Source organism: uncultured Dokdonia sp., from assembly GCF_947492815.1.
GTDB lineage: Bacteria > Bacteroidota > Bacteroidia > Flavobacteriales > Flavobacteriaceae > Dokdonia.
In genome coordinates, this window is the sequence record NZ_CANLOB010000031.1 from 1 (window position 1) to 57,671 (window position 57,671).

Consider the following 57,671-nt stretch of genomic DNA (forward strand, 5'->3'; position numbering starts at 1 on the left):
GCTAAGGTTAAATCATTGGTATTTATTCGCATAACAAAATATACATTTTTGTCAACGAATTAGGTAACCTTTACAGAAATGACATTATATTTTCAAAATAGAATGTTACTCTATTTTTGTATCTAATTCTTTAAAGCTAAGAACTAACAGCCAATAGCTTTATTTATGCCAGCACTCCTGCTTGGATATTAACGTTTTCCATAATCCTATGAATGTCCTTATCGTGAACTTCTTTTTGTCGATCGGCGATAGATAGGAAATTAGTATAGGCAATATCTAATTGGTCTTTCGTAAGTTCATATCCTATTTTCTTAGAACGATAGGCGAGTGCCGCACGACCACTACGAGCGGTCAATACAATAGCACTTTCTGTAACGCCTACATCTGCCGGGTCAATAATTTCATAGGTTTCACGATTTTTAATAACCCCATCTTGGTGAATTCCTGAACTATGCGCAAAAGCATTGGCACCTACAATCGCTTTATTGGGTTGTACAGGCATTCCCATTTTTTCACTCACCATTTGACTAGTGTCATATAATAATTGCGTGTTAATACTTGTGTCTAAGTCTAAATATGGATGCTGTTTTAATACCATGACGACTTCTTCTAGAGACGTATTTCCTGCACGTTCTCCAATACCATTAATAGTACATTCTATTTGTCTTGCTCCATTTTGAACACCTGCAATAGAGTTGGCTGTAGCGAGTCCTAAATCATTATGACAATGACAGGATAGGATCACATTTTCAATTCCTTTTACATTTTCGCGTAGGTATTTCATTTTGGCTCCATACTCATCAGGTAAACAATAGCCTGTAGTATCTGGAATATTTAATACTGTTGCTCCTGCTTTGATGACAGCTTCAAGTACACGTGCTAAATATTCATTATCAGTACGTCCTGCATCTTCTGCATAAAACTCGACGTCTTCTACAAAACTTTTGGCATAGGCAGTTGCTTTTACAGCACGCTCTATAATCTGTTCTGGAGTACTATTAAATTTATGTTTGATATGTGAAGCACTAGTACCAATCCCTGTATGAATACGTGGGTATTTAGCATATTTGAGTGCTTGTGCAGCCACTTCGATATCTTTTTCTACTGCTCGGGTAAGACCGCAAACGGTTGCATTTTTGACAAGTTTTGCAATTTCTTCTACAGAGGTGAAATCACCTGGGCTAGAAATAGGAAACCCTGCTTCAATGACATTAACGCCTAGAAGGTCCAGACGCTCTGCAATGATTAGTTTTTCTCTTGTAGCTAATTTGCATCCCGGTACTTGCTCTCCGTCTCGAAGCGTCGTATCAAATATTTGAATTTTATCTCTGGACATGATTTGTTTTTAATTACGAATATATATATTGGAGACAGCTAAGCGATGTCAAATTCATTGATTATTACGATGTTAAATAGCCTCTTAATGTTTTTAAGTATCTGTATTATAGATTTTTATGAGAAAAATCATTACAACGCCAATTGAAGAAAGTGATGCACTTTTTGTGTTGGTTAAATCATTATCTAAAAGTGAAAAACGTCAATTCAAGTTGTATGTAGGACGATTAGAACGTAATACAGATGCAAAATTTATGGCACTTTTTGATGTACTTGATAAAATGAAGGAGTATGATGAGAAAGTGATTATTAAAAAAGGAGTCGTTACCAAATTACAGTTGTCTAATCTTAAGGCACATTTGTACCGGCAAATTCTTGTCAGTCTTCGGTTAACACCTTTACATCGTAATATTAGAGTTCAAATACGAGAGCAATTAGATTTTGCCACCATATTATATCAAAAGGGGTTGTATAAGCAGAGTTTAAAAGTCTTAGATAAAGCCAAATTGATGGCTATTGAAAATGAAGAGAAAAATATTGCGTACGAAATTGTAGAGTTAGAAAAAGTTATCGAAACCCAATATATTACTCGTAGTATATTATCTCGCGCCGATGAACTCTCAGAGCAATCTAAGGTATTAAGTGAAGCCAATGTGATGACGAGTAAACTCTCTAATGTGTCGCTAGAATTGTACGGCATGATGTTGCGTACTGGCTATGTGAGAAGTGATGAAGAACGACAGGAGATTAAAGCCTATTTTGATAAAGCAATACCAGCATATAACTATGATACATTAGGGTTTAGAGAAAAACTTTGGTTGTATAAAGCACATTTATGGTATAATTTTTTAATTCAAGATTTTCTTTCGTGTTATAAATATGCCAAGCGTTGGGTATTGCTATTTGAAGATAATCCTACGATGATACAACGCAACCCTGTATTCTTTTTAAAAGGACAACATTATTTATTAGAGTCCTTATTCTATCTAAAGCTAAGCACCAAGTTTGATGTCGCTTTACAACGATTAGAAGGTTTGAAGGAAGATGCTAGTTTCCCGAAAGGGGATAATTTAGAAACCCTTTTATTTTTATATACCTACAGTAATAAATTGAATCATCGTTTTATGGTGGGTAATTATGAAGATTTTGAAGATTTGATTACGGAAGTTATGGAAGGGATTGCTTCTCCAAAATACCGTATAGACGAGCATCATATTATGGTGTTTTACTATAAAATAGCCTGTCTTTATTTTGGTGCTGAAAATCATACAAAATGTATAGAATACCTATCAAAAATCATCAATGCAAAGAGTTTAAAAACGCGACAAGATTTGATGTGCTTTGCACGTTTATTAAATCTTATTGCACATTATGAAGCAGCCAAAGATTATCATTTAGAATCCTTACTTCGTAGTACTTACAAGTTCTTATTGAAAATGGATGACCTGCATGAGGTGCAGAAAGAAATGATCAATTTTGTACAAGAACTGAAGAATATTTATCCGCATGAATTGAAAGGAGCTTTCAAGAGATTATACGAAAAATTAAAAGTATATGAAGATGATCCGTATGAGCGTCGTGCTTTCCTATATTTAGATGTACTCTCATGGTTAGAAAGTAAAATCCAAGACCGACCAGTTGCTGCGGTAATTAAAGAAAAAGCTAAAGCATTGATGCGTTAAGTGATGAACGAATTTTGATTGGAGATTTTTGATTGTTGAATGCAAAAATAGAAGAAAGGTGATTGAGTGATTTTAAAACGGAACAAAGTGAAGATTTAAAATTGTATCGAAATTACTGATTGTAGTGGACGTTTTTCCGCTCCTGCCTGCCGGCGAGGCAGGTTTGCGAAATCATATATTCACTAAAATACAACCCATATACTTCCAGTTACCTCATCGAAATCTACCATATACTCATTACTAGTTTTTTGAAAATAAGATTGACTTTATTTTTGAGATAAATAATCAATCCATAAAATTGCACTATGAGAATTTTACTAGTAGCCATCGCCATTTTAGTTACAACCGCTAGTTTTGGACAAAAAAAGAAAATCAAACGTTTAAAAAAAGAAACCATGGCCATTGCTATGGAGATGTATAAATCTGAGTTAGCATCTTGGCATAGCACCGATGTTTTGGGAGATAAACTGCGAGCTATTCCTAATCTAGGCGGATACTTATCATACACAGATGGCGATGAGACCATTGCAATTTATTACGATCAATCTGAAGATATAAACATACTCTATGAATTAAAGTATTCTCAGATTTTAGAATTAAAAGATGTGTATACGCTAGATACAATACCTAGAAAAGCTACGACACTTGAAAAACGATTGTTAAAGACAAGGAACGTAGCAAGGAATTTAGTTCAGAATAATGAAGATCAATTTTTTAGTTTTTATGAAAATGTAGGCTGGAATTTTGTCCCATTATTGATAGATGATAAAGTAACAGTATATAGTATCGCTGGACCTCAACTATCAGGTCAAGTACTTATAGGAAACGATTACAAATTTGAGTTTGATAAAAAGGACGCATTTGTTTCAAAATCAAAGATTCATAAATCATTATTGACTTTTTCTTATGGAGATGAAGACAAAGAAACAGAACAAGTATTGCATAGTCATATTGTAGAAGACTATCCTATTATTTCAGAAACAGATATTTGTACATTAATGCTTTATGAACCTTATGTTACATGGAAACAACATACAGTGATTTCTGATTCTTATGTGAGTATATTTATATTAAAGGAAAAGCAATTAATAGTTATGACCAGAAAAGCGTGGGATAAAATATATGCATCTGATAAGAAATAAATTAAATAGTGGAATTGTTTTTTCGCTTTCGCGAAATCGAACCAGTTAGATTCACGACTGTAGGGAGAGTGAAGCGATAAAGCATAAAAAGATTGCATAACAGAGTGTTTATAGATGCTGTTACCTAAATGATTCCTGCCGTTTACTCATTGGTTATTTTTTTAAGGTAAGGGCCTTTTTATTTTTGGGAGAAGTAATCAACCCATAAAATTTTAAAAATGAAAGTTTTATCAGTAATTATCACTCTTTTTTTAACAACATCTATTTTTAGTCAGGAACAAAGAAAGATGGAAATAACACTCAAAGAAAAAGTGAGTGAGCGTATGGATAGTTATTTTCTGAAATTAGCAAATAAGAGATATATCAAACAAAATAAAGCTCTTCAAGAGTTCGGATTTTCTAACCTTCAAAATATAGATGCTGAATTTGTATTTAGATATTGCACAAATAATAGTATTATTGAAGTTGTTGAAGATAAAGGTGTTTTTAAAGGGACTGTATTCTTTTTTGTATATGGAGTACAGGAGAATGGAATAAAAGAGGCGTATACTACTAAAAAAATACTCTCTGTTGAAGTTTGTCAGGAAATCAAAAAAAGTTTTGATAATGATGCTAATAGAATACTATATGATAAGCATAAGTATGACCTAAAAAAAATAAGTTATAGAACCTTTTTTCAAAGTAGTATTGAATTTATAAAAGACGATAATTATATATTTCAATTATTTCCGTCTTCAAGCAGGAGAGTCAATTATGAAAAGGATCGTTTAGATGTATTTTTAGAAAAAGTTTTAGCTTTATCTAATTATAATGAAATAAGAACAAAGTTTAATAGGGAAAACCCTTATCATCATTATCTTTTTTGGAATGGTTATGGAGTTTATACGACTCATTAAAAAAATAAGAAACTAAGAATTGACTAAAAAAACCACCTTAGGACCTATACTAGAAATTAATCTGGCAATGCTATTTATTAGTACGTCAGGTATTTTTGGACGTTTTATACAACTACCACCAGAACTTACTATTGCCTTGCGAGGCGTTTTTGCAGCCTTGTTCTTAGGACTCTTTATTTTATGGCGTAAATCCTCTTGGCATATTGCTTCTAAAGATCGTACGGCTATTTTGATAGGAGGTATTTTATTAGGGGCACACTGGGTTTTATATTTCTATGCATTGCAATTGTCTAATGTAGCGATTGGAATGTTATCTATATTTACCTATCCCGTAATTACAAGTTTATTAGAACCGTTGGTGCTCAAAACAAAGTTTCATACCATCCATATTTTTCTTGCTGTTCTTGTACTATTTGGGTTATATCTATTAGCTCCAGAATTTAGTTTAGAAAGTGATGCGACATTGGCCATTATTTTAGGGGTAATCTCTGCATTTTGTTATGCACTGCGTAATCTTATTATGAAAACCAAAGTGCAAAAGTATGAAGGTACTATTTTAATGTGGTATCAAATTATGGTGGTTTCTGTATTGTTGATTCCTGTATTATTTATGGATGTTAATTGGCCATCAGTACAGGAGCAATGGCCTTATTTAGCTCTGTTAGGTCTATTAACCACTACTATTGGGCATACTTTATTTTTATCTAGTTTTAAGCATTTTTCGGTGACAACAGCTAGTTTAATGAGTAGCGCACAGCCTATTTACGGAATTCTATTAGGGATTCTTTTCTTAAATGAAATACCAGGCATCCGCACCATCATAGGTGGCGCATTGATCTTAGTAAGTGTGGTCGTAGAAAGTAAGAGGGCAGTGAAGTGATTTAATTCTAGAAAACACCACGATTTTTTAAAACTCCATTTTTTTTATCTAAGAAAAGTTTATCTATACTTTCTCCTTTTAAACCTGTCCAGTTTCCATCTTTATTTTTTTTAACTGGATCATACTGATATTTTTGATGGTAATAATTCCCTTCATTATCTAATGATACATATAAGATTACATACTTATAGTCTTCAAATTTAGGCCTTCCATAATGATCATAAACTAGAAAATCTATAGTGTCTTTTTTAAGATCATTAAACACATTACTTAGTATTTTATACTTAGCTTTAAATCCATTGTCCATGACATAATAACGCATCCACGTGATCGTATCTCCTGTTATTGAATCTATCTCTATTTGAGTATTACCTTTATTAGGATCAAATTGATTTATATCTATTTTTTCCCCAATAAATGCATATAGATTAATAGTTTCATCTTGTATTTGGAAATCATTTTTATGCTCGAAATTAGCTGATTTACAACATATGATCATTATTGGAAACAAAAGAATCAAGAATTGTTTTTTCATTCTTCAAATGTAAGTAGTAGTTGTAGAGATGCATACGATAGATGAGGTAGAGGTATTTTTCAGTGAGTGAAAAGGCTTTATGGCTTAGTTACTATTCTATAACACTTGTTTAATTCACCTGAATCTATTGGAAAATGGGTGTATATACGCTGTTTTTCAATAGAATAGTCTTGTAGTTTAGTAGTCTAAACTATACAACCATGGAAATTTGGCAGTACATTCTAATGCTTATTGGCGTCATTACAGTAATTTTTTTAGGGTATTATCTCGTTAAAAAATTAGTAAAAGAAATAGAAAAAGTCCATCATTTACCTATTAGAGAAAGGGGATTAACAGCAATGCCCGCCGTACCATTTATCCTTTCAGAAACTATTGAAGCAATCATTAAGCTCGGACTCAGAGGCGAAGAACTTAAAATGGCAAAGGCGGGTCTCAGTAATGAATATACGATACAAGGTGTCACCCAAAGTGCTTACACATTTATGTACGATACTCAAGAAATAGATATCGCAAAAGATGATAGAGAAGAACTTCTAGAACGATTACATAGATCTGATGAAAAAGAATTTTTAAATAATACGCTCCTAGATACTCACTTAGAAAAAGCATCGTTTCCAAAACATGCAGCTAAAGAGCAAACATTCACCTCTTTTTTTCTAGAGAAACCAGAAGACTTTACCATGTCTTGGACAAACTATTATAACATTTATAGAAATGGAAGAAAAGATCATGAAAAAGAATATGCTGCTATTTTAAAAGATCCAAAAGAAGCGACTAAACAGTTTTGGCCAATGATTGCTGAAAATGGATTGGCTTATAACCTATTAATCCTTCAAAAAGTGCAAGGAGATATCTTAGAGAAAGTACAATCTATATTTTCTAATCAATGGAAAGATCTTTTAAAGCCTCTGCAAGCAGGTGGATTACTATATGCAATAGACTTAACAATCTTTAATCAGTTTGAAGCGAGTCAAGTAGAAGGATTTGATAGATGGACACCTGGTGCTTTAGTACTTTTAAAACAGAATAAAAACACCAAAGAATTAGAACCTATTTGCGTTCAAATTTCAAATAAAGACGCTAATGACTCACAAATCTACACACAAGAAAATACGACAGATGCTACTTGGATATATGCGTTGTCTGCAGCAAGAATAGCTGTGACTGTTTATGGTATATGGTTAGGTCATGTATATCATTGGCATATTGTATCGGCATCTATGCAAATGACTATGTTTAATACTATTTCTAAAGATCATGATCTTAGAAAACTACTAGATCCGCAATCTAATTATTTGATAGGATTTAATGATGCCTTGTTCTTACTTTGGAGAAGAATTGGACCTCCAACTTCATTTGCAACCACCGATTCCTTTTTAGAACTTACCAATACCTTTGCAACAGGGCGAGAATTTTTTGATGACGATCCTAAAGTGACTTTAGAAAAATTTGGAATTTATAAAGAAGACTTCTCAGATAAAGAAGATTGGGATCGCTTTCCAATTGCTGGTTTATTACTAGAATTATGGGAAACTTCTAATAAAATGGCGACCACTTTTGTAGAGACTACTTACACTACAGATACAGCTGTTTTTGAAGATCAAGAACTTCAAAATTGGATAGAAGCCGCATCAGATCCTGAAGAAGGAAATATACGAGGCTTACCTGTAATGAGTAGTAAAAAAGAACTAAAAGCAGTACTCGTTAGTTTAATATATAGAGTCGTAGCACATGGCAATTCTAGACAAATGCGATCCTTAGGACATGCCTTATGTTTTGTCTCTAATTATCCTCCCTGTCTTCAAAAAGCAAACATTGTTGCTCCAGGGGATCAAAATTTCACAAAAGAAGACCTATTACGTTATTTACCCAATACAGGAACGATAGGCTCCATGATGACGTTCTATTACATCTTTATTTTTTCAGCACCTTATACACCTTTATTACCATTATTAGGAAATGATACGAGTTTATATTTTCCAGAAAAGGACGATCCTAGAAATAAAGCGTTAGAAACATTTAGAAGTGATGTAGGTGAGTTTATTGAGGAGTATAGTGATAAAAATTCACCTTTAATTCACCAATGGCCAGCTAGTATAGAGACTTAAATAATAATGAAGAAAAAGAGTTATTATTTATATATTGAAACTTTTAACTATGCTATTTATACGAATGCGGTTTCTAGTTGTCTTACTTCTTATTTTTAACTTTCAAGCACTTATAGCGCAGGAAAATATTGCTTATGCCAACATGAGTAAATATACCTGCGATTGTCTTACACGAGATAGTGAAGAAATAACAAAAGAAACGATGCAAACTTGTGTGACAACTATATTTGAAACTCATGAAGCTACTATTGATTCCTTGGTAGCACTAAAAAAAGAGCAACAAACAATAGATAAGGTTCCAGAAAATTGGTTAGTAGCAAGAGTTCAAACAAGCTATCTTGAATTTCTCTTAGATACATGTAACCCATATAAAGACTATTTTGATGAATTACTTCTTTCAGAACGAAATGCTGTAGAATCAAAAATAGTGGCTAAAGCGTGTCAGTTATTGAGGGAAAAAGAGAAAGAGAAAACAGAAATATCTATTACTGAAGTTTCTTCTATCATTCTTGAGGCTTATAAAGAAAATCAATATGAAATGCTCTCACTTTTAGATGGACAAGACAATACTAGTATTAGTCGGATGTCATCAAGATTATTTTCTAAATTAAAAGAAACTTGTGACTCACGTCACTTTAAAACTAAACATTAATGAATACTTTTAATATACGCTTTCGCGAAATTGAGCCTGCGAGAACTGCCTGCCAGCTGGTCATTACTAAAGGGAGAGTGAAACGTTAAAACGTATACTTACACCTCTAATTTTATAATACAAGAGCAGAGGTTTTCCAGAAAACTTTGAAAATACATGAAATGTTGTATTCATGTATAGGTAGATTTTGAGGTAAGCGTATGCTATTATTGTATCTTTCTGGTTCAGTAATCGAGATGCTATGAAAACCTTTATTCTTCTATTTTTTATAAGTTGTATGAGTCTGTCCATGTACGCACAAGGAGGCGATTATGAATTAGTATGGTCTGATGAGTTTAATATTCCTGGACCTTTAGATGCAACAAAATGGCACCATCAAACGCAGTTACCTAATGGTAATAGTTGGTATAATGGAGAGATACAACATTATACCAATCGTACAGAAAACTCTTTTGTGAGTGATGGAACTTTAAAAATAGTTGCCAAAAAAGAAACATTTACAGACCAAGGATCTACCAAATCACATACCTCAGCGCGATTAAATTCTAAGTTTGCATTTACCTATGGATATGTAGAAATACGAGCAAAACTTCCTGTAGGTATTGGTACGTGGCCTGCTATGTGGACGTTAGGACAAAATATTACAGAACCTGGTGGTTACTGGTATGAAACCAATGGGGAAGTATCCTGGCCTGCTTGTGGGGAGATAGATATTATGGAACACTGGGGAAGTAATCAAAACTATGTCCAAAGTGCAATGCATACCCCTTCTAGTTTTGGAAATACTGTAAATAAAGGAGGACAAACGATTGCTACTGCTTCATCTACATTCAATATTTATGGATTGGAGTGGACACCAGATCGTATGGTTTTTAGCGTTAATGGTACAACACATTATATTTATGAACCACCTGTTCAAAATGCCAATACATGGCCTTTTGATGATCCGCAATACCTGTTGTTAAATGTCGCTGTATTACCAGAAATCTTAGATTCCTTTACAGAAAGTGCTTTAGAAATAGATTATGTACGTGTATTTCAAGACCCCACATTATCTATTGCAGAAGAAGTATTAACAACTTCGATACAACTTTATCCCAACCCCGTAAGAGATACATTATCATTACACGTTGGACCTTCTGTTTTAGGAGCCAAAGCCACTGTATATACTATGACAGGACAAAAAATATATACGGCTACTATAGAAAGTGGGAATACATTGGTAGATGTCTCTAGCTATACAAAAGGAGTATATTTTGTGACTATAGAAACTGGACAAACTAGTGTTACAAGACGAGTCATTAAACAATAATCAGTATGTAAAAGTATAGTTCCTAAGCTATTCTTTATATCTTTATAAAGGTGATACGAATCTTTATAGATGCTTAAAAAGTATATTTCTTTACACATATATCCAAAACTAGCTTTATGGATTTTAATTGGGTTTATAGGTTGTACTATTGTTGGTACACTTACACATGAATTAGGTCATATCGCTTTCGCGAAAGCGTTTGGATATAAAACCCATTTGGGATATGGGTATATGAATTATTACGATAGTCCTTTCTCTATAGAATTTGATACCATTACAGCTCGTCATCAGGAAGCGATCTCATCTAATAGTGATTTTCTAGAAAAAGAACGACGAGAAGAATTACTGCAGATCATATCCAAACATCGTATGTGGGTTATATTTGGAGGACCCTTACAAACGATTTTGACAGGCACTATTGCATTGTTTCTTCTTTACAGACAGCAAAAAGAAATTCAAGAACTAGGAATGAAGTGGACGCATTGGCTTTTGGTGTTTTTGAGTTTATTTTGGTTCCGAGAAACAACCAATTTGGCAGTAGGAGTGTTACAAACACTATCAAAAGGAAGTTTTGATCCTTTTGGGGGGAGAAGTGACGAGTTACGATTAGCAAGATGGCTTGGCTGGTGGGAAGGAAGCATTTCCTTACCATTAGCGCTTTTAGGTCTAGCTATTGGAATGTATGTGATTTTTAGAATCCTTCCGAAATCCGTGCGCTTAACTTTCTTAAGTGCAGGTTTTATGGGCGGTATACTTGGATATATGATTTGGTTAGTTTGGGTGGGGCCTATCTTAATGCCTTAATAATAATGAAGAAATATTATAATTTTTCAATCTTAGTTGTGATAATTATCTTAGGTTGTGCTTCAAAAAAAAATATAGTAGGGTATTATACAAATACCGATAAGATAATTGAAATGTATAGAGAAGAACTTATCTTATTCAAAGATGGTAGATATCTGTATAAAATCGCAGGTAGTAGTCATAATAGTTCTTCTGAGAGTTCAGGTACTTGGATCAATGATTCATTACATCATGTTTATTTAACATCAGATAGACAATTTACACGAAATTTTAAAGTTCATGAAAATATAGATGTAAATAGTGATGCTATTACTATTAAAACTATAGATGCCAATACGCAAGATATATTACAATATGTTGAAATAGTACTGTTTTATAACGATAAAAGGATAGAACTGATAACAGATTATGATGGTCTAGCAAAATTTTATGGGAGAGATCAAATTGATTCAATTCAATTTTTTGATGTTTCTTATTTTGTTAAAAATAAAGAATCAAACAATTTTAAGATTGAAGCAAATCGTTCAGAAGAACCTTATGTTTTTTTGAATAATAAAGAACTAATTAAAAAAAATAAAAAGTTACTGTGGCCAACTGGATCAGGAAAGTATCGTGTATTGAAAAAACGATAATTAACCATCACACGCTTCCCAAACAACATCACTTGTAGGAACAGGCGCAATAAATGTGATTTCTTCTTTTTGGACGGGATGTACAAACGTAAGTTTGCGTGCATGCAAACTAATGCTTCCGTCTTTATTAGAACGATCAAAACCATATTTTAAATCTCCGCGTATAGGACTTCCTATAGCTGTCAGTTGACTTCGTATTTGATGATGTCTTCCAGTGTGTAAATCAATTTCAAGAAGGGTGAAGGTCTTTAATTTTTTGATGACGCTATAGGTAAGACTCGCTTCTTTTGAATCTGGCACTGCTTTCGCGAAAGCGTAACTTTTATTCTGCTTTGTATTGCGTTTTAAATAATGAGTCAGCGTTGCTTTTTCAGCCGAAGGGTGCTTTTTGACCAATGCCCAATAGGTTTTTTGTGTCTTTCGTTCGGAGAATAATTTGTTGAGACGTGTAAGTGCTTTACTCGTTCTCGCAAATACTACAATACCACTGGTAGGACGATCCAAACGATGAACAACTCCTAAAAATACAGCGCCAGGTTTGTTATATTTTTTGGCAATATAGTGTTTGACAACATCGCTTAATGGGGCATCTCCCGTTTTATCACCCTGTACAATATCTCCAGCACGTTTATTAATTACAATCAGGTGATTGTCTTCATAAATAACTTGTAAGTTTTCTGGAGTAGAATGTATATGGGCCATAAGTAACTAAGCTGAGGTTCCTGTGGGTTTTACTTCATGTTCAGGACAATCCAAACGAATTTCGTGATTTTCTAAAGGTTGTTTTAGATAGTTGCAATAATGCCTCTCTTCTTTTGTCTCATAAAAAGCACAGCTATGGCAATTACGTTGTACGCTAAGAATACCTGTTTTATTAAGACCATAAATTAGTTTTGTAACAGTATGATATAGTTGTTTTACCTCAGCTTCATCTATATGCTCTAATTGGTGCTTAATAGGAAGCGCAAAATCTTCTATTTGTAGTAGTAGTTCGCTTCCCTTTTCGGTAAGAGCAATGGCATAACTTCTACTATCTGTAGAGACTGTTTTCTTTTGGATGAGTTCTTTTTTAAGTAAGACTTTTACAGCATCACTTACGGTAGGTTTTGTAATATTAAACTCTTGCGCAAGATAACTTACGGTACACATCTCTAGTTGATGATGCGCTACAAATAATAAGATTTGTATCTGAATAGGGCTAAGGCCTACCACTTTTGCATGCTCCCAAAGCAATACTTTGAACGCTTCAGAAATACGTTCTAACCCTACGACAACTTTATTTGCAATGTCGTCTTGATATGCGGTATTAAATATTGTTTTCTTCATAAGCAAAGAGTGCCTATAGCTTTTGATATGCTATAGGCAAAGTTAGTAATCCTAAGTATATGATGTGTCATTAATCACAATTTTGTATCTCTATAATATGGTATCCTTTCTCTTGAATAGACGTTACGACCTCTTCAGGAGCTGTTTCCATATGACATAAACGACATTCTGAAGTACTCAAAGATTTAATTTGAACTTCTTTAGTTGTCAAATAATCATCTCCATACTGAAATATTGTTTCTTCTTTTATTATTTCTATAGGAGCGAGAATATCAAAATGCATTAACGTCCCATCATTTTTGCGAACATAGGTGTCCCAAACATTAACTTTCATAACTATTTTAATTTTGTTTCACGTTATAAGGTAAAGAAAGATCTCCACTGGCAACACCATATACCTCATATACACCTAACATAGGTTTGTCTTCTATACTTGTGTTTACTTTCATAAGAGCAGTAACTCCGTCATATGAAAATGTGGTAGAACCAATACGATAATCAGGAATCATAACTTTAATCGTATTTCCAGTAGTGACTACTTGATATCCTGGTGAATCCATATACATAGGCATTCCAGGATTAGTAGGAGGGAGGATCACATTCGTATCTCCTTTTTTGAATTGTTTTACAGCGAGACCACCTTCTACACGATCGTCTGGTACTAAGACTACCCAATGTGGATGCCATATAATGCCATCATTATCAAAAATGGCATCTTTATTTTCATCCCATAAAGGCGTGTCGTCAAAATCAGGATGTGAAGTAAGACCAAGTGCTACAATCCCTTCTGTGTCATTAAAACCAACATCTGTAGGTTTTAATGTAGTAGGAAATACATAAGCCAATACAGGAGCACCGTCCAATTGCCCAACAGGAATAGGCGTAGTATGACCTGCCTTTCCTTTTACATTAATTTCCCATACCGTCATTTGTAAATCGGTATGATGCGTGACAGCTACGTTAGTAATTGCAAAATCATCATTTTTATACGGTTCTTTTTTATCTGTACAAGCATATACAGATATGCCTACAAAGAATAAGGCTATACATAGTGAAGTTGTTGTTTTCATAATGATACATATTCATAGTCAGGATTCTTTTAGATAGGAATCCTAACTATGTAATTTAAAAATTAACCAATTACATCGGCCATAGAAGCGCCAAAATTGATGTGTAATACATTTCCGTTTGCTGTAACCAAAGCTGGTACCGATTGTACTCCTGCAGTTTCTGCTTCTGGAATTCTATTTCTGTCTTGTGTGATATCTACAATATTTAGATTTTCTTCTCCAATTAAGTTAATAACATCGCTCTCTGCACTAACGCATACAGAACATCCTGCGTGATAAAAAGTGGCTTTACTCATTTGTATTTTAGTTTTAAAATTAATAATGGTACAAATATATATATATTAATTAGGAATCCTAACTAAATAATATAAAAAATAAGATATTAGTAAGATTTTATATACACCCAGGCTTCTTTTCCTGAGTGTAATGTTGTTTTTATGCGCTTATAATCAGACACTTCATAGGTGTCTGCATGCTCAAGTTCTTGTATAGATATTTTAAAACAAAGACCAGGGATACGATCTTCTTTAGTCCCTGTAGGTATCGCAATAGGATGATAAGGTTCATTACTTAGAGCAACAACGTTAGGGTCTTTAATCAGTACTTTTTCTAATCGAAACCCTACGAGTGCATCTTCAGTTCCGTGTAATAATCTCCCAAACGTTTCTAATTGGACCTGTTCTTTTTGAAGGGTTCCGTAAGAAAATAGATAGTTATTCATATGTAACTATAAATACTCTTGGTTCTTGCATCTTTTGAATCTTGTTTCTTTTTCGCGTAAGCGGAAAAAAATCAATACTGCTCAGATTCATTAGGGAAATCCTGAGACTTCACATCTGTAGCATATTGTTTAAATGCATCCGTCATAGACGTATACATATCTAAGTATCTTCTTAAAAAACGAGGATTAAATTCATGCGTCATGCCTAGCATATCATGTGTAACCAGCACTTGCCCGTCTACACCACCACCAGCACCTATTCCTATAATTGGAATGGTTAAACTTTCTGCAACTTCTTGTGCAAGTTTTGCAGGTACCTTTTCAAGTACAATCGCAAAACATCCCGCTTTTTCAAGCATTAAGGCATCTTCTTTCAATTTTGCAGCTTCGGCCTCTTCTTTAGCTCTTACTGTATACGTTCCAAACTTATAAATAGATTGCGGAGTTAATCCTAGATGTCCCATTACAGGAATACCAGCATGTAAAATACGCTTCACACTTTCCTTAATTTCTTTCCCTCCTTCTACTTTAATTGCATGACCACCACTCTCTTTCATAATACGTATAGCAGAGCGTAATGCTTCTTTAGGATCACTTTGATAACTACCAAAAGGAAGATCTACCACCACCAGTGCACGATCTATAGCACGTATCACAGAAGAAGCATGATAAATCATTTGATCTAGTGTAATAGGAAGCGTAGTTTCATGACCTGCCATAACATTAGAAGCACTGTCGCCTACAAGTATGACATCAATTCCAGCACCATCTACAATCTTTGCCATGGTATAATCATAGGCAGTAAGCATGGATATCTTTTCCCCACGATTTTTCATCTCTGTAAGAGATTTAACTGTAATACGTTTGTATTCTTTTTTTGCGACAGACATTCGGTTATGTTTTATCCTACAAAAGTAGTAAATTACATAGCTATATGAATCATGATTTTTATGAAGGGTAAATATATTATTACAGGGATGATTTTTGGACTTGTTTTTTTCGCTTTCGCGAAAATTACCACAGCACAAAATCAATCACTCTCAAAAGAAGAGACGAAAGTAAAGCAATTAGTAGAACGTTTTTTTGAAGGGTTTCATAAACAAGACTCCATTATTATTAAAAGTGTTGTACACGAAAAAATACTCATGCAATCTATTGGAAAGAATAGAACTGGCGAAGTTGTATTAAGTAAACAAGACTTTAGTGGTTTCTTGACATCTATCTGTTCTATTCCAGATGAAACGCAATTTGAAGAACGTATCAAAAGTTATAAAGTACAAGTTGATGATAATATGGCAATGGCCAATGTATGGACACCTTATTCCTTTTATATAAATGGAGAGTTAAGCCATTGCGGAACCAATAGTTTTCAACTCTTTAAACGAGATGGTGTCTGGAAAATCTTTTATATCGTAGATACAAGAGATCGGGAAGGCTGCGGTATTAAACGTGGTTAATATCACTTTTTCTTATTATTGTATATGCATTATCTATAAAATTGACGTTGCTGTTTTAATTTATGTAAGATAGCTAACATAACTGCATTCAATTTTTATGACCTTAACTTGTTAAAATGTGTTAAAGTTTCATTTTAAAAATGTCAATACTACATTTTTAAAAATTTCCATAGAACAAATATTTTTATTTAAATAATTGATAATCATTTATTTGTAAATTATTTTTTTGATCTAATTTCATAAATCTCTATTTTTTATTTCTTGATAGCGTAAGTAGGAAAATCTTCCTAACACTAATCTAACAGCAAGATAATAACGCTTGTGTTAACGGTTCCTTACAGTAGTTCTGGCCAAATTTTACTGCAAAATGAATCAACAAAATCAAAAATTTAAATACTAGAAAAATGAAAAAGATCAATATAATGCTTATCGCATTTTTAGCACTATCTATCACTTTTGTTGCATGTGACTCTGACGATGATGCAACACCTATTGTTATTGAAGAAGATGATGATGATACTGATGATGATGATGATGGAACTGTAAACTTTGTAGGAGCTGTATATGCCATGACTAATGGCGACGGACAAGTAGCAGGAAATGTACAAGGACCTAATACAATTATAGCATACGGAAGAGCAGATGATGGTTCACTTACACCTATTGGACCTTTTGCCACTGGTGGTAATGGAGGAGATTATGATGGAGGAGAAGGACTTGATCCATTAATCTCTGCATATGCACTTACCAAAACTGATGATAATGAAAACTTACTTGCTGTAAATGCAGGAAGTAATACGATCACTTCCTTTAATATTGCTGCTGACTTTTCTTTAGAAGTAGCTGGTGATCCTCTAGATACAGGAGCTATAGGACCTAATAGTATTGCAACTACAGGACAAGTTACCGTAGCAGGTACCAAAGGACTCGTATATGTATCTAATATTACGCGTCCAGAGTTCTTAGCTGGTGGAGAGCCTATGCATCAAGGAACAGTAACTGGGTATTGGTTATTAGAAGATGGGTCATTACAAGCGATACCGGGTTCTACTAGAGATCTTCCTGTACGTCCATCTGCTGTACAATTTTCACCAGACGGACAATGGTTAGTAATCACAGCCATAAATTCTGGAGCTTCTGCATTAGGATCAGGAAGTGAAGATGAAGTAACCGTATATAATGTAGGAGCCGATGGTGTTTTAAGTAACGGTGCTTGGGGAACTGCAACTTCTACTTTAAGAGATAATACAGAAGGAAGAAATTTACCCTCTGCTATTGGTTTTCAAGTAGTAGGAAATAATTATGTAGTAGTTACGGAAGCAAGAGAATTCCAACCTGATGGAACACCACCAGCTTTTCCAGCATTACAAGATGGATCGGTATCTACGTGGCAAATACAAGGCGATGGTAGTTTAACGCCTATCAGTATTGATGTAGCATCGGGAGAAGGAAACACAGGAAGAACGGCATGTTGGTTAGACTTTACAGCAGATGGGAATACCTTCTTTGTCTCTAATGCCATAGAAGCAGGACTTGCAGCTTATAGTTTTGATAACGGAGTGGTGACACTACTGGATCAAACAGCTGCACAAGGAACAGGAACTGGCGGAGCAGATAATGGACCAGATGCTTTTGCAGTGACAGAAGGATGGATTGATATGTGGATTTCTGAAGACGGACAATTCTTATACCAACTTTACGGATTAGATGGTACTATTGGAGTGTATAGAATTAATGGACAATCATTAGAACTTATATCAGAAGAATCTAACAACTTACCTGATACGAATACACAAGGTATTGTAGCAATATAATATTTTGAAGTTTGTTTGATTTTGATAGAAAGCTAAGGGATGTTATGTTCCTTAGCTTTTGTCTATAACTTCTCTATAGAAGAGCGTCGTATTTTTGTTTTTTGTACTAAGTTTTTTATGTGAACTGTTTCGTTTTCGATGTTTACAGTGACTTTTAAATTTGTACTTTGGACATCGGTATTAGCTATATCATAACTTTTGATAATATATATATAAGTTAGGTCGTCCTCTTTATATTTCAAATCGGAATATGTTTTAGTATTCTTATCTTCAATTTTGCGGATAGCTCTTTTTAATTTTTTATTTGCATCATAAATTCTTTGAGCTTTTAATATCTTTTCCATCTCTGAAACTACTTCTTTCCTAAAAACTTTTTCAGAGCCTTTATGTAAAGTGCTATCAAGTTTTTTCCATAAACTTGAATTTACTGTAGCAACACTATCTGCAATTTTTTGATCAACTGTAATTCCTACAATACGATATACTTTAATATCCCATTTATTAGCAACAAACTCTTGTGCTTTTGAGTTATAGTAATTTTCAGCTCCATACACTATAAGAATACTTAAAGATTCAGGTTTTGTGTTTTGACTAAAGCATATATTTAAAGGAAGTAAAATGGATGTTATGAAAAACAGTATTACTAATTTTATATTCATATACTAAATATATAATTAATTCAATTGTGTTCTTTTAGTTAAGTTTTGACATATGTAATCGTTTCTTCTGAAACAGTATTAATTATTTTGTATCTGATAATGTAATATTATATAACTGATAAAGTGAAATAAAAAGCAAGTGAGTTAACAATCTGCCATTCCTACATTAATTGCAAGGCCACCTTCACTTGTCTCTTTATATTTTGTATTCATATCTTGCGCGGTCTGCCACATGGTTTCTATCACTTTATCGAGTGGCACTTTAGCATTGGCTGCATCTGTATCTAATGCCATTTCACAGGCATTAATGGCTTTAATAGCACCCATCGCATTACGCTCTATACAAGGAATTTGAACAAGTCCGCCTATAGGATCGCAAGTAAGTCCTAGATGATGTTCCATGGCAATTTCTGCAGCCATGAGTACTTGATCTGGTGTTCCTCCCATCAATTCTGTAAGAGCACCTGCAGCCATAGCACTAGAAACGCCTATTTCTGCCTGACATCCACCCATTGCAGCAGAGATCGTTGCTCCTTTTTTAAAGAGACTTCCGATTTCTCCAGCTACTAATAAAAACTTTCGGATATCTTCAAAGTTGGCATCGTGATTTTCGATGACCATATAATACATCATCACGGCAGGTATCACTCCTGCACTTCCATTAGTAGGAGCCGTCACAACACGTCCTAATGAGGCATTTACTTCATTTACTGCTAAAGCAAAGCAAGACACCCATTTTAAAATTTCGCGAAAGCGGACTTCTGTACCACGTATCGCTTCAATCCATTCATATTTATCTGTATAAGTAGCTCCTTTTTGTAGTTTCTGATGACTGTCATAGGCACGACGACGTACATTCAAACCGCCAGGAAGGGTTCCTTCTGTATGACAGCCTGTATACATAGAATCTAGCATGACATCCCAAATTTGTTTGAGACGCTCATTAATTTCTTCTTCAGAATTTAAGTACAATTCGTTTTCAAAAACAATTTGAGAAATCGATTTGTTTTCGTTTTTGCAATAAGCAAGCAAATCTGTTGCTAGCTCTACAGGCCTTGGAAAACATTGAAATTGGTGGGCTTTTAATTCAGAGCGTTTACGTTCTTCTTGTACAACAAAACCGCCTCCAATAGAATAGAAGGTTTCTTCTATTACTTGATCACCTACATGTGCTTTAAAAGTAATTCCATTAGGATGAAATGGTAAAAAATCACGATTAAATTTTATAGAAGTAGCGGGGTCAAAAGGAATGGTACGCTCGCTATTAAAAGCAATTTCTTTATCAGTTTTGATATTCTCAATCGTTGTAGGAATGGCATCAATAGCACAGGTTTGTGGGTCTGTTCCAAGAAGCCCCATCATCACAGCTACATCTGTAGCATGTCCTTTTCCAGTAAGTGATAAAGAACCATATAAATCTATATGTAAACGATCTACATGATTAAATAGATCCTCTTCTTTGAGTTTTTTTATAAAACGTCTAGCGGCACGCCAAGGGCCTAATGTATGAGAGCTAGATGGACCAACTCCTATCTTTAACATATCAAATACAGAGATACACTCTATTTCTTTTTCTTTCATGTAAGATTATATTGCATGATGTAATCTGTCTGAATTTCGGCAATCATATCATAGTAATGTGTGCCAGTGATTTTAAAACCACATCTTTTATAAAACCGAATTGCATCTGGGTTTTCTTCCCAAACGCCTAACCAAATGTAGTTTTTTTCCAGTTTCTGTGCTTCAGAAATTGAAAAATCTATTGCTTTTTTTCCAAATCCTTGATTTATATAGGGAGAATCAATATAGATACGTTCAATTTCAAGTCCATCAGATTGTTGAAATTCTGTTTGTGCGTCGCCTATATTTAATTTGAGATACCCAACAATAGCATCGTTATGTTTCAGAAAATACCAATACGAATTGGGTGCTAAAAGTTGTTTTTCTAAGTGCGCTTTCGCGAAAGCGTGTACAACATACTTCTCCAATACACCTGATTTGTTTTTATGAGCAAAAGCAGCTGTATAGGTACGTATTGCCAATGTACGTAAGATAGTAATATCTTGTAATTGGATAGGAAGGAATTGCATGTTATAAAGATACGTATACTAGTGATAAGGTCTCTGCTTTTTTACTTATCAATATTCCTATTCCTATGATAAAAATATTATTCATAAAATGTAATCCTATAGACCAAATAAGTCCTTGATTCTTAATTTTAACCCATCCCATTAGAAAACCTGAAATAATACGCGGTATAATGAGAACAATAAGTGCAAGATCAATGATAAAAGTATCTACATAATTATTGATATGCACAAGCCCAAAAATAATGGAAACGAGTATGAGTATAATGGTAAGATGTTTATGGAGGAAATTACGTAATCGCTGTGTGTGATTTTCTGTAATAAGATGTTTTAAAATATAAAATAAGGTAAAGAGAAGTACAGCGCTAAAAGCTAGAGTTATACCCCAATGTATTTTAGTAGAAAGAAAGTGAAACCCTATGAAAACAGGCCAAGAACATATAAATAAAATAATGTCTGAGTGTGTAGGTTTGACCAGTGTACGAAACATCATTTCTTCTATAATAGGAGCAAAAATGCAAGCGAGCACAAAAAGCTTAAACGAGTTGTTTTGTAAGAGCTCATTTAGATTGTTATCTTCATAAGTATCTGATTTAAGTTCGGGAATCCAGATACTGAGTATAAAAACTGTAATATAAAAGAGAATATACAATCCCCACATTTTAAAAAAAGAAAGAAAAAGGAAACGTGTTTTTTCGCTAGAGGTCATACAGTTAGTTTCATTATACCATTAGTATGCGAAAGTAGTAAAATGTTACTATAGGAATAATTCTTTTTTATTGGAAATTTTCCATATTTTTGAATCATGGAAATCGAAGTGTCAGGGCAGATTAAGGTGAGTAATGACCGTCATCAGGCAGAAGTGTCAAAGCAGACAGGCTTTCCTAGTGCCGCTACGCACTATATGGAAGCAACTGTTGATCTTAATGAGGAATTGTCGATTCATAAAGATGCTACATTTTATGTGCGTGTAAAAGGAGATGCTTGGAAAGATTTTTCGATTCTCAATAAAGACGTACTTATTATAGATAGATCCTTACAAGCGAACTTTGATGATTTAGCACTGGTTGTACAAGACGGAGGGTTTAAAATACTGCGTATTCCGTTTGATAAAGAACAGGAAACATTTGTACTGTGGGGAGTGATTACCTATGTAATACATGCTGTACGATGATAGCTATGGTAGATTGTAATAGTTTTTATGCTTCGTGCGAACAAGTGTTTAGACCTGATTTATGGGGGAAACCTGTCGTAGTTTTAAGTAATAATGACGGCTGTATTATTGCAGCAAATAAAGAAGCAAAACAACTTGCACATATCCCTATGTTTGAAGCTGTCTATAAAATCAAACATATTCTTATAAAAAATAAGGTGACTTTCTTTTCTTCTAACTATACATTATATGGAGAGATGTCACAACGCGTTATGAATATCTTAGAGACGTTTTCACCTTCTGTGGAAGTGTATAGTATCGATGAAGCTTTTCTTGATGCGAAGGGGTTATCTCATATAGACATGTATGCTTATGGATTTGAGATTAAAGAACGTATTTATAAGTATACTGGATTACCTGTAGGTGTAGGGATTGCTCCTACCAAAGTATTGGCTAAACTAGCCAACCGTATGGCAAAGAAAATTCCTAAATATAATCATGTATATATTATGGATACAGACGCCAAACGTATAGAAGCATTACAATGGGCCGCAATAGGAGACATTTGGGGTATAGGAAAAAAGCATGTACAACGTTTACAAGCCATAGGAGTTTTTAAAGCGATAGATTTTGTCAATTTACCACTAGCATGGGTTCGCAAAGAGATGACAGTGGTAGGAGAACGGCTTTGGAAAGAACTCAGAGGGGAGTCTTGTTTAGAATTTATGGCAGTTCCCAATCCTAAAAAAGCAATTGGTACTGCAAAGTCATTCGGAAAAAAACTACCTGACTTAGGAAGAATAGAAGAAGCCTGCGCCTATTATATAACAGAAGTAGCAGAAGTGCTACGCGCTCAAAAATCATGTGCGACTTATGTACATGTAGCGGTGTATACAAACTATCACAGTACTATAGATAAGCAATACAGGAATCGTATGACGGTCACCATGCCTATACCTACCAACGATACGTTTGCACTTATAGCACAAGCTCGCAAAGCACTGCATTGTATTTATAAACCTGGATATAGATATAAAAAAGTAGCTGTAAACCTGACAGGTTTGATTCCAGAACATTATGTACAAGGCAATCTTTTTGAAAAACGCTCTAAGATTTTGGATAGTAACTTGATGCACACATTGGATGTATTAAATAGAAAATTTGGAAAAACCACGGTCTCATCTGCCATGATAGGAACTCGTGTTGAAGAGTGGGAACTTATTAAAAGAGAACGAAGTCCTCGATATACGACACAGTGGCGAGAGTTGCTAGAGGTAGGTTTATAAAATGTAAACCCTTTTTTTGTTGATTTCTCCGCTTTCGCGAAAGCAAAAAATGACAGCTTGTCAGCTTACAAGCAGTGGCATAATGATTGACTATTGTGTAGTGTAGAAAATTTTAAATAACACTTAAACACTATAATATAATGAGTAAGATCATAGGAATTGACTTAGGAACTACCAATTCGTGCGTCGCTGTTATGGAAGGTAACGAGCCTACAGTGATCCCTAATGCTGAGGGTAAACGTACAACACCATCTGTAATTGCGTTTGTAGAAGGAGGAGAAATTAAAGTAGGAGATCCAGCAAAAAGACAAGCTGTAACAAACCCAACAAAAACAATCGCTTCTATCAAGCGTTTTATGGGAAATAAATACAGCGAAAGCTCAAAAGAGGCAGATCGTTCTGCTTACAAAGTAGTAAAAGGAGATAACGATACACCTAGAGTAGATATAGATGGTCGTTTATATACACCACAAGAATTATCTGCAATGACACTTCAGAAAATGAAGAAGACTGCAGAAGATTATTTAGGACAAGATGTAACACGTGCCGTGATTACAGTACCTGCTTATTTTAATGACAGTCAGCGTCAAGCAACAAAAGAGGCTGGAGAAATTGCAGGTCTTAAAGTAGAGCGTATTATTAATGAGCCTACAGCAGCAGCACTTGCATACGGACTTGATAAAAAAGATAGTGATCAGAAAATCGTAGTATTTGATTTTGGTGGAGGAACACATGATGTATCTATTCTAGAATTAGGAGATGGTGTATTTGAAGTACTTGCTACCGATGGAGATACGCACTTAGGAGGAGATGATGTAGATCAAAAAATTATCAATTGGTTAGCAGAAGAGTTTATTGCAGATGAAGATATGGATTTACGTAAAGATCCAATGGCTTTACAGCGTCTTAAAGAAGCTGCAGAAAAAGCAAAAATTGAACTTTCTTCTTCTACACAAACAGAGATTAACTTACCATACGTGACAGCTACGGCAAGCGGGCCAAAGCACTTAGTACGTACATTAAGCCGTGCAAAATTTGAAGCACTTATTGACGATCTTGTAAAAAGAACCATAGAGCCTTGCCAAACAGCGCTTAAAGCAGCAGGATTAAGTACTGGAGATATTGATGAGATCATCTTAGTAGGAGGATCTACTCGTATTCCAGCAGTACAAGAAGCTGTAGAGAAGTTCTTTGGAAAAGCACCTTCAAAAGGAGTAAACCCAGATGAGGTTGTAGCTGTAGGAGCAGCGATACAAGGAGGTGTACTTACAGGAGATGTAAAAGATGTTTTACTTCTTGATGTAACACCACTTTCATTAGGTATTGAGACTATGGGGAATGTATTTACAAAGCTTATTGAGGCAAATACAACAATTCCAACTAAGAAATCACAAGTATTCTCAACAGCTGCAGATAATCAGCCATCAGTAGAAATCCATGTATTACAAGGAGAACGTGCGATGGCAGCAGATAACAAAACAATTGGACGTTTTCACCTTGATGGAATTCCACCAGCACAACGTGGTACACCACAAATCGAAGTAACCTTTGATATTGATGCCAACGGAATTATCAAAGTAAGCGCTACAGATAAAGCAACAAATAAATCTCAGGATATTCGTATTGAAGCATCTTCTGGACTTACGGAAGATGAAATCGCTAAGATGAAAGCTGAGGCTGAAGCAAATGCAGATGCAGATGCAAAAGCAAAAGAAACTGCAGATAAGATCAATGAAGCTGATGGAATGATTTTCCAAACAGAAAAGCAGTTAAAAGAATTTGGAGATAAATTATCTGATGATAAGAAAAAACCAATAGAAGAAGCTTTAGTAGAATTAAAAGCTGCTTTTGAGACAAAAAACCTTGATGCGATTCAACCATCATTAGATAAGATCAATGAAGCTTGGAAAGTAGCATCAGAAGAGATGTACAAAGCACAAGCAGAAGCACAAGGCGCAGATCAAGCACAACCAGGACCTGATGCACAAGCAGGAGGTGCTGGAGCAGGAGATGAGTCTAGTGATGTAGAAGATGTAGACTTTGAAGAAGTAAAGTAAGCAGAGAACCACTTTTTGCGAAGCAAAAAGTGTGTGAATCGCTTATACCACGAAAGTGGGCATCTTTACAATAATATATGAAGCCTCTAGATAGTGATATCTAGAGGTTTTTGTTTTTATTCGCTTGAAGCAAAAAATGTGTGAATCTGGTATGCCCACGAAAGCGGATGTCTTCACAAATTAATTATATAAAACCTTTAAATAGCAATATTTAGAGGTTTTTGTTTTTATTCGCTTGAAGCGAAAATGTATAAATCATCTATACCTGCGAAAGTGGGTATCTTCATACTAATGTATAACAAGCCTCTAGGATTACTAACTATCTAGAGTTTTTTGTTTTTACATTAAGCAAATTCTTGTTAATTTAAAGTCCTTTGTATGAATATGAAATATTTTTTATTAATTTAACTGTCTAGCTTATAAAGAACTAATCCTACTAAATAAAATATAGAAATATGATTTAATAGGATAGGTTTATGAAGTATTATTATACTACTTTTTTATGTTGTTTGTTATCGTCTTTATTCGGATATAGTCAAGTACTTTTTGATGAGGTTTCGGAAGATGTAAATTTTCATTTTTCAAATGCTGTTTTTTTTGGCACTGGAGTTTCTTTTTGTGACTTTAATAATGATGGATGGGATGATATTACAGTATCTGGAGATGATGGAGAATCTATAGGTTTTTTTAGAAATATAGATGGAGTTTTTGAAGAAGTGACCTATGAGTTAGAGCAACTTCCAGTATCTTTAAAACAAGCCGTTTGGATTGATTTTGATAATGATGGAGATAAAGATCTCTTTTTAGCGAGTGAAGATGATAAAAATAGGCTCTACAGGAATGACGATTTTATATTTACAGATATTACTATAGCTGCAGGACTTCCAGACGCTGTACTGAAAACTAATAGTGGTTCTTGGGGGGATTATGATAATGATGGAGATTTAGATCTTTTTTTAAGTAATAGAGATTTGGATCAAATAATTCCTAATATGCTTTTTAAAAATAATGGAGATGGAACCTTTGAAAATGTAAATGAACTATCTGACATTGGAGACGTAAGTATGATTACGTTTCAAGGGACATTTTTTGATTATAATAATGATGGATGGCTAGATATTTTTCTTATTAATGATAGAAAGGTGACGGCTAATATTTTATATCATAATAATGGAAATGGGACATTTACAGATATAACAACAGAAGCAGAAGCTGGATATGTAATGGATGCAATGTCAGTGGGATTAGATGATTATAACGCAGATGGCTTTATAGATGTTTATATAACCAATACTGCTTATGATTCTGAATTTCCTGTTCCAGCGAATGCACTTATGAAAAATGATGGAGACGGAACTTTTTCAGAAATAGCAATTTCATCTGGAGTGAGCTTTGATAGAGTATCATGGGGAGCAAATTTTATAGACATGGATAATAATGGGCGACTTGATTTATATGTAAGTGGTGTAGATAATACAAATGATAATGGAGAAGTATCAGCTGCATTTTATTATCAGAATGAAGATGCATCATTTACAAGAATTCTAAGTAATGGTTTTGAAACAGATTTAGCACATTCCTTTGGAAATGCATCAGGAGATTATAATAATGATGGATATCTAGATATGGTTGTGGCTAATAGGGAGCCTTATACGTTTGATTTGTGGAATAATAGATATCATGAATTGGTACCTAATAACTGGTTAAAGGTAAACCTTGAAGGAGTAGAGAGTAACCGTGATGGTTATGGTTCAAGAATAGAAGTTAGTATCAATGGAGAAAAGCAATATAGAATAACGGCGAGTGTAGAAAGTTATTTAAGTCAAAATTCTGATATAGAAACTTTTGGTGTTGGGGAGGCCACTGTTGTTGATTATGTAAAGGTTACTTGGTTAAGTGGTCATGTAGATTTTATAGAAGATGTGACTGCAAATCAAATCCTAAACATTGTTGAAGGGCAATCTCCACTAGCTTTAGAAGATATACGTCGTGATTTTGAAATGCAAATTTATCCCAACCCAACAGAAGGTATGATCACTATAAAAATACCAGAAGATATAGCAGGAAATAATGAGATTAAAATATATAATATCCTTGGGCAATTGATAGCAGCATACCCTATACAAAGTAATGAGATACAAGTGTCTACTAATAACTTACATAAAGGAACTTACTTTGTGTCCTATTTCACTAATAATCAACTTACACAAACTATGAAGTTGATTAAATTATGATATTAATTATAGACATGTACTACTTGAAAATAGGAAAGGAAATTTTAAACATACCAAAAAGTATGATCCTTTTATAGATAGAGACTCGAAAGACATTGAGACTATTATAATAAATGGTAAAGAGCATTATGTCGTTGTGAGTAATAATGCACCACTAGATGTATTTACTTTCTGAAATTGAGTGTCTAAAATGTCTATAAACATTTCATGTATCTCATGAACACGATCAAATATTTCAATTTCTAGTCTATCTCTAAAAAATACAGTACTTTTTTTTTGTTTTGTCTTTCAAGCTTTATAATGATACTAATCATTAGTAATAATTATAATTGATTAAAACGGCAATCAAGGTAAAGTAAAAACAAAAAGGCTATAAGAAAATTTTCTCTTATACAAAAAGACCATTGGAAGAATGGTCTTTTTGTATTTGTAACATATTTGTATAGATTAATGTATGATGATTTACAGATAAGTAGTCCTTTTTTTATGTTATAAATAATTTTCAGGCATAGTCAGCAGTATATTTTTTAAAAGTTTGCTGTACTAAGTCACTAAGCTCTTTAGGGAAATAGGGTTTCCCATATTGGTCAAGACTCTTAGCGACACCACCTCCTACGGCATACTCTGGATCGGTATCTTGATTTACCCAACCTAGCACATCCCATCCTTGGTCTAGCAAACTTTTTATATGTTTAAGATCTGCTTCAACAACTTCTTTATGGGTATAATCCCCATATCCATTAGATTCATAACTCATTGTTGTAATAGGTGCAATTTGTAACGTTCCTTGTAGTGCGGTTTCTGTTGTCCCCATAAAATTTTCCATAGCGGTCATGACTCCAGCTTGGTTTGCTCCAGCTGTATGCGTGTTCCAATCTCCAGCATTATAGGTCTTATGGATTTCTAAGGTTTGTCCATAGTTTGCAGAATAGGTAATTGCAACTCCTTTAGCACCTGCTTTGATACGTTTTTTAGCTTCTTCAATAACAGAGAATGCTTGTGAATCTGAAGAGATCATATTTCCGTGATCGTCTTTATAGGGTAGAAGAAATTTTACAAAATGTCCCATGATAGTGTGTTGTTATAAAATTTCCATAAAAATAACTGCTAATCATATGTTTTATGACCGTATTAATACGTGTTTTAGTCGTATGATTATTTTATTAAATCATTAATAAACGTTTCATTCACTTCATGTATCCCATCAAAAACTTGCACTTGAAGCCTATCTCCAAAAAGAGCAGTACCTTTTAATTGCTGTTCTGTTTTACGAGCCTCATTGATATACTCATCTTTATCTCCATAGAGATATGTGATTATAGTAGTAGGAGAGAGGTACTCAAAATTGGCTGGTGTCAGTTCATGCGGGATGGCACCAGAATGTAAAAGCATGTGTTTACAGTCTATTTTTCTACTACTTGCCCATCGTGTTACGATAGAAACCCCTTGGGAATACCCCATTAAGGTGAGGTTTATAGATTGTCCTTCCCATTTTTTTGATTCTGTTTGCCAAACAGCATCTATATATGCAAGTACATTCTCTTTCTCTAAAGCTGTATTTTCTTTGGTGAGCCAACTAGCACCTACATATTTAAAACGTTTGTCTTGATAGTATTTACTAGGAGCTTGAGGTGCGATAATGTAGTTTTCTTCTTTGTTGAGTCCTTCAAAATGTTTTATGAAATATTTCGTAAGATAGCCCATGCCATGAAAAACTAACCAGACATTTTTGGTCGAGTTTGTAATGGAGTTAAGTGTTGTATAGGTATTTGTATGTGTGTATGTAATCTGATTTTCTGTCATCATGGTTTATTTTCGCGAAAGCATACTGAACTATATTAATTAGTTACTAATATCCTTAAAAATCGTTTCTTTAATCTCAAACCATTCTTCTTTTAAAATACCATAACAAGCAGAACTACGTCTAAAATCTTCTTTTGTGATTATATTCTTACGTAAGACACCTTCTAGAATACCACCTATTTTTTCGACAGCACGTCTAGAGCGTGCGTTGCGTTCATCAATTCGGAATTCTACTTTTTCGTAATAGAGTTTTTCAAATGCATAATGAAGCATTAGGTATTTGATATGATGGTTTAAACCGCTTCCGCGAAAATCATCACCTAACCACGTCCATCCTATATGTACTACTTTATTCTTTTTGTCGACATTCCCAAAACGAGTACTTCCTGCAAAACGCTCTAATTTCTTATCATAGATAATAAAAGGTAACGCCAACCCTTGTCCCTTTTTATCAAAGGCTTCCCTCATATATTTTTTTAATTTTTTAGGCGTAGAAATGTCTGATGATCCGAATTGGTATAAATCTACTTGTTTAGAAAGGGGGAGCAAATCTCTATAATGAAAAGGTTCAAGAGGGAGTAATTTTGCACGTTTATTTTCTAAGGTCTTTGCTTTCATATATCGTATCTTCGTTAAACTTATTTTGACTTTTGTTTTTTAGGAAATAAGAAAAGTCAAAATAAGATTTATATAAAAATACGCCAATGAATTTGACTAAAGAACAAATACTTGAAAGACTTGCTCAAAGTTGTAAAAACACTTTGATGGAAACACTAGAAATCAAGTATATTGATTTTGGAGAAGATTATCTTGTGGCACAAATGCCAGTTACTCCTAGAGTGCATCAACCAGATGGGGTATTACATGGTGGAGCTATGGTTGCTCTGGCAGAAAGTGTAGGTAGTGCCGCTAGTTTTATGTTTTTAGATGGAGAACATATGTATGTACGCGGTATCGAAATATCTGCAAATCACGTAAAAAGTAAACGTGATGGAATGGTGTATGCTAAAGCTACATTTATTCATAAGGGACGTACTACACAACTCTGGAATATAGATGTTGTAGATGAAGAAGATATGCTAATTTCTAAAGTAAAACTCACTACAATAGCATTGCCTAAAAAATAATGACAGACACTTCTTTTTTTGAACATATTACCCAACAATTTGACGACGCACTTCCTTTTGTAGCTTATAGAAAGCCAAATAGCAAACTACTCCAAGGCTTCTATCAAGAAGATGATCACATACACTACAGCCTTGATTTTATTGAAAGTGGATTTGTATTTGCTCCTTTTGATAACACAAAAAAAAGTGTCATTATTCCTGATACTTATAATATAAATTGCGCATATAGTGTTACAGAAAATATACAGGATATATCAGAAGTAGTACTTCCACAGGAAGAAGTTTTTCATGAGCAACAACATCTTGAATTAGTTCAAAAAGGAATATTAAAAATAAATGAAGGTGGTTTAAAGAAGGTTGTGCTTTCGCGAAAGCGTACGTTTCCAAATGCATTGACAGACCCCATTGCTGTTTTTAAAAAGTTATTGCATGCGTATAGTGCTGCTTTTGTATACATATGGTATCACCCAAAAATTGGGTTATGGTTAGGTGCTACCCCAGAAACACTCCTAGAAATAAAAAACAGAACGCTACATACAATGTCACTTGCAGGGACACAACGATATACGGCGTCTAACGTTACGTGGGGAACTAAAGAAAAAGAAGAACAACAATTGGTGACAGATACTATAGCTTCTCGATTGGATCCATTTATAAAAGAATTGTTTATAGGGGAAATAGAAAATCATAAAGCTGGAAATTTATTGCATTTAAAGACTCCTATTTCTGGAAAAATAGATGAAACTGCTGTTCCTTTAAAAGAGGTCATTAACGCATTACACCCTACACCAGCAGTATGCGGACTTCCGGTAGAGGATGCAAAAGAATTTATTATTAAAAATGAAAACTATGACCGCTCTTATTACACAGGTTTTTTAGGAGAACTTAATCTAAAAAACGAGTCTAGTCGAGCTACATCAAGACGCAATGTAGAGAATCTAGCGTATAGAAGTATTAAAAAGAGCACACATCTTTTTGTGAATTTACGTTGTATGGAACATACAGCCGCAGGTATTCAAATTTATGTAGGAGGAGGTATTACATCGGCAAGTATTCCTGAAGATGAATGGGAGGAGACTAGGCATAAACTTGAAACCATGGGTAAGGTGTTGTTTTAATCGAAATTATACATTCATATTTCGTGATAAGATATTATGTTGATTTATCAGTAGAGAGTCGTATTTTTACATAACAAAATGAAGCACTCTAAAATACCAGTTGCACAATCTATCGTTAGTCTTTGCTTGAGTAAAGAAATAACTCAAGTGGTTATTTCGCCAGGATCGCGTAATGCACCATTAACGATAGAATTTACTAAAAATGCAGCTATAAAAGCATATAGCATTGTAGATGAGCGCTGCGCTGCATTTTTTGGTTTAGGGATTGCACAACAAACTAGAAAACCTGTAGCGCTTGTGTGTACTTCAGGAAGTGCATTACTTAATTATTATCCAGCAATAGCCGAAGCTTTTTACAGTGATATCCCATTGGTAGTTATAAGTGCCGATAGACCTGTAGAGCGCATTGACATAGGTGATGGACAAACCATACGACAGAAAAATGTGTTTGAAAATCACATTATGTACTCTGCAAATTTATATTCGGAAATTGTCCCTGTTGAAACCATAACAGATATACATCTCAAGCAAAAAATAGTAGAGAGTAGACGTCATAATGAACAAGAAATTAATAAAGCACTCAATATGGCTATCGAACATAGTGGTCCTGTGCATATTAATGTCCCTTTTTATGAGCCTCTTTATGAAATGGTGGACGAACAAACCGTAACTCCTATCCAAGTTGCTCCACGTCCTACAGAACAAGAAATTACAGATACAGTATTACAACCTTATGCTGATATATGGAATAGTGCTTCACGTAAAATGATATTAGTAGGTGTTAATCCACCTCATGTATTAGATCAAGAAATTATCAATTGGTTGGGGAAAGATGCTTCATTGATAGTTTTTACAGAAACAACTTCAAATATAGAGCATCCAGACTTTTTTACGCGTATTGATAATATGATAGGATCTTTGGATGACGATGGTTTTAAACAATTACAACCAGATATCTTATTAACGTTTGGAGGCATGGTAATATCAAAAAAGATAAAAGCCTTTTTGCGTAATTATCAACCTAAACATCATTGGCATATAGACGTTAAGAAGGCGTATGATACATATTTTTGTTTAAATAAACATTTTGAAATTACACCTACTACTTTTTTTAAAAGTATCATCCCGAAACTACAACAGAATGTAAGTACTTATAAGGAAGATTGGTTATCCATTCGTTCTAAACGAGATATGTTACATACCACCTATATAACCCAAATGTCATGGTGCGATTTTAAAGCATTTGATCATGTATTGTCTTCAATTCCTAATAACTCTATATTACAAATTGGAAATAGTAGTGCAGTACGATATGCACAATTATTTGATATCAATAAGACGCTAAAAGTATATTGTAATAGGGGAACAAGTGGTATTGACGGAAGTACCAGTACAGCTATTGGAGCTGCTGTAGCTACCAAGCAACCTACAACATTTATTACGGGAGATTTGAGCTTCTTTTACGATAGTAATGCATTATGGAATGATTATATACCCAAAAACTTTAAAATTATAGTCATTAATAATAGTGGAGGAGGCATTTTTAGGATTTTACCAAATAGAGACAAAAACACCGATGATTTTGATACTTTTTTTGAAACAACACATCAATTAACAGCAAAAGAATTATGTGCTATGTACGGGTTTAACTATTTAACAGCCACTAATGAAGAAGAATGTGTTTTTGCAAAAGATCAATTATATGCATTGAATGATAAACCTTCATTACTAGAAATCTTCACACCGCGCAAAATTAACGATGAAGTGCTGTTAAATTACTTTAAACACATCAAATAAAAAATTATTGGTTAAGTATTGGAAAATATTTTATCTTTAAGAACATTAAATTTTAAACCAAAAAGTAACTTTATCATTATGAGCAAAAGAGACGATCTCATCGCAAAATATGCAGATGACTTAAAAAACAAGTGTGGAATGACTCCTGACATGGATCTTCTTACAAAAGTAACTATCGGTTGTGGACCATCAATTTATAATGCTGATGCTGCAACGGTATCAGGAAGTGATGAGAGTGAACTCGCTACGGTAAAAAATAATTTTTTAGTTAAAAAATTAGGACTTAGTGACGGACCAGAATTAGATAGCGCTATTGCTAGCGTATTGGAAACATACGGTAAATCTAATCGTAATAAATACCGTGCAGTTGTATACTATATGCTTACAAAGCACTTTAAAAAAGAATCAGTATATAATTAATAGATTACTTAACTAACCAATCTATTTAAACGCTTTAACTATAATATATAGTTAAAGCGTTTTTTTGATAGAAGTAATTGTATTTTTGCACCTTATTTGTATGATATGTTAGAAATAGGAAAGTACCATAGAATGAGAATAGATAGAGAGACAGAACCAGGTCTCTTTTTATCAAATGAAGAAGGGGATGATGTATTATTACCTAATAAATATGTTCCAGCCGAATATAAAATATGGGATGAATTAGATGTGTATGTTTATCTTGACCATGAAGAGCGTCCAGTAGCAACTACATTAAAACCTTATATAGAACTTAATGGTTTTGGATATCTAAGATGTACAACTGTTTCAAAAATTGGAGCATTTCTAGATTGGGGTTTAGAGAAAGAACTTTTCGTTCCTTTTGCGCAACAGGCTAGACCTATGAAAGTAGGAAGTTGGTATATCGTATACATGTACCTTGATCAAAAAACCAATAGACTTGCAGCAACTAGTAAGACTATAAAATATTTATCCAATGATCAAGTTGATGTTAAGAAATTTGATAAAGTAGCTATATTAATCTCTCATATTACAGATCGCGGTGCTAATGCAATCGTAAATTCTAAGTATAGAGGTCTTATTTATAAGGAAGATATCTTTGAAGATATACGCACAGGAGATCAATTAGAAGGATGGGTAAAGAAAATTAGACCCGATGGAAAGATTGATATTGTGCTTCAAGAAGAAGGCTATAAGAGTATAGAGCCTAATGCGCAATATATTTATGAAGAACTCATGGCAAATGATGGTTTTTTACCTTTGCATGATAAATCTGCTCCTGAAGATATTCAATCTCAATTAGGACTTAGTAAAAAGAGCTTTAAAAAAGCAATCGGAACGCTTTATAGAGACCGAAAGATTCTTATTAAAGAAGATGGTATTCATAGTGTAGCTTAATTAAGCTACTAATTCCGAGCATTATTTGCTGCATAGACACCTGCGCAGTAAGCAGAAAAAATAGTACCCCCAGTTGATGGTTTATACGCTATATTTTTTACTTCGGTACCATTATCACCAAATGCGTATCTATCATTATCACCTAAGGGAGCTATTGTGATCACTGGATTTTTTTTGTTTTTTGCTTTAAAATTACTTCTTACTGTATAAATAAAGGACTGACTCGCATTATAGATTTCTTGTCTTGAACGCGTATCAAACTTTTTTATTTTAGTGGGGACTTCTTCATTTTTAAGATCGTATGAAAGTAAGCTTCGAGTAGTATTTGTAAGCGTTACCGCTTTTATTTCAAAGTTTGTAGTCTCAAAATCTAGTCCTTGACTAAAACTTATTATAGGAAGAAAAAGTAGTAAAAAAAGAATTTTTTTCATAGTAAGACTATTTTAATAGCAATCTAAGGATTTACATCAAATATCAAACCAACTTTAACACGTTTTTGTTAGAGATGAAATAATGGTAACTCTTCCTTGTATAAATGAAGTAAATTAACTTCTCATCCTTATATCGAAATTTTCTGAAAATTTCTTGTTAAGTGATGAACTGCTTTATCTAAAGATTCACATAAAATGGCTTGACAATTATTTACTTGTTTTTCAAATTTAAAAGTGTTTTTACCTTCTTCATCATAAGTGACAACTACTGTTGGATAGAATTTTTGAGTCAATGACTTTGTTTTCATAAAATCGGTCACTTTTACAGTGTATTTATGAACTCTATTTGAAATATATCCAAAAAACCGCTTGTTTTCACTATATGAGTTTAGATAATGATAGATTTGAACGAAACAGTCAAAATCTATAATAACACCTTCTTTGAATTCTGAAACTAAAAAATTCTCAAACACATAAATAGTACCTTGTGGTAGTTTATGAATTTTTTTTACTTCTTTATTTATAACCGAGTTTTCTAAATACATACCCCAATATTTATTAGGTTACAAAGGTAGCATGCATTATTATTTACTATGCGCGCATAGTAAATAATGTTTCGGATAATCGATAAAAATACCTTTTTTGTCGATTAAGTGTTTTAAAAGAGTGGGTTTAAAATACTTTTGTTTTAAAGTTTTATTTTTTCAGAAATGGAAGAAGGTAATCCACCTCTATGCATCAGTACAGAAATAGCTTTTAATTTTATATATGAAACACTCATATATACGTAACCGTTATACGCTGTGCGATCAGGGTTTGTTCCCCAAGAATTTTTTACTTTATAATAGATAGTTCCGTTCTGATCTTTTGCTTTTCCGGTAATATGCATTAGATGATCATCTGTAGTATTGTAATTTTCAAATTCATCTTGACGATATTTTTGGGTGATTACTTTTTCTTCTTCTGGGCCTAATACAGCAAGCTTTTCATTTTCTTTTTGAGCAGGTATGACTGCAACGCCTTGCTTTGAAGAAAATGATAACTCACTTACATCACAATCTAAGGTAAGTGTATATCCTTTTTCTAATGCATTATCTATACTTTTAATAAATTCATCAAGCTGTATATTGTAAAATGATCCATTAGAAAAGTTATCAGGAATGTTTAAAATAAATGAAGTATAAAATGGCACATGTGTAAATGAGGTGAGCGAAACATATTCACTTGGTTTAATTCCCATTGCAGTAGCAAACTCTTTAGGTGTATATTGTTTATTTTCAAAAGAAAAATTATCAATTTTATCACCTAAATAGGTGTCCAAAACAGCATTTACAGCAGGTTTCCATTTTTTACTTAATCTACGTCCTGGGTTTTCTATATAAGCATTAAGCATTGCTTCTATAACAGTCACCATTTCTGCATGATTATGTTTATTTTCAGTAGGAGCAAGCCCAGTATATGCATCTATTGGTACAAGACCAAATTGAGCAACACTATTGAGTACATCGTGTGCTAATCCACCTTCACTAAACTGTGCTTTCCCTTGGCGCATCACATAGTTTTCAGCTTTCATTGGGTAGGTGGTACGCACCGTATACATTTCAGAAAGATCTACTTTTTTTCTAGTAATACGGTATACTTCACTTTCTAAAAAGGATGAGGTAGAAAAACTCCAACAAGTACCTGTATTTCCTTGACTTATCACTTCGTTAGCTTCTAAATCAATAAGATCTGTAAAAATATATGCAGCGTTTGTTTCTTGAGCTAATCCCGCTTTCGCGAAAGCAAAAACAAGAATAATATAAAAGGTGAACTTTTTCATTTCTATGAATACGAATAAAGGGTTATTTTTACGCTAAAATACCATTTATGATAACTATTGACTGGAAAACGGCTAAAGAATATACAGATATCACCTATAAAAAGAGTAATGGCGTAGCTAGAATAGCTTTTAATAGACCTAATGTACGTAATGCATTCCGCCCTAAAACAACGAGCGAGTTATACGATGCATTTTATGATGCAAATGAAGATACCTCTATAGGTGTTGTATTACTTTCTGCAGAAGGACCCTCTACAAAAGATGGAGTATATAGTTTTTGTAGTGGCGGAGATCAAAATGCAAGAGGTAAAGAAGGCTATGTAGGAGAAGATGGGTATCATAGACTCAATATCCTAGAAGTACAGCGATTAATTCGTTTTATGCCTAAAGCTGTAATTGCTGTAGTGCCGGGATGGGCAGTAGGAGGTGGACATAGTTTGCATGTAGTGTGTGATTTAACATTAGCAAGTAAAGAACATGCTATTTTTAAACAAACAGATGCAGATGTGACGAGCTTTGATGGAGGGTATGGATCTGCGTATTTGGCAAAAATGGTAGGACAAAAAAAAGCAAGAGAAATCTTTTTCTTAGGACGTAATTATTCTGCACAAGAAGCTTATGAAATGGGCATGGTAAATGCTGTGATTCCTCATGATGAATTAGAAAGTACTGCTTATGAATGGGCGCAAGAAATACTAGCTAAATCTCCTATCTCTATAAAAATGCTCAAATTTGCAATGAACCTTACTGATGATGGCATGGTTGGACAGCAAGTATTTGCTGGAGAAGCTACAAGATTAGCCTATATGACAGATGAGGCAAAAGAAGGGAGAAATGCATTTTTAGAAAAACGAGCTCCTAATTTTGATAAAAAGTGGATTCCTTGATATATCAATAGTATTAGTGTATTATTTTATCAAGACGTTTCGTAAATTTTTCAGCTCCTTGCGGACTTAAGTGATTGTTATCTCTATGATCATTTAAGGAATATTCGTTGAATAGATTTGCATCCATATAATCTATATTATAATTAGATTTTACAGTTGCTAGAATACTATCCTTTCTATAAAGGACTTCTGGTATTCTTTGTTGTTTAAAGAGATCTGTCGTAGGGGTTTCTATAAGGATTATTTGGTAGTTCTGTTTTTTGCAATACGCTAATATGGTTTCAAGTTTTTCTGCGTTTTCAGAAACTAAACGCGGACTCTCTTGAGACGGAGTTATATGTACTGGACTTTCTTTTATTGCAAGACTGTCATATTTTAATCTGTTAAAATGTGACGTCGTAACATCTAGATTGTAACCATACGTATTAAAGTCGGTTTTATTTCTTCCATTTCTATGGTCACTTATTTTTATAGAGTAGTAATTAGGGAAACTGATATATAAAAAATTATCTTTAAAATAAGTAAACTCTTCTGATACTGTAGTTCCAAAGTAATGACGATACATACTATTTTTCCATGTCTCTTTTTGATTTGGAGCAGTTTCAAAATGACCATATGTGATTGGTATGATCACTGTTTTTAAAGCAGGAAGTGTTGGACTTACTTGTTCTAATAGTTTGGAACTTACATAATAATCCTGATCAGGGAATGCTAGGTTTAGAGTTTTTCTTGATAAAAATTCAGGATTAACAGCATCCCTACTTTGAGAAGCTCCCAAAACTAAAACTTCAATATCATCTTTGTTTTTTTTATAAAAATCAGATTTTATTTTTGGAGTTAATGGCAAATTCCGGGTATAATTCTCAACAATAGCATATCCTATGATTACGGGAATCAAAAATATACAGATTTGTATGATAAATTTTTTAATCATTAAAACTGAAAATAAATAAATTCTTCTTGAGGTCTTCCATATCTAATAATCGCAAATATCAAGAAATAATAAATACCCCATCGGACTATTTTAGGAAATGTACCTTCTAACTTCATAAACGGATGCGTGTATTGTTTTTTCCAAACTTCTGCAATAATCATAATCACTAGAAATACTATCTTTTTACCAATAATGAAATCAAAATTATAAAACGCTATATTCTGCGTAATAATTTCTTTAAGCATTACAATCGCTTTTTCTATGGTGCTTGCGCGAAAAAAAATCAAAGAGACTACCAAGAAGGTTACGGTATAAAACTTAGACCAAAAAACACCTGTTTCTAACCATTGATGTAACTTTACTTTTTTGCCTTTACTTACTATGGTAGTTCCTTCTATTACAATAAGAATACCATGTAATAAACCAAAAGCAAGGTAGGTCCAGTTAGCGCCATGCCATAAACCAATTAATCCCATAGTAATAAGTAAAGCGATTACTTTTTGGGATGATTTTGAAAAATAACCTAATACTTTTCCTCGAGCTAGTGGGACATAGACATAATCCTGAAACCATTTTGATAAGGTGATATGCCACCTTCTCCAGAAACCAGTAACGCTATTTGCTAAGTATGGAAGCTTAAAATTTGTACTTAAATCAAAACCAAAAAGCTTAGCTGTTCCTATAGCAATATCTGAATACCCAGAAAAGTCTGCATATAATTGAAATAAGAATAAGAAAGCGCCATAAATAATAGTAATCGACCCATAGTTCTCTGGGTGATTATAAATAGCAAACACAGCAACACCTATATTGTCTGCGACAACAATCTTTTTAAAGAGTCCCCATAGTAATTGGCGTAAACCATCTTTTGCTTTATCATAGCTAAAAGAACGCTCTTTACTAAACTGAGGTAATAACTTGCTAGCACGTTCTATAGGACCTGCTACAAGTTGCGGAAAGAAACTCACAAAACATAAGAATTTTAAAATATCTTGTGATGGTTCAATTTTTTTACGATATACATCTATAGTATATCCAATCGTTTGGAAGGTATAAAAACTAAGCCCAACAGGAATAATAATATCTAATGTTGTAAAAGTATTTTCAGGAAGCTCAAAAAGTGATTTTAAATTGTCTAAGAAAAAATTATAATACTTAAAAACAAATAAAACACCTAGGTTCCAGCTAAGACTACTATATAACCAGCGTTGTTTTTGTTGTTTCGTTTTTGCTTTAGCAATATATTTTCCAGCATAAAAATCTACAAGAGAGCTTGCAATAATAAGTAGTAAGAAACGCCAATCCCAAACCCCATAAAAGAAATAACTAGCAATTAGTAATACTGCATTTTGACCTTGTATACGTTTACTGCTCAGTATCCAATAAAGGATAAAGACAATAGGTAAAAACAATCCAAAATCAAAGGAGTTAAATAACACAGGGGTTTCTTATAATTAGTCAGCGCAATATAAAAAATAGAATGATAAAGCGTCTAGCTTTTACTTATGTAAAAAATAAAGGCTATCAAAATTTTGATAGCCTTTATATATGTTAAAGAAAAAATGTTCTTAATTTCCAGAGATAGTTACATTATCAAATGCAACATCTTCATCAGTACCCGTAAGATGTTCTATAAAGAAACGTATGCTTACTGTAGGAGCTGATCCTGGGTTTGCAAATGACCCTGATAATTCTCTAAAATTATTGCCAAGTACTATAGTGTCATCTCCTACACCATCATTTTCAGGATCAAAACCTGCAGGAGTATTACTTGTTGCCGTTGTTGGAGATATAGAGAATACTGGAGTCCAAGTAGCTCCACTATCAAATGAATATTCTACTCGTAATTCTGAAGTATTACCAAATCCATCCCAAGATACTGGCGCGCCTTCTGCAAAAAGGGCACTTACGGTAATCGTACTGAATCCCATAGTAGATACATCATTCCAATTTATAGAAATAAAATCTGTACTAGTGTTGTAAGATCCTACGCCATCAGTATCATTTACTCCAAAAAAACGATCTCCTTGAAAACCTGCAAAACTATTATTCCCAGCCGCTAAATTTGATAATGCAACACGACCAACATAATCTTCTTGAGAGATAGATTCAGAAATATCTTCAACTATTACTCCAAAGTCTGGTGAGGTAGGAAATTCATCACGTAGTATATATCCAGTACTTGAAGGAGTTCCAGATACAGTTTCAAAATTTTCAAATAGTAAAGTTGTTGGAGGAGGAGCACAATCACCAGTTGAGTTACTAAAGAAATCACCTCCCACGGTTCCTAATGTACTAGAATTCCATGTCCAAGTTCCTGACATTGTAGAACAATCATCACCTCCTGTAGGGCCATTGTCAAATGTATGTGTTCCACTCCAAGTAACAGGACCACCGCCAGGATTAAAAGCAGTACCTACCATACCTGGTACAGTTCCACTATTTAAATTACATGTAGTTTGGTCTCCATTTATAACACATCCAGATTGTGTAGCAACTCCATTGTAGACAGTTCCTCCAAGTGTAGTTTGTGATGTTATAGTAGAGTTTCCACTCATATCAGGGTTAGAAACCATGATGTTAAAAGATTGTACCATCATATTATCTAAAGGCGCTGGACAATCGATACATGTGAAAGACCCTAAAATAGGACTTAAAGGTGCTCTCTCTGTACTTCTTCCTGCTGTAATAGAGCTTTCTAAACCTCTAAAAGTAACAGTACCTAAATCTAAAGTTTCACCTTCTTCTCCTGTAGTCATTGTAAAAGAAAGGTCATTAGATGTAAATGTCATCTGCTTTATATTTCCTAAATCTGTTATTTGATTTGTGAAAATATCAATGATTTCTCCAGTAGCAAGTGTAAGACTACCGCTAGCAGAACGCTCATCTTCAGATAGAGTCACGTCAAGTACTCCTCTGTTTTGACCATCTGCAGTAGTGAAAATTCCTTTGTAGTTTTCTAGTGCTACTTCAAGGTTTGTTCCTTCGTCAAGCGTTGTTTCTTCTTCTACACTACATGCTATACATAGCATCATAATAAAAGCAAATACGGATAATTTTTTCATGGTAATTAAGAATAGGTTAATAGTTTCAAGCGCTAAAGTACTTTTTTTTATTTATATATCATAGATCCAGTATTTTATAGTTCATTGTTTTTTGTGTTTTTATAAAGATAAACTAGCTATAAAATAAAGTATATATAATTATAGTATATAAGAAGTGAAGAGTTAGGGTGTACGTATAAACCTCCCCCAAGGATTACACATTCCTATTACTATTGCAAAAATAGAAATATGCTATGATTATAAAACAGGTAGAAATACCTGTTTTTGTAATTCTCTTTATGATAGGTGTTCTATCATAATATCTAATAGTCCAATAGCGGCTTCACTTATTTTGGTGCCTGGTCCAAAAACAGCTACAGCACCTGCATCAAATAGAAACTGATAATCTTGTTGTGGGATTACCCCTCCTACAATAACCATGATATCTGGACGTCCTAATGCAGTAAGCTCTTCGATTACTTTTGGGACTAGTGTTTTATGACCTGCAGCGAGTGAAGATACTCCTAGAATATGTACATCATTTTCCATAGCTTGCTTGGCAGCTTCCTTAGGTGTTTGAAATAAAGGACCAATGTCTACATCAAAACCAATATCTGCATATCCTGTAGCAACTACTTTTGCACCTCGGTCATGGCCATCTTGTCCCATTTTTGCAATCATAATACGAGGACGACGACCATCTAACTCGGCAAATTGGTTAGCTAATTGTTGTGCTTTCGCGAAAGCGGGATCTTTTTTAATTTCTTTGCTATACACGCCACTAAATGATTTTATCGTTGCTTTATGTCTACCATACACTTTTTCTAAGGCGTCTGAAATTTCACCAAGTGTAGCGCGTTCGCGTGCGGCATTGACGGCTAATGCTAATAAATTATCTTCTCCAGACCGAGCAGCTTCAGTGAGAGCTGAAAGTGCTTGTGTTACCTTTTCTGTATCGCGTTGTTCTTTAATACTTTGTAATCTTGCTAATTGGCCATCACGAACTTTTGTGTTGTCTACTTCAAGAATATCAAGAAACTCTTCTTCTGTAGGGCGGTATTTATTAACTCCTACAATAATATCTTGTCCACTATCAATACGTGCTTGTTTACGAGCAGCAGCTTCTTCTATACGTAATTTAGGAATACCGGCTTCTATGGCTTTGGTCATGCCTCCTAAATCTTCTACTTCTTGAATGAGTTCCCAAGCTTTATGTGCAATAGCGTCTGTAAGCGACTCTACATAATAACTTCCTGCCCAAGGATCTACAGTGCGAGTGATTTCGGTCTCTGTTTGTAGGTATATTTGTGTATTACGAGCAATACGTGCAGAAAAATCTGTAGGTAATGCAATGGCTTCATCTAGAGCATTGGTATGTAAGCTTTGTGTGCCACCAAAGGCTGCTGCCGTCGCTTCTATACATGTTCGGGCCACATTGTTGAAAGGGTCTTGTTCTGTAAGACTCCATCCACTGGTTTGACAATGCGTTCGTAATGCTAATGATTTTGGATTTTTAGGGTTGAATTGCGCTACTAGTTTTGACCATAGCATACGTGCAGCACGCATTTTAGCTACTTCCATAAAGTGATTCATGCCTATGGCCCAGAAAAAAGATAAGCGAGGTGCAAATGTATCAATATCCATTCCTGCTTTTAATCCCGTGCGTATATATTCCAACCCATCAGCTAAGGTGTAGGCTAATTCGATATCACAAGTAGCTCCTGCTTCTTGCATATGATATCCAGAAATAGAAATAGAATTGAATTTAGGCATCTCTTTAGAGGTGTATTCAAAAATATCTGAGATAATGCGCATAGAAGGTGTAGGAGGGTATATATAGGTGTTACGAACCATAAACTCCTTCAAGATATCGTTTTGTATGGTGCCTGAGAGTTTTTCAGTGGCAACTCCTTGTTCTTCTGCAGCGACAATATAAAATGCCATGATAGGGAGTACCGCACCATTCATTGTCATAGAAACAGACATTTGATCTAATGGTATTTGATCAAATAGTATTTTCATGTCTTCAACAGAGTCTATAGCAACTCCTGCTTTTCCTACATCGCCCACCACACGTTCGTGGTCACTATCATACCCTCTATGAGTAGCAAGATCGAAGGCTACAGAAAGCCCTTTTTGTCCAGCAGCAAGATTACGACGGTAAAAAGCATTACTATCCTCGGCAGTAGAAAACCCTGCATATTGTCGGATAGTCCATGGCCTACGAACATACATCGTACTGTACGGACCTCTTAAGTTTGGAGCAATACCAGCAACAAAGTCTAGATGTTCTAAGTGAGTAATATCTTCTTTATTATATAACTTTTTAAGATCTATAGTCTCTGCAGTAGGTGTTGTTTCATTAGCAGCTGTATTTGAAGCAGCTGTTGTTAAAACATCTAAGGTAATATGGTCAAACTTCTTTCTATTCATTAGTATGTAGGTAATTCTTGCGGCATTATATTAAGAATCTGTTGGTAATATCCATCTAATCCTATAAATAAAGCGAGGTAGCGATCTTTATCTGCATTACGTCCAAAATTTCTAAAACGTGAATTAAATAACTTTGGATTCATTGTTTTTGTATCAATAAGTGCTTGAATGGTGTTTTTTAATTCTTCGTCTTTGATATTATTTACGACACACTGCACCGCTGGATGTTCATAGTTAAGATGGCTAGGTGCTTTATCTTTGATGAGAATATTTTCAGCAATCAGCTTTTGTACGAGTGGGTGGGTGTTTTCGGTCATGATCTCATCATACTTTGCTGATCCATCCATACCTCTATATATAAAAGCACCATATGCTTTTGTTTTGCTTTTATTAATAGAGTCATACTTTGTATACAGATCATTTTCAAAACTGTATAAAGCTTCATTTAATAAAGCATTATAGTCTTCAGAGCAAGAAATAACTTGTTCTTGATCTGCAAATTTAAAATCGAATTTAGCTTTCTGTTCACAACTTGTAAGGATGACTGTTGTTAGAATTAAAAAAACAATTTTTTTCATAATGTGCATTTTAGATTTTGAAAATTATACTTCAGTTTTAAGACGTTCTTGTTCTATCTTTTCAGACAGACGTTGTCTTATGATAGGTTGAATAAGTGTTTTTCTGGGGTTTATTTTTACAAAAGGGTACAATTCTAATGCATCTTTCATGCGATCATTAGGATTGGGATGCTTATTGGTACCTAAAAGAATCTTTTCTTGGGTATCAAATTGTGTTTGTTCCTTTTGAGCGCTTTCTTTGATTTTACGTTGTATGGTTCCTTCTTTAAGTTGTTTTAGAAATCCACCTTGTTGTTCTATATCTTTAAAAAGTGCTAGTGCTTTTTCGGCTAATTGTTTTGTGATAGCTTCTATGTAATACGTTCCATCTGAGGGATTACTTACGGCATCAAAATAACTTTCTTTTTTTAGAATGATTAATTGATTACGAGAAATACGTTGTCCAAAATCATTGGTTTTATGATAGATATAATCATAAGGCATATTAATCACAGTATCTGCTCCACCTAATACAGCACTCATCGCTTCGGTTGTAGTACGTAGCATATTGGTATTGTAATCATAGATAGTTTTATTACGGCGTGTTGGTCTTGCTATAATATGAGTTGTGGCCGCTTTCGCGAAAGCGTACTCTTGTATCAAAACAGCAATTAATTGGCGTAAAGCGCGAAGTTTTGCAATTTCGAAAAAGTAGTTGGAACCAACGGCAACTTGAAAAGTAAGAGAAGGTAATGAAACGTTCATGGCTTCTAAGTGCATTAAGTACTCATTGGCATGTGCCATTCCATAGGCAAGTTGCTGTACCATATTTGCTCCAGCATTTTGATACAAATCAATATCTATAGATAGGGTATGGGTTTCTTTTTGTAAAATACGATCAAGAATTTGATGATCTTCTTTTAAGTTATGAAACCAATTACCATCTTCTGCAAGGTGCTGGATGAGGTCTATATTTAAAAATACGGTACGATCTCCAGCTTCTTTAATGATTTCTTGATAGAAGTTTTCATCTAGAAAGCCTAATCTAAAATAGATAGGCGCTTCTGCGGTGTTGAGTATTTTAAAAAACTGTTGCGCATCAAAGGGTGCATCTGCATTAAAATAGAGCACTTCTGTACCTGATGCTAGGCAATCATTTGCTATTTGTGCTGCTTTATTAGTCTCCTGTATAAATATATCTTCTCCTATATACCATGTGCTAGGTGTTCCAGGTACTTCTGGAAAATTTGCTACTTCATCCCTATGATAAAATGGTTTGATATCTATTCCTTCATTACTATGCCACACAAGGGTGTCATTGTAAGAAGCGCCTTTAAGGTCAAATTGTATTTTTTGCTTATAGGCTTTAGAAGACACAGGGTCAAAATTGGTAAAGAGTTTATTCTTTGTCATTTGTCTTGATACTATCTTCGTATTCTATTATATAAATCTCTTCGTCAGATTTTTTCATTAGGTATTCTTCACGTGCAAAACGTTCCATACCAGCACTATCTTCGAGTTTTTTAATTTGAGCTTGATCTTCTCGTATTTTGGTTTCAAAATGTTCTTGATTTCCTTTAAGCTTGTCAATGTCGCCATTAAGTTCATTATGAATAAGCCAGGAGTTCCCGTCAAACCAAAACATCCAGATTACAAAAATGAGAAGTATAAGTACATATTTGTTACTTATAATTTTAAACCATTTTTTATTTTTTAATGATTTCAATCCCATAATTACGAAGATACTAAAACGCTTACGATAAGCGCTCATTTATTATTGTACGTACAATATCTACAGCCACAGTATTATAACGATTATTTGGGATAATCATATCTGCAAACTCTTTTGTAGGCTCAATGAATTGTTGATGCATTGGTTTAAGCGTGTTTTGATAACGGTTTAATACTTCTTCCAGATCACGCCCACGCTCTGCTATATCACGCTTTAAACGGCGTATTAGACGTTCATCACTATCAGCATGCACAAATATTTTAATATCAAATAAATCACGTATCGCAGGATCTGTAAGAATTAAAATACCTTCTACTACAATGACTTTTTTAGGATGTGTTGTCACCGTTTCATCAGTTCTGTTATGTTCTACAAATGAATACACGGGTTGTTCTATAGCATTCCCTTCACGTAATTGTGCAAGGTGTGTACAGAGTAGTTGAAAGTCTATAGAATTAGGGTGATCAAAGTTTACCTTTGTTCTGGATTCATAATCAAGATGCGAAAGATCCTTATAGTATGAATCTTGAGAAATGATTGTTACTTCGCTTTCGGGGTTTTCAGAAATGATTTTATTTACAACAGTTGTTTTTCCACTTCCGGTACCGCCTCCTATTCCTATAATAAGCATGGATGAGATTATTTTATGTCAAAGGTAGAAAAAACAAATGCAGTGTTCAATAAACTGGGTTTGAAAGTTGTTTATTTATTGGCACCGCCAAAGGGTTTAATACCCCGAGACTTGCCTTGAAATTAAAATTCAGTTTCGTATAAATGCCTTGTGGGCTTGCTCCGATGTAGTTTACTAGATTAATAAACCCAGCAGTCTGAAAAAAAACCTGAATACTGCTGAAATGTAATTTCTAATTCTTCATTTTCATCTTTATAGTACTCAAAAGTTCCATTTATTTTGATTGTCCATAAATTTCTATGGAAATCTGCATATATAGTATCTTTTTCTTTTCGAGTAATGAAAGCATAATCGAAGTTGTCATGTAACCCTTTATCTCTAGAGATTTTCTTTTTTGATCGTATAGCCTCTATAAACTCTTCATTAAATAAGTTGTGTAACGTAATTTTAGCATGTTCGTGAAGTACATTTACTCGAAACCAAAAGGCATCTTCAGTGATTGAAAAAGGAGCAGTGCTGATAGCTAGATATCTATAAACATCAATACAACCAAAACGATCACAATCTTTTTTTATGATAGATCTTTCTGATGAACGACAACTACTTACGCATATTAAAATAAAAAGTAAATAAAAACGTATTTTCATGATTGTATAACGCAATCACTCAATAACAATTGTATTTTGAAATTCTTGGACAATGGCAAAATACCCCAATGCAAAACTATCAGGTCTGTCTACATTGTTAAAGATGTCTATATTATCGATTCCTTCAGCATTTAGTATATTTCCTCGTACGGTAGATACAGGAACTTGGAAAGGACCATTACCTCCTAAATCACTTTGAGTAATGAGTTGTTCCATATAATTATAAAAAGGTTCGTCGGCTCCTAGAATGCTGATGTTAACCTCTTGACCAGGTTCCAATAGAAAATCATCACCTTCATAAAAATAAGAAAACTCAAAATCTTGCCCTTCAAAGAAGGTGTCTTCTACGGTAAGAAACTCCCCAAAATCAAAGTCAAATACATAAAAATCTTCTCTATTTGGTTCGTCTGTAAAAGAGATAATAACTTCGGTGTCATCTTCATCAAATAAGGTGTCTTCTCCCTGAACAATATTATCTATAGGGGTTGTGGGAATAAAGGAAGTTCTTGCTAAATAGAGTTCGTCTTGGTAGTTAATACTAAAAATATATACAGGCTCTGGATTGGTAAGAAAGCTCGTTAGAATTTTATTATCTATTACTGGCGATACTGTGGTTGGGAATGGCCTGAATAATCCAGGTTCTCCGGGTACAGGCTCATAAGGGACAAAACTACCATTTTCTTCATTTTGAATTTGCATACTTTCTATTTCTGCGGGTTGTATTTCTCCAAAAAAAGAAGAGGTGAGTGATACTCTAATGTTTGCCTCAGTAAGCTCTTCTGAGGTATCTACACGTATTAATGCATCTACCACTAAGCGTGGAGGTTCAGAATCAAGATCTACATCTACTACATCTTCACAGCTAGCAAATGCACTTATGATTAGTATATATAAAAGTGTTTTTTTCATAGGATATGTTTTTTTATACGCTTTCGCGAAAGCGTATGAAATACGATTAAAATTTAAAATTATACGTTACAGAAGGAATGGCTCCAAAAATTGACGTACGAACGGCTTCATTCATTCTGGTTTCTTGATTTTGCCTAAAATTAATAGACGCTGCATTTCTTCTATTGTAGATGTTATAGATACTAAATACCCATTCAGACTGCCACCTTCTGCCTTTGTTTTTTTTAGGGGTGAACGTAGCAGATAGATCTATGCGATGAAAATCTGGTAAACGTTGTTCGTTTCTAAATCCATAGGTAGGTATTACAATTCCTTGAAATTCAAATTGCCCTACAGGAAAATTGGTAGGTTGTCCAGTTTGGTATATAAAGTTACCTCCAAAACGCCACTTATCACTAAGTTCATAATTAGCATTTACAGAAATGTCATGCGTTTTATCATAAGGAGTATTGTACCATTGGCCAAGATTAATTCCTACTTCATTTTCATTTCTACCAGGTGTGCGTTGTTCTGACTTTGATAAAGTATAAGCTAACCAACCTGTAAGCTTACCTTCATTTTTACGAAATAAGAATTCGAGTCCGTAGGCTCTAGCTTCACCACTTAAAATTACTTGTTCTATAGCATCGTTTGCAATAAGATCTGCACCATCTATATAATCTATACGATTATCGATTGACTTGAAAAAAGCTTCTGTTTCTATAGTATAGGCATCTTCTTTTATGTTTTTAAAGAATCCAATAGCATATTGATCTGATAATTGTGGGTCTACAAATTGACCACTTGGTGTCCAGACATCTAATGGTGTAGGAGAACTGGTATTGGATAGTAGATGAATGTACTGTGCTAAATAGGTGTAACTCGCTTTTATAGAAGTGTCGTCATCAAATGCATAGGACAATGCAAACCTTGGTTCTAATGTGTTAAAAGTGGCTAATTTGTCGCTACGACTAAACGAAGTATCTACACCTATAATTTCAGCACCTTGGTACAATAATAAGAAGGGATCAAACACTACGGGATTATCGTCTCTGTATACATTTACTTCGTCTTGTCCTAATCGTATAAAATTACTCCAGCGCAAACCATATTGTAGATTTAATTTATCTGTAATTTTATGCTCGACGTCTACATAGGCAGCAAATTCATTGGCAAAATTCTTTGTAAGCTGATCTTCTACAATACCTGATTCTTCACTGTTGGGTTCTATTTTTCCAGGATTAAACGAATAGTATACATTATTGATACCATAGTTGACTTGAATTTTATCATTGATATAATGTTTTAAATCATATTTGAGATTTATATTCGTAATTCCAGAATCCCAAGTAAAACCTACAAAATCTAAGTCAAGGCCATAAAAATAGTCACTGTAAATAATAGATAAATTTGAAAAAAGCTTGTCTGAAAAAAGATGCGTCCATCTAAAGTTTCCCACGGCATTTCCATAATTATTTGAAAAACTATCACTAATGCTAAAGTCATCTCTACCAAAATATCCTGATAAGTAGATGCTGTTATTGTCGTTAATTTTATAATTGAGTTTTGTATTAAGGTCAAAAAAGGAAGCCCTATTTTCTATATCAAATAGTGGAAGGAATAAATTGGCATACGAAGAACGTCCGCCTACAAGAAAAGCCCCTTTCTCTTTTTTAATAGGGCCTTCCAGAAGTAATCTGCTAGAGATAAGCCCTATTCCTCCATTGGCTTTAAATTGCTTGCTGTTTCCTTCTTTTTGATAGATGTCTAGTACTGATGAAACTCTTCCTCCAAATCTCGCTGGAATTCCTCCTTTGTATAATTTTAAATCTTTAATGGCATCTGGATTAAATACAGAGAACAATCCAAATAAATGTGAAGAGTTAAAAATAATAGCTTCATCTAATAGTATTAAATTTTGATCTGCTGCACCACCACGTACATTAAAACCTGAGGCTGCTTCTCCAGCACTTGTAACACCAGGCAATAAAAGGATGGATTTTATAACATCAGCTTCTCCTAATACAACAGGGATACGTTTAATGGTTTCTGCAGATAGAGAATTGACGCTCATTTGCGGTTTTCTAATGTTTACGCGCTCTACTTTCTCTTCAATCACTACTTCATCCAGAGATTCTGTAGCTAGTGTAAGTTGAATGTCTTTTCGAATATCTTTATCGAATACGATAGTCTCTACGATATCTTTATATCCTAAGTAGCTTATAATAATTTGATAAGTTCCTTTGGGTAGCGTAATAGAATAAAAGCCGTATGAATTTGTAACAGCACCATTAGAAAGTTCTGGAAATAAAACATTTACCCCTATGAGGGTTTCATTACTTGAACTATCAGATATAGTACCACTAAGCGTGAATTTTTCTTGGCAAAGAGAAGTACTTATTCCTACAAAGAATATAAAAATAAGGAGTATGCTTTTTTTCATAAAAAAAAGGATTTGAAGTAAATCTAATATCAATTTCTGAAAAGCTATGTTAAAAAAGCGAAAACCTTATTTTAGGTAAGAATTTTTGAGTTTTTCGTTGTGTTTCTATTGAATCTCTATAAATATAATAACATTATGGTTAGTATTTAACTTCACAGATACATCTAAAACCAGTATAATCATTTGGGAATGTAGTAGGAGTTTTATTTCTCCAATTTGATCCAAATGTAATAGAATCTGTTGTGTATTCAGAAACATTGAAAAATGTAAAATGTCTAAACTTTATATCTCTGACATCTAATTCTAAAGGAGATTTTTCCTTTGTGATACTAAACTTTCTTTTTTCTTCAAAAAATAATGTTGCTTGTTTTAACTCTTCTTGAGTGGGAAGTCTATATGTTATTTCTTTTGGGTATTTATTTCTCTTTTTTTTAGTCTTTGATCTGCCATATAAATACATTACGATATCTGTTCTCCATAAACAAAACATTTCTGCTTGTTCTTTTGTGATTTGTAGAACTGGGTATTGTGAATAATCAGGAGTCCATAAATATTTTAAAGAAGCTGTTATTGTATTATCAATCATCGCATCTTTAGTAATAGACATTTCTAAGAATAGTGGTTTTGCTGAAGAGGATATCGCTTGGGCTGAATGTTTAATTTCTTGTCTATTGAATTTAGGAGCAGTTTTAAATTCTTCATGCTTCTCTAAAGTCCAAAATGATTGTAGTGTATGTAGAAATTCCAGATACATAACATTAGTCACAGGTGTTTGATCTATATATAAACTATCGTTTATTTTAAGAGTGCCAGGCGGGATGTGTTTACGCTGACTATAGATGTTACTAGTCAGTAAAATAAATACATATATTATAAAAATACGCATATTAATATTTTAAAGTATTACAATATAAACAAAGAATTCTTGGTAAGAGACTGGTTCTGTCTTAATGGATTGTTCCAGAGTATGCTTTCGCGAAAGCGGTCAAATTCTCACTCAAATCCATCAAATTCTCATTGACAGATCATTAATACAATACTAAATAGTACATTCGTTTAGCAAGCCATCATACATGAAATTAAAACTACTTCTATATATAGTATTCTTTTTACCTATAAGTGCATTTAGTCAAACAGCAGTATTAGATAGTTTAAAAGGGCAATTAGAAACAACTACCGATACATCTGAAAAGGTACGTTTATACAACGAAATTTCTAATGAATTAAAATATAGTGATCCTAATCAAATGCTTGAGTATGGGACCAAAGCATTAGCGATTTCTCAGAATACTTCAAATATGTTTGGAGAAGGAAATGCATATTTAAATATAGGAACGGCTTATATTATTTTGGGAGATTACGAAAAAGCCTTGGATCACTTTGTATGGGCAAAAACTATTTTTGAAGGCATAGATGCTACGGAGTCTTTAGGTAAGTTGGTTGATCAAGGAGTGGCGAGAACCTATGGGAGTATGGGAATTGTTTTTTCAGAACAGAGTAATTATGCAAAGGCATTAGAGTATTATTTGAAATCTGCATCCATTTACGAGACATTAAAAGATGAAAGTCAGAGTTCAAAGATTTATAATAATATAGGAGTTGCTTATCAGTCACAGTATTTGGATGAAAAGGCTTTAACTTATTTTTTGAAATCATTGGTGCTTCAAGAAAAAACACAGAATCCTAATATTGGTATTACACAAACTAATATTGCAAATATCTATTTTAAACAAAAAGAGTTAGATAAGGCTTTTGCATTTTATACAGAAGCAAAAAAGAGTATTGATATATATCCAAATCCTAGAGCATTAGGTGAGTGGTATAATAATATTGGAGCCTATTATGATTCTAGAGGTTATAATGACTTAGCGATAGAAAATTGGCAAAAAGCTATTGTGGCTTTTGAGAGTTTGAATGATAAATTTGGACTGGCAGATACCTATCTTTATTTAGGCCGGTTTTATTTAAAAGGTCGTGAGGAAACAAAAGCTTTAGCGATGGCAACAAATGCATTGCGCCTTTCTAAAGAGATTACTGTTTTAGAACAACAGTTAAATGCAGAGAAACTACTAAGTGATATCTATGAAAACAATGGGAAGACTACATTAGCATTAACGCATTATAAAGCATACGCAGCTATTAAAGATAGTTTGTTAAGAGAAAATGATATTCGGAAATCTGTAGAGGCTTCTATGAGTTATGAGTTTGAAAAGAAGGAACTCATTCAGAAAGAAGAAAATAAAAAGAGAGAATTGCTTTTAAAAGAAGAGGCAAAAAGCTCGAGAATGAAATTAATCTTTGGAGTATTAATTGGCCTATTATTAGTAGGAATAGGTTTCTTGATTTATAATAGAAATCACCTTAAAAAGACATTGACACTTCAAAAAGAACTGGCTGAATATGAGCAAAAAGCATTGCATTTACAAATGAATCCTCATTTTGTGTTTAATTGTTTAGGTTCTATTTCAAGCTTTATTGTTCAGAATGGCACGGACTCGGCTATCAAATATTTATCTAAGTTTTCTAAATTGATGCGATTAACATTAGAATACTCTAAAGAATCTCTTATTCCTATTGATAAAGAAATAGAAAGTTTAGAAAATTATTTGCAATTAGAACAACTGCGCTTTAATGACAAGTTTAGTTTTTCAATAGTAAAGAGTAATGATATAGAAGATGATGTTGCATTACCTCCTTTACTGATACAGCCATTTATAGAAAATGCAATTATACATGGTGTAATTCCTAAGAAAGATAAAGGAGCCATTACGATAGATTTTTCTTTACAAGATCAATCATTGATTTGTGTTATTTTAGATGATGGTATTGGTATTAATACCTCAAAGCTTAATAAAGAAAACTCTGTGTTAGCTCATAAATCTATGGCATTGGATATTATTAGAAAACGTTTAGAGATGATTACAGCTTCTACATCAAAAAAAGCAACCATAGCGATAGAAGAGTTAGGAGATAATACAAAATCTAAAGGAACGAAGGTGACATTACAGCTTCCCTTACGATATGTAAATGAATAATATATGATAAAAGCTATTTTAATAGATGATGATAAGAACCTTCGAGAGGGGATGAAGGGATTGCTAGCTCGTTTTGCTCCTACTATTAAAATAATAGGAGAAGCAGATAGTGTAACCACAGGTATTGAAGTGATGGATACGCTGGAGCCACAAGTGGTATTCTTAGATATTCAACTTACTGATGGTACTGGTTTTGATATTTTAGAAAAATTGACAGAACGTAATAAAACAATTACATCAAATGTAGTTTTCATTACAGCGCATGAGCAATACGCAATTAAAGCGTTTCGATTCAGTGCCTTAGATTTTTTACTAAAACCCGTAGATCCTGAAGAATTACAAAAAGTCATTGAGAAAATAGAAGCAGTCTTAGAAAAGAAAAATGATTATTCACATATAGATCTATTGCTTGAGAATATTAGAAAGAACGTAGATAATTTTAAGCGAATAGCGTTATCTACGTCAGATGGAATTCATCTATTCGATATCAGTGATATTATACGTTGTGAAAGCGCTGATAATTACACAAAGTTTTACATAAGAAATAACAAGCCTATTCTTATCTCTAAGACATTAAAAGAATACGAAGAGCTACTGAAAGAACATAACTTTGAACGTATTCATCAGTCGCATCTTATAAATTTGAGTTATTTAAAATCCTATATAAAGAAAGATGGAGGATATGTAGTTATGACGGATGAAAGTCGTTTGCCTATTTCCCAAAGAAAAAGAGAAAGATTACAAGAAGTTTTAAAGTCTATGTAACGAATTCTAATTCGAATCCATCACTTACTCATTGACACCTTAAAATGTGATAAATCAATAGTAAGTTTATTTAAAATTACAACACGATGAAAAAAATTACACTCTTAGTACTGTTTATTACTAGTATGGCTAGTGCGCAAATAGTAAATATCCCTGACGCTAATTTTAGAAATAGATTAATTACTCTTGGAGTTGATATAAATTCTGATGGACAAATTCAAGTTTCTGAAGCAACAGCGGTAACAGGTACACTTGATGTGTCAGGTAATAATATTTCAGATCTAACAGGAATAGAGGCGTTTGTAAATATTACAGTACTCAATAGTAATCAAAATATGTTAACATCACTAGATGTATCTTCAAATACAGCATTACTAGAGTTGAGGTGTGTTCAGAACCAAATAACTACGTTAAATGTGTCTGCAAATTTAAACTTGCAAATACTAGAAGCTTGGGGAAATCCTCTTGATGATATAGATCTTGTTAATTGTCCTTCATTAGTAAGGCTTGGGTTGTCGGGTACAAACCTTGTAACATTGGATTGTAATAATAATACAAATCTAATAGAGTTGTTTATAGCCGGTAATCAATTCTTAGAAACTGTTTTTATAAAGAATGGTAGTGATGAAAGTAGTGGTAATATAGATGGTGGAAGTTGGCAGGAAAATTGGGATTTTGGTAATAATCCTAATTTACTATATGTATGTGCAGATGATGATCAGGTACTAGAGATCCAAGGGTTTGCAGGTACAAATTATGTAGTAAACTCGTATTGTAGCTTTGAACCGGGAGGTGATTACAATACTATAACCGGAATAGCGCAATTAGATATTAATGATGATGGATGCGATACAGGAGATGCTGTTATTCCATTCATGAGTTTTAATGTGGGATTAGATCCTGATCCTGCAGATGGTTCTGTATATACTGGGACAACTGGGGCATATAATTTATATGTAGGAGAAACGGGAACCTATTCCATAACTGCAAATTTAGAAAACCCTTCTTACTACACGGTGAGTCCATCACCTGCAAGTGTGTCAATTCCTGTAATAAATAACAGTATTATAGTGCAAGATTTTTGTGTGACTGCAAATGGAGTCGTGGCAGATGCAGAAGTGGTTATAGCACCTATCTTCCCTTCAAGGCCTGGGTTTGATGCAACCTACCAATTGGTATACAAGAATAAAGGAAACGAAACCTTATCTGGAACGGTAAACTTCGAATATGATGATACGGTACTAGATTTTATTTCTGCGTCTACTATGCCGGATACTCAAAGCACAGGAGTACTCTCATTTGATTTTGATGGTTTACTACCTTTTGAAAGTAGATTTGTAGATATTATAGTAAATGTAAATGACCCAACAGAAACACCACCTGTAAATATTGATGATGTTTTAGATTTTACAGCTGAGATTGCCATAGATCAAACAGAAGAAACTCCAGATGATAATACCTTTGATTATACTGAGATTGTAATCGGATCTTTTGACCCTAATGATATTACGTGTTTGCAAGGTGATATAGCACCTTCTACACTTATAGGAGATTACCTGCACTATGTTATAAATTTTGAAAATACTGGGAATGCACCAGCAGAAAATGTAGTAGTAACGACTCAAATTGACCCTACAGATTTTGATGTAAATACCCTGCAAATTTTAAATGCTTCGCACGAAATGTCACTTAGTGTTACTGGTGATTTTGTAGAATTTGTGTTTGAAGATGTCAATCTCTCTTCAGGCGGCCATGGAAATATCTTAATGAAAATCAGAACAAATATAGATTTAGTAACAACGGATTTTGTAGCAGCTGACGCAGCTATATATTTTGATTTTAATTTCCCAATTACAACAAATACTGCTAGTACAACTTTTGAAACCTTATCTGTAGATGAGTTTTCAACAACACAACAAGTACTATTATATCCAAATCCAAGTGATGCAGTTCTTACTATAGAGACTACATCAAATATGAAAACTATACACGTATATGATATGCAAGGACGATCTATACTCTCAACAGAAGTGAGTGGTCAGACAACAGCAATAGATATTTCTACATTTGCAAATGGAGTATATTTTGTCACCGTTAAGACTGATATTGGAGAAATTACCAAAAGAGTTTTAAAGAGATAATAATTTTTTAGTAGGTTAGGTTTACATGTAAAAAACGAGTGCTGATTTGGCACTCGTTTTTTTATTAGTGAAACACTATTTTACAAAGTCTGTAAGATGCATGAAAAATAGATAGTTAAACTAATCCCGCTTTTTCAGCGGGATCTTGGTTTAATACCTTTTTAATAAGTATGAATGTGACTTTATACGCTTTCGCGAAAGCGTACTATGCATCTATAATTGCATTAAAAGTTGT

General features: G+C 33.7%; 56 protein-coding genes (1 of these 56 running past the window's edge). 24 read left to right on the forward strand and 32 right to left on the reverse strand.

The genetic code is table 11. The features are described from left to right. Positions 1 to 163: 163 nt before the first annotated feature. Positions 164 to 1,336, reverse strand: a complete 1,173-nt coding sequence (locus Q1A01_RS20470; protein ID WP_299684603.1) for a 2-isopropylmalate synthase — start codon at positions 1,334 to 1,336, stop codon at positions 164 to 166. Between the two features lie 118 nt (positions 1,337 to 1,454). Here Q1A01_RS20470 and Q1A01_RS20475 point away from each other — a divergent pair, with 118 nt between their 5' ends. The 4 genes from Q1A01_RS20475 to Q1A01_RS20490 all read left to right on the forward strand — a co-directional run bounded on the left by Q1A01_RS20475 (position 1,455) and on the right by Q1A01_RS20490 (position 5,935). Beyond that, positions 1,455 to 3,017, forward strand: coding sequence for a hypothetical protein (locus Q1A01_RS20475; protein ID WP_299684605.1), 1,563 nt, complete (start codon positions 1,455 to 1,457; stop codon positions 3,015 to 3,017). A gap of 305 nt (positions 3,018 to 3,322) precedes the next feature. After that, a complete protein-coding gene (locus Q1A01_RS20480; protein ID WP_299684607.1) occupies positions 3,323 to 4,159 on the forward strand; it encodes a hypothetical protein in 837 nt (278 codons plus the stop codon). 218 nt (positions 4,160 to 4,377) lie between these two features. Then, positions 4,378 to 5,055 (forward strand): hypothetical protein, encoded by a 678-nt coding sequence (locus Q1A01_RS20485; protein WP_299684609.1) that lies wholly within the window; start codon positions 4,378 to 4,380, stop codon positions 5,053 to 5,055. A gap of 19 nt (positions 5,056 to 5,074) precedes the next feature. After that, a complete protein-coding gene (locus Q1A01_RS20490; RefSeq protein WP_299684611.1) occupies positions 5,075 to 5,935 on the forward strand; it encodes a DMT family transporter in 861 nt (286 codons plus the stop codon). A gap of 7 nt (positions 5,936 to 5,942) precedes the next feature. On the opposite strand, the gene Q1A01_RS20495 is transcribed toward Q1A01_RS20490, so the two are convergent. Beyond that, positions 5,943 to 6,470 (reverse strand): hypothetical protein, encoded by a 528-nt coding sequence (locus Q1A01_RS20495; RefSeq protein ID WP_299684613.1) that lies wholly within the window; start codon positions 6,468 to 6,470, stop codon positions 5,943 to 5,945. Positions 6,471 to 6,670: 200 nt separating this feature from the next. Here Q1A01_RS20495 and Q1A01_RS20500 point away from each other — a divergent pair, with 200 nt between their 5' ends. From Q1A01_RS20500 to Q1A01_RS20520, 5 genes are all read left to right on the forward strand, one after another. After that, positions 6,671 to 8,578: a lipoxygenase family protein gene (locus Q1A01_RS20500; RefSeq protein WP_299684615.1), complete on the forward strand. Its 1,908-nt coding sequence runs from the start codon at positions 6,671 to 6,673 to the stop codon at positions 8,576 to 8,578. Between the two features lie 142 nt (positions 8,579 to 8,720). Next, positions 8,721 to 9,230, forward strand: a complete 510-nt coding sequence (locus tag Q1A01_RS20505) for a hypothetical protein (RefSeq protein WP_299684618.1) — start codon at positions 8,721 to 8,723, stop codon at positions 9,228 to 9,230. A gap of 241 nt (positions 9,231 to 9,471) precedes the next feature. After that, positions 9,472 to 10,542 carry a family 16 glycosylhydrolase gene (locus tag Q1A01_RS20510; RefSeq protein ID WP_299684620.1) on the forward strand — a complete coding sequence of 357 codons (1,071 nt, stop codon included), beginning with the start codon at positions 9,472 to 9,474 and terminating at the stop codon, positions 10,540 to 10,542. 69 nt (positions 10,543 to 10,611) lie between these two features. After that, positions 10,612 to 11,346 carry a hypothetical protein gene (locus Q1A01_RS20515; RefSeq protein ID WP_299684622.1) on the forward strand — a complete coding sequence of 245 codons (735 nt, stop codon included), beginning with the start codon at positions 10,612 to 10,614 and terminating at the stop codon, positions 11,344 to 11,346. Between the two features lie 5 nt (positions 11,347 to 11,351). Further along, a complete protein-coding gene (locus tag Q1A01_RS20520; RefSeq protein ID WP_299684624.1) occupies positions 11,352 to 11,978 on the forward strand; it encodes a hypothetical protein in 627 nt (208 codons plus the stop codon). On the opposite strand, the gene Q1A01_RS20525 is transcribed toward Q1A01_RS20520, so the two are convergent. The 7 genes from Q1A01_RS20525 to panB all read right to left on the reverse strand — a co-directional run bounded on the left by Q1A01_RS20525 (position 11,979) and on the right by panB (position 15,985). Then, entirely contained in the window at positions 11,979 to 12,680 is a 702-nt protein-coding gene (locus tag Q1A01_RS20525; RefSeq protein WP_299684626.1) for an RluA family pseudouridine synthase, read from the reverse strand. Positions 12,681 to 12,686: 6 nt separating this feature from the next. After that, positions 12,687 to 13,304 carry a helix-turn-helix domain-containing protein gene (locus tag Q1A01_RS20530; RefSeq protein WP_299684628.1) on the reverse strand — a complete coding sequence of 206 codons (618 nt, stop codon included), beginning with the start codon at positions 13,302 to 13,304 and terminating at the stop codon, positions 12,687 to 12,689. Positions 13,305 to 13,374: 70 nt separating this feature from the next. Further along, on the reverse strand, positions 13,375 to 13,638 hold the full coding sequence (locus Q1A01_RS20535) for a DUF2024 family protein (RefSeq protein WP_299684630.1): 264 nt from the start codon (positions 13,636 to 13,638) through the stop codon (positions 13,375 to 13,377). A gap of 7 nt (positions 13,639 to 13,645) precedes the next feature. Next, on the reverse strand, positions 13,646 to 14,374 hold the full coding sequence (locus Q1A01_RS20540) for a hypothetical protein (RefSeq protein WP_299684632.1): 729 nt from the start codon (positions 14,372 to 14,374) through the stop codon (positions 13,646 to 13,648). 62 nt (positions 14,375 to 14,436) lie between these two features. Then, positions 14,437 to 14,670: a thioredoxin family protein gene (locus Q1A01_RS20545; RefSeq protein WP_299684634.1), complete on the reverse strand. Its 234-nt coding sequence runs from the start codon at positions 14,668 to 14,670 to the stop codon at positions 14,437 to 14,439. A gap of 86 nt (positions 14,671 to 14,756) precedes the next feature. Next, positions 14,757 to 15,095, reverse strand: coding sequence for a gamma-glutamylcyclotransferase family protein (locus Q1A01_RS20550; protein ID WP_299684636.1), 339 nt, complete (start codon positions 15,093 to 15,095; stop codon positions 14,757 to 14,759). A 71-nt stretch (positions 15,096 to 15,166) separates the two neighbouring features. Further along, a complete protein-coding gene (gene panB, locus Q1A01_RS20555) occupies positions 15,167 to 15,985 on the reverse strand; it encodes a 3-methyl-2-oxobutanoate hydroxymethyltransferase (protein WP_299684638.1) in 819 nt (272 codons plus the stop codon). Positions 15,986 to 16,045: 60 nt separating this feature from the next. Between panB and Q1A01_RS20560 the strand changes: the two genes are divergently transcribed. Beyond that, positions 16,046 to 16,552: a nuclear transport factor 2 family protein gene (locus tag Q1A01_RS20560; RefSeq protein WP_299684640.1), complete on the forward strand. Its 507-nt coding sequence runs from the start codon at positions 16,046 to 16,048 to the stop codon at positions 16,550 to 16,552. Positions 16,553 to 16,956: 404 nt separating this feature from the next. Further along, on the forward strand, positions 16,957 to 18,366 hold the full coding sequence (locus tag Q1A01_RS20565; protein WP_299684642.1) for a hypothetical protein: 1,410 nt from the start codon (positions 16,957 to 16,959) through the stop codon (positions 18,364 to 18,366). A gap of 62 nt (positions 18,367 to 18,428) precedes the next feature. Here Q1A01_RS20565 and Q1A01_RS20570 read toward each other — a convergent pair whose 3' ends face one another. From Q1A01_RS20570 to Q1A01_RS20585, 4 genes are all read right to left on the reverse strand, one after another. Further along, positions 18,429 to 19,025: a hypothetical protein gene (locus tag Q1A01_RS20570; RefSeq protein WP_299684644.1), complete on the reverse strand. Its 597-nt coding sequence runs from the start codon at positions 19,023 to 19,025 to the stop codon at positions 18,429 to 18,431. A 144-nt stretch (positions 19,026 to 19,169) separates the two neighbouring features. After that, positions 19,170 to 20,606, reverse strand: coding sequence for an L-serine ammonia-lyase (locus Q1A01_RS20575; protein ID WP_299684646.1), 1,437 nt, complete (start codon positions 20,604 to 20,606; stop codon positions 19,170 to 19,172). Continuing rightward, on the reverse strand, positions 20,603 to 21,115 hold the full coding sequence (locus tag Q1A01_RS20580) for a GNAT family N-acetyltransferase (protein ID WP_299684648.1): 513 nt from the start codon (positions 21,113 to 21,115) through the stop codon (positions 20,603 to 20,605). The genes Q1A01_RS20575 and Q1A01_RS20580 overlap by 4 nt, the downstream gene beginning before the upstream one ends. A 1-nt stretch (position 21,116) precedes the next feature. Continuing rightward, the gene (locus tag Q1A01_RS20585) at positions 21,117 to 21,821 is read right to left on the reverse strand and encodes a CPBP family intramembrane glutamic endopeptidase (protein ID WP_299684650.1); all 705 of its coding nucleotides are present in this window, start codon (positions 21,819 to 21,821) and stop codon (positions 21,117 to 21,119) included. Between the two features lie 96 nt (positions 21,822 to 21,917). Here Q1A01_RS20585 and Q1A01_RS20590 point away from each other — a divergent pair, with 96 nt between their 5' ends. From Q1A01_RS20590 to Q1A01_RS20605, 4 genes are all read left to right on the forward strand, one after another. Further along, positions 21,918 to 22,286, forward strand: a complete 369-nt coding sequence (locus tag Q1A01_RS20590; RefSeq protein ID WP_299684652.1) for a S24 family peptidase — start codon at positions 21,918 to 21,920, stop codon at positions 22,284 to 22,286. Beyond that, positions 22,283 to 23,551 (forward strand): Y-family DNA polymerase, encoded by a 1,269-nt coding sequence (locus tag Q1A01_RS20595; RefSeq protein WP_299684654.1) that lies wholly within the window; start codon positions 22,283 to 22,285, stop codon positions 23,549 to 23,551. The genes Q1A01_RS20590 and Q1A01_RS20595 overlap by 4 nt, the downstream gene beginning before the upstream one ends. A 140-nt stretch (positions 23,552 to 23,691) precedes the next feature. After that, on the forward strand, positions 23,692 to 25,608 hold the full coding sequence (gene dnaK / locus Q1A01_RS20600; protein ID WP_299684656.1) for a molecular chaperone DnaK: 1,917 nt from the start codon (positions 23,692 to 23,694) through the stop codon (positions 25,606 to 25,608). Positions 25,609 to 26,084: 476 nt separating this feature from the next. After that, the gene (locus Q1A01_RS20605) at positions 26,085 to 27,842 is read left to right on the forward strand and encodes an FG-GAP-like repeat-containing protein (protein ID WP_299684658.1); all 1,758 of its coding nucleotides are present in this window, start codon (positions 26,085 to 26,087) and stop codon (positions 27,840 to 27,842) included. A gap of 502 nt (positions 27,843 to 28,344) precedes the next feature. On the opposite strand, the gene Q1A01_RS20610 is transcribed toward Q1A01_RS20605, so the two are convergent. The 3 genes from Q1A01_RS20610 to Q1A01_RS20620 all read right to left on the reverse strand — a co-directional run bounded on the left by Q1A01_RS20610 (position 28,345) and on the right by Q1A01_RS20620 (position 30,263). Continuing rightward, positions 28,345 to 28,911 carry a hypothetical protein gene (locus tag Q1A01_RS20610; protein WP_299684659.1) on the reverse strand — a complete coding sequence of 189 codons (567 nt, stop codon included), beginning with the start codon at positions 28,909 to 28,911 and terminating at the stop codon, positions 28,345 to 28,347. Between the two features lie 86 nt (positions 28,912 to 28,997). Next, positions 28,998 to 29,648, reverse strand: a complete 651-nt coding sequence (locus Q1A01_RS20615) for an esterase (RefSeq protein ID WP_299684661.1) — start codon at positions 29,646 to 29,648, stop codon at positions 28,998 to 29,000. 36 nt (positions 29,649 to 29,684) lie between these two features. Beyond that, positions 29,685 to 30,263, reverse strand: coding sequence for a GNAT family protein (locus tag Q1A01_RS20620; protein ID WP_299684663.1), 579 nt, complete (start codon positions 30,261 to 30,263; stop codon positions 29,685 to 29,687). An 86-nt stretch (positions 30,264 to 30,349) separates the two neighbouring features. Between Q1A01_RS20620 and Q1A01_RS20625 the strand changes: the two genes are divergently transcribed. The 5 genes from Q1A01_RS20625 to Q1A01_RS20645 all read left to right on the forward strand — a co-directional run bounded on the left by Q1A01_RS20625 (position 30,350) and on the right by Q1A01_RS20645 (position 35,046). Next, positions 30,350 to 30,772, forward strand: a complete 423-nt coding sequence (locus Q1A01_RS20625) for a hotdog fold thioesterase (RefSeq protein ID WP_299684665.1) — start codon at positions 30,350 to 30,352, stop codon at positions 30,770 to 30,772. Next, the gene (locus Q1A01_RS20630; RefSeq protein ID WP_299684667.1) at positions 30,772 to 31,890 is read left to right on the forward strand and encodes a chorismate-binding protein; all 1,119 of its coding nucleotides are present in this window, start codon (positions 30,772 to 30,774) and stop codon (positions 31,888 to 31,890) included. The genes Q1A01_RS20625 and Q1A01_RS20630 overlap by 1 nt, the downstream gene beginning before the upstream one ends. 78 nt (positions 31,891 to 31,968) lie before the next feature. Beyond that, complete coding sequence (menD, locus tag Q1A01_RS20635) at positions 31,969 to 33,687, forward strand: 2-succinyl-5-enolpyruvyl-6-hydroxy-3-cyclohexene-1-carboxylic-acid synthase (RefSeq protein WP_299684669.1); 1,719 nt, start codon at positions 31,969 to 31,971, stop codon at positions 33,685 to 33,687. Positions 33,688 to 33,765: 78 nt separating this feature from the next. Next, positions 33,766 to 34,107 carry a DUF2853 family protein gene (locus Q1A01_RS20640; protein WP_299684671.1) on the forward strand — a complete coding sequence of 114 codons (342 nt, stop codon included), beginning with the start codon at positions 33,766 to 33,768 and terminating at the stop codon, positions 34,105 to 34,107. A 105-nt stretch (positions 34,108 to 34,212) separates the two neighbouring features. Next, positions 34,213 to 35,046, forward strand: coding sequence for a S1-like domain-containing RNA-binding protein (locus Q1A01_RS20645; protein WP_299684673.1), 834 nt, complete (start codon positions 34,213 to 34,215; stop codon positions 35,044 to 35,046). Between the two features lie 8 nt (positions 35,047 to 35,054). Here the strand turns inward: Q1A01_RS20645 and Q1A01_RS20650 are convergent, their stop codons facing one another. The 3 genes from Q1A01_RS20650 to Q1A01_RS20660 form a co-directional block, all read right to left on the reverse strand. Further along, positions 35,055 to 35,477: a hypothetical protein gene (locus tag Q1A01_RS20650; protein WP_299684675.1), complete on the reverse strand. Its 423-nt coding sequence runs from the start codon at positions 35,475 to 35,477 to the stop codon at positions 35,055 to 35,057. A 128-nt stretch (positions 35,478 to 35,605) separates the two neighbouring features. Beyond that, positions 35,606 to 36,022: a hypothetical protein gene (locus Q1A01_RS20655; RefSeq protein WP_299684677.1), complete on the reverse strand. Its 417-nt coding sequence runs from the start codon at positions 36,020 to 36,022 to the stop codon at positions 35,606 to 35,608. Between the two features lie 143 nt (positions 36,023 to 36,165). After that, a complete protein-coding gene (locus Q1A01_RS20660) occupies positions 36,166 to 37,299 on the reverse strand; it encodes a C1 family peptidase (protein WP_299684679.1) in 1,134 nt (377 codons plus the stop codon). Positions 37,300 to 37,346: 47 nt separating this feature from the next. On the opposite strand from Q1A01_RS20660, the gene Q1A01_RS20665 reads away from it, so the two are divergent. Next, positions 37,347 to 38,186: a 1,4-dihydroxy-2-naphthoyl-CoA synthase gene (locus tag Q1A01_RS20665; RefSeq protein WP_299684681.1), complete on the forward strand. Its 840-nt coding sequence runs from the start codon at positions 37,347 to 37,349 to the stop codon at positions 38,184 to 38,186. Between the two features lie 13 nt (positions 38,187 to 38,199). On the opposite strand, the gene Q1A01_RS20670 is transcribed toward Q1A01_RS20665, so the two are convergent. The 12 genes from Q1A01_RS20670 to Q1A01_RS20725 form a co-directional block, all read right to left on the reverse strand. Next, complete coding sequence (locus tag Q1A01_RS20670) at positions 38,200 to 39,084, reverse strand: hypothetical protein (protein WP_299684683.1); 885 nt, start codon at positions 39,082 to 39,084, stop codon at positions 38,200 to 38,202. Positions 39,085 to 39,119: 35 nt separating this feature from the next. Next, complete coding sequence (locus tag Q1A01_RS20675) at positions 39,120 to 40,559, reverse strand: MBOAT family O-acyltransferase (RefSeq protein ID WP_299684685.1); 1,440 nt, start codon at positions 40,557 to 40,559, stop codon at positions 39,120 to 39,122. Positions 40,560 to 40,688: 129 nt separating this feature from the next. Then, entirely contained in the window at positions 40,689 to 42,185 is a 1,497-nt protein-coding gene (locus Q1A01_RS20680) for a hypothetical protein (protein WP_299684687.1), read from the reverse strand. Positions 42,186 to 42,461: 276 nt separating this feature from the next. Then, positions 42,462 to 44,597 (reverse strand): methylmalonyl-CoA mutase, encoded by a 2,136-nt coding sequence (gene scpA, locus Q1A01_RS20685; protein WP_299684689.1) that lies wholly within the window; start codon positions 44,595 to 44,597, stop codon positions 42,462 to 42,464. After that, positions 44,597 to 45,175 (reverse strand): hypothetical protein, encoded by a 579-nt coding sequence (locus Q1A01_RS20690; RefSeq protein WP_299684691.1) that lies wholly within the window; start codon positions 45,173 to 45,175, stop codon positions 44,597 to 44,599. The genes scpA and Q1A01_RS20690 overlap by 1 nt, the downstream gene beginning before the upstream one ends. 24 nt (positions 45,176 to 45,199) lie before the next feature. Then, complete coding sequence (locus tag Q1A01_RS20695) at positions 45,200 to 46,567, reverse strand: methylmalonyl-CoA mutase subunit beta (protein WP_299684693.1); 1,368 nt, start codon at positions 46,565 to 46,567, stop codon at positions 45,200 to 45,202. Further along, positions 46,554 to 46,886: a septum formation initiator family protein gene (locus Q1A01_RS20700; protein ID WP_299684695.1), complete on the reverse strand. Its 333-nt coding sequence runs from the start codon at positions 46,884 to 46,886 to the stop codon at positions 46,554 to 46,556. The genes Q1A01_RS20695 and Q1A01_RS20700 overlap by 14 nt, the downstream gene beginning before the upstream one ends. Positions 46,887 to 46,908: 22 nt before the next feature. After that, on the reverse strand, positions 46,909 to 47,517 hold the full coding sequence (gene udk, locus Q1A01_RS20705) for a uridine kinase (protein ID WP_299684697.1): 609 nt from the start codon (positions 47,515 to 47,517) through the stop codon (positions 46,909 to 46,911). A gap of 179 nt (positions 47,518 to 47,696) precedes the next feature. Then, positions 47,697 to 48,164, reverse strand: coding sequence for a hypothetical protein (locus Q1A01_RS20710; RefSeq protein WP_299684699.1), 468 nt, complete (start codon positions 48,162 to 48,164; stop codon positions 47,697 to 47,699). 15 nt (positions 48,165 to 48,179) lie between these two features. Next, a complete protein-coding gene (locus Q1A01_RS20715; protein WP_299684701.1) occupies positions 48,180 to 49,073 on the reverse strand; it encodes a DUF4249 family protein in 894 nt (297 codons plus the stop codon). Positions 49,074 to 49,119: 46 nt separating this feature from the next. Beyond that, positions 49,120 to 51,495, reverse strand: coding sequence for a TonB-dependent receptor (locus tag Q1A01_RS20720; RefSeq protein WP_299684703.1), 2,376 nt, complete (start codon positions 51,493 to 51,495; stop codon positions 49,120 to 49,122). A 139-nt stretch (positions 51,496 to 51,634) separates the two neighbouring features. Then, on the reverse strand, positions 51,635 to 52,381 hold the full coding sequence (locus Q1A01_RS20725) for an SUMF1/EgtB/PvdO family nonheme iron enzyme (RefSeq protein ID WP_299684705.1): 747 nt from the start codon (positions 52,379 to 52,381) through the stop codon (positions 51,635 to 51,637). A 187-nt stretch (positions 52,382 to 52,568) separates the two neighbouring features. Between Q1A01_RS20725 and Q1A01_RS20730 the strand changes: the two genes are divergently transcribed. The 3 genes from Q1A01_RS20730 (at position 52,569) to Q1A01_RS20740 (ending at position 57,436) form a co-directional block, all read left to right on the forward strand. Continuing rightward, positions 52,569 to 54,530 carry a tetratricopeptide repeat protein gene (locus Q1A01_RS20730; protein ID WP_299684707.1) on the forward strand — a complete coding sequence of 654 codons (1,962 nt, stop codon included), beginning with the start codon at positions 52,569 to 52,571 and terminating at the stop codon, positions 54,528 to 54,530. Between the two features lie 3 nt (positions 54,531 to 54,533). Then, positions 54,534 to 55,295 (forward strand): LytTR family DNA-binding domain-containing protein, encoded by a 762-nt coding sequence (locus Q1A01_RS20735; protein WP_299684709.1) that lies wholly within the window; start codon positions 54,534 to 54,536, stop codon positions 55,293 to 55,295. An 86-nt stretch (positions 55,296 to 55,381) separates the two neighbouring features. Beyond that, positions 55,382 to 57,436 carry a T9SS type A sorting domain-containing protein gene (locus Q1A01_RS20740; protein ID WP_299684711.1) on the forward strand — a complete coding sequence of 685 codons (2,055 nt, stop codon included), beginning with the start codon at positions 55,382 to 55,384 and terminating at the stop codon, positions 57,434 to 57,436. Positions 57,437 to 57,641: 205 nt separating this feature from the next. Here Q1A01_RS20740 and Q1A01_RS20745 read toward each other — a convergent pair whose 3' ends face one another. Further along, on the reverse strand, positions 57,642 to 57,671 hold the 3' end of the coding sequence (locus tag Q1A01_RS20745; protein WP_299684713.1) for an NADP-dependent isocitrate dehydrogenase. Its footprint extends 2,196 nt past the window's final position; 30 of the gene's 2,226 nt are visible here — the last part of the coding sequence; the start codon falls outside the window, past its right edge; its stop codon occupies positions 57,642 to 57,644.

Excerpts from the sequence above, each read along its gene's own strand:
- Q1A01_RS20470 (WP_299684603.1), bottom strand. The coding sequence starts at position 1,336 with ATGTCCAGAGATAAAATTCAAATATTTGATACGACGCTTCGAGACGGA.
- Q1A01_RS20475 (WP_299684605.1), top strand. The coding sequence starts at position 1,455 with ATGAGAAAAATCATTACAACGCCAATTGAAGAAAGTGATGCACTTTTT.
- Q1A01_RS20480 (WP_299684607.1), top strand. The coding sequence starts at position 3,323 with ATGAGAATTTTACTAGTAGCCATCGCCATTTTAGTTACAACCGCTAGT.
- Q1A01_RS20485 (WP_299684609.1), top strand. The coding sequence starts at position 4,378 with ATGAAAGTTTTATCAGTAATTATCACTCTTTTTTTAACAACATCTATT.
- Q1A01_RS20495 (WP_299684613.1), bottom strand. The coding sequence starts at position 6,470 with ATGAAAAAACAATTCTTGATTCTTTTGTTTCCAATAATGATCATATGT.
- Q1A01_RS20500 (WP_299684615.1), top strand. The coding sequence starts at position 6,671 with ATGGAAATTTGGCAGTACATTCTAATGCTTATTGGCGTCATTACAGTA.
- Q1A01_RS20505 (WP_299684618.1), top strand. The coding sequence starts at position 8,721 with ATGAGTAAATATACCTGCGATTGTCTTACACGAGATAGTGAAGAAATA.
- Q1A01_RS20510 (WP_299684620.1), top strand. The coding sequence starts at position 9,472 with ATGAAAACCTTTATTCTTCTATTTTTTATAAGTTGTATGAGTCTGTCC.
- Q1A01_RS20515 (WP_299684622.1), top strand. The coding sequence starts at position 10,612 with ATGCTTAAAAAGTATATTTCTTTACACATATATCCAAAACTAGCTTTA.
- Q1A01_RS20520 (WP_299684624.1), top strand. The coding sequence starts at position 11,352 with ATGAAGAAATATTATAATTTTTCAATCTTAGTTGTGATAATTATCTTA.
- Q1A01_RS20525 (WP_299684626.1), bottom strand. The coding sequence starts at position 12,680 with ATGGCCCATATACATTCTACTCCAGAAAACTTACAAGTTATTTATGAA.
- Q1A01_RS20530 (WP_299684628.1), bottom strand. The coding sequence starts at position 13,304 with ATGAAGAAAACAATATTTAATACCGCATATCAAGACGACATTGCAAAT.
- Q1A01_RS20535 (WP_299684630.1), bottom strand. The coding sequence starts at position 13,638 with ATGAAAGTTAATGTTTGGGACACCTATGTTCGCAAAAATGATGGGACG.
- Q1A01_RS20540 (WP_299684632.1), bottom strand. The coding sequence starts at position 14,374 with ATGAAAACAACAACTTCACTATGTATAGCCTTATTCTTTGTAGGCATA.
- Q1A01_RS20545 (WP_299684634.1), bottom strand. The coding sequence starts at position 14,670 with ATGAGTAAAGCCACTTTTTATCACGCAGGATGTTCTGTATGCGTTAGT.
- Q1A01_RS20550 (WP_299684636.1), bottom strand. The coding sequence starts at position 15,095 with ATGAATAACTATCTATTTTCTTACGGAACCCTTCAAAAAGAACAGGTC.
- panB (WP_299684638.1), bottom strand. The coding sequence starts at position 15,985 with ATGTCTGTCGCAAAAAAAGAATACAAACGTATTACAGTTAAATCTCTT.
- Q1A01_RS20560 (WP_299684640.1), top strand. The coding sequence starts at position 16,046 with ATGAAGGGTAAATATATTATTACAGGGATGATTTTTGGACTTGTTTTT.
- Q1A01_RS20565 (WP_299684642.1), top strand. The coding sequence starts at position 16,957 with ATGAAAAAGATCAATATAATGCTTATCGCATTTTTAGCACTATCTATC.
- Q1A01_RS20570 (WP_299684644.1), bottom strand. The coding sequence starts at position 19,025 with ATGAATATAAAATTAGTAATACTGTTTTTCATAACATCCATTTTACTT.
- Q1A01_RS20575 (WP_299684646.1), bottom strand. The coding sequence starts at position 20,606 with ATGAAAGAAAAAGAAATAGAGTGTATCTCTGTATTTGATATGTTAAAG.
- Q1A01_RS20580 (WP_299684648.1), bottom strand. The coding sequence starts at position 21,115 with ATGCAATTCCTTCCTATCCAATTACAAGATATTACTATCTTACGTACA.
- Q1A01_RS20585 (WP_299684650.1), bottom strand. The coding sequence starts at position 21,821 with ATGACCTCTAGCGAAAAAACACGTTTCCTTTTTCTTTCTTTTTTTAAA.
- Q1A01_RS20590 (WP_299684652.1), top strand. The coding sequence starts at position 21,918 with ATGGAAATCGAAGTGTCAGGGCAGATTAAGGTGAGTAATGACCGTCAT.
- Q1A01_RS20595 (WP_299684654.1), top strand. The coding sequence starts at position 22,283 with ATGATAGCTATGGTAGATTGTAATAGTTTTTATGCTTCGTGCGAACAA.
- dnaK (WP_299684656.1), top strand. The coding sequence starts at position 23,692 with ATGAGTAAGATCATAGGAATTGACTTAGGAACTACCAATTCGTGCGTC.
- Q1A01_RS20605 (WP_299684658.1), top strand. The coding sequence starts at position 26,085 with ATGAAGTATTATTATACTACTTTTTTATGTTGTTTGTTATCGTCTTTA.
- Q1A01_RS20610 (WP_299684659.1), bottom strand. The coding sequence starts at position 28,911 with ATGGGACATTTTGTAAAATTTCTTCTACCCTATAAAGACGATCACGGA.
- Q1A01_RS20615 (WP_299684661.1), bottom strand. The coding sequence starts at position 29,648 with ATGATGACAGAAAATCAGATTACATACACACATACAAATACCTATACA.
- Q1A01_RS20620 (WP_299684663.1), bottom strand. The coding sequence starts at position 30,263 with ATGAAAGCAAAGACCTTAGAAAATAAACGTGCAAAATTACTCCCTCTT.
- Q1A01_RS20625 (WP_299684665.1), top strand. The coding sequence starts at position 30,350 with ATGAATTTGACTAAAGAACAAATACTTGAAAGACTTGCTCAAAGTTGT.
- Q1A01_RS20630 (WP_299684667.1), top strand. The coding sequence starts at position 30,772 with ATGACAGACACTTCTTTTTTTGAACATATTACCCAACAATTTGACGAC.
- menD (WP_299684669.1), top strand. The coding sequence starts at position 31,969 with ATGAAGCACTCTAAAATACCAGTTGCACAATCTATCGTTAGTCTTTGC.
- Q1A01_RS20640 (WP_299684671.1), top strand. The coding sequence starts at position 33,766 with ATGAGCAAAAGAGACGATCTCATCGCAAAATATGCAGATGACTTAAAA.
- Q1A01_RS20645 (WP_299684673.1), top strand. The coding sequence starts at position 34,213 with ATGTTAGAAATAGGAAAGTACCATAGAATGAGAATAGATAGAGAGACA.
- Q1A01_RS20650 (WP_299684675.1), bottom strand. The coding sequence starts at position 35,477 with ATGAAAAAAATTCTTTTTTTACTACTTTTTCTTCCTATAATAAGTTTT.
- Q1A01_RS20655 (WP_299684677.1), bottom strand. The coding sequence starts at position 36,022 with ATGTATTTAGAAAACTCGGTTATAAATAAAGAAGTAAAAAAAATTCAT.
- Q1A01_RS20660 (WP_299684679.1), bottom strand. The coding sequence starts at position 37,299 with ATGAAAAAGTTCACCTTTTATATTATTCTTGTTTTTGCTTTCGCGAAA.
- Q1A01_RS20665 (WP_299684681.1), top strand. The coding sequence starts at position 37,347 with ATGATAACTATTGACTGGAAAACGGCTAAAGAATATACAGATATCACC.
- Q1A01_RS20680 (WP_299684687.1), bottom strand. The coding sequence starts at position 42,185 with ATGAAAAAATTATCCGTATTTGCTTTTATTATGATGCTATGTATAGCA.
- scpA (WP_299684689.1), bottom strand. The coding sequence starts at position 44,597 with ATGAATAGAAAGAAGTTTGACCATATTACCTTAGATGTTTTAACAACA.
- Q1A01_RS20690 (WP_299684691.1), bottom strand. The coding sequence starts at position 45,175 with ATGAAAAAAATTGTTTTTTTAATTCTAACAACAGTCATCCTTACAAGT.
- Q1A01_RS20695 (WP_299684693.1), bottom strand. The coding sequence starts at position 46,567 with ATGACAAAGAATAAACTCTTTACCAATTTTGACCCTGTGTCTTCTAAA.
- Q1A01_RS20700 (WP_299684695.1), bottom strand. The coding sequence starts at position 46,886 with ATGGGATTGAAATCATTAAAAAATAAAAAATGGTTTAAAATTATAAGT.
- udk (WP_299684697.1), bottom strand. The coding sequence starts at position 47,517 with ATGCTTATTATAGGAATAGGAGGCGGTACCGGAAGTGGAAAAACAACT.
- Q1A01_RS20710 (WP_299684699.1), bottom strand. The coding sequence starts at position 48,164 with ATGAAAATACGTTTTTATTTACTTTTTATTTTAATATGCGTAAGTAGT.
- Q1A01_RS20715 (WP_299684701.1), bottom strand. The coding sequence starts at position 49,073 with ATGAAAAAAACACTTTTATATATACTAATCATAAGTGCATTTGCTAGC.
- Q1A01_RS20720 (WP_299684703.1), bottom strand. The coding sequence starts at position 51,495 with ATGAAAAAAAGCATACTCCTTATTTTTATATTCTTTGTAGGAATAAGT.
- Q1A01_RS20725 (WP_299684705.1), bottom strand. The coding sequence starts at position 52,381 with ATGCGTATTTTTATAATATATGTATTTATTTTACTGACTAGTAACATC.
- Q1A01_RS20730 (WP_299684707.1), top strand. The coding sequence starts at position 52,569 with ATGAAATTAAAACTACTTCTATATATAGTATTCTTTTTACCTATAAGT.
- Q1A01_RS20735 (WP_299684709.1), top strand. The coding sequence starts at position 54,534 with ATGATAAAAGCTATTTTAATAGATGATGATAAGAACCTTCGAGAGGGG.
- Q1A01_RS20740 (WP_299684711.1), top strand. The coding sequence starts at position 55,382 with ATGAAAAAAATTACACTCTTAGTACTGTTTATTACTAGTATGGCTAGT.